The 55,910-nt window shown below is 67.3% G+C and carries 48 protein-coding genes and 3 tRNA genes (2 of these 51 running past the window's edge); 35 read left to right on the forward strand and 16 right to left on the reverse strand.

Translation table 11 applies throughout. The features are described 5' to 3' along the window. The 4 genes from ACSFBM_RS06585 to ACSFBM_RS06600 all read left to right on the forward strand — a co-directional run. A protein-coding gene (locus tag ACSFBM_RS06585; protein WP_435483643.1) for an alpha/beta hydrolase crosses the window boundary here: on the forward strand, positions 1 to 559 show its 3' portion. It extends 338 nt beyond the left edge of the window; only the last 559 of its 897 coding nucleotides appear in the window; the start codon falls outside the window, past its left edge; it ends in the stop codon at positions 557 to 559. Between the two features lie 148 nt (positions 560 to 707). After that, the gene (locus ACSFBM_RS06590; RefSeq protein ID WP_435483644.1) at positions 708 to 1,958 is read left to right on the forward strand and encodes an efflux RND transporter periplasmic adaptor subunit; all 1,251 of its coding nucleotides are present in this window, start codon (positions 708 to 710) and stop codon (positions 1,956 to 1,958) included. Between the two features lie 40 nt (positions 1,959 to 1,998). Beyond that, entirely contained in the window at positions 1,999 to 5,286 is a 3,288-nt protein-coding gene (locus ACSFBM_RS06595) for an efflux RND transporter permease subunit (RefSeq protein WP_435483645.1), read from the forward strand. A gap of 18 nt (positions 5,287 to 5,304) precedes the next feature. Next, the gene (locus ACSFBM_RS06600) at positions 5,305 to 6,774 is read left to right on the forward strand and encodes an efflux transporter outer membrane subunit (protein WP_435483646.1); all 1,470 of its coding nucleotides are present in this window, start codon (positions 5,305 to 5,307) and stop codon (positions 6,772 to 6,774) included. A gap of 64 nt (positions 6,775 to 6,838) precedes the next feature. Here the strand turns inward: ACSFBM_RS06600 and ACSFBM_RS06605 are convergent, their stop codons facing one another. Next, a complete protein-coding gene (locus tag ACSFBM_RS06605) occupies positions 6,839 to 7,066 on the reverse strand; it encodes a hypothetical protein (RefSeq protein ID WP_435483647.1) in 228 nt (75 codons plus the stop codon). A gap of 157 nt (positions 7,067 to 7,223) precedes the next feature. On the opposite strand from ACSFBM_RS06605, the gene ACSFBM_RS06610 reads away from it, so the two are divergent. Genes ACSFBM_RS06610 through ACSFBM_RS06625 form a run of 4 tightly spaced genes read left to right on the forward strand, consistent with a single transcriptional unit; the run spans position 7,224 to position 11,103 of the window. Then, on the forward strand, positions 7,224 to 8,684 hold the full coding sequence (locus tag ACSFBM_RS06610) for a cobyric acid synthase (RefSeq protein ID WP_435483648.1): 1,461 nt from the start codon (positions 7,224 to 7,226) through the stop codon (positions 8,682 to 8,684). Further along, on the forward strand, positions 8,681 to 9,721 hold the full coding sequence (gene cobT, locus ACSFBM_RS06615; protein ID WP_435483649.1) for a nicotinate-nucleotide--dimethylbenzimidazole phosphoribosyltransferase: 1,041 nt from the start codon (positions 8,681 to 8,683) through the stop codon (positions 9,719 to 9,721). Before ACSFBM_RS06610 ends, cobT begins: the two co-directional genes overlap by 4 nt. Positions 9,722 to 9,736: 15 nt before the next feature. Then, a complete protein-coding gene (locus tag ACSFBM_RS06620) occupies positions 9,737 to 10,531 on the forward strand; it encodes an adenosylcobinamide-GDP ribazoletransferase (protein ID WP_435483650.1) in 795 nt (264 codons plus the stop codon). After that, positions 10,528 to 11,103 carry a histidine phosphatase family protein gene (locus tag ACSFBM_RS06625; RefSeq protein ID WP_435483651.1) on the forward strand — a complete coding sequence of 192 codons (576 nt, stop codon included), beginning with the start codon at positions 10,528 to 10,530 and terminating at the stop codon, positions 11,101 to 11,103. Before ACSFBM_RS06620 ends, ACSFBM_RS06625 begins: the two co-directional genes overlap by 4 nt. A gap of 19 nt (positions 11,104 to 11,122) precedes the next feature. Here the strand turns inward: ACSFBM_RS06625 and ACSFBM_RS06630 are convergent, their stop codons facing one another. Then, positions 11,123 to 13,867, reverse strand: coding sequence for a helix-turn-helix transcriptional regulator (locus ACSFBM_RS06630; RefSeq protein ID WP_435483652.1), 2,745 nt, complete (start codon positions 13,865 to 13,867; stop codon positions 11,123 to 11,125). A 135-nt stretch (positions 13,868 to 14,002) separates the two neighbouring features. Here ACSFBM_RS06630 and ACSFBM_RS06635 point away from each other — a divergent pair, with 135 nt between their 5' ends. Next, the gene (locus ACSFBM_RS06635; protein ID WP_435483653.1) at positions 14,003 to 15,565 is read left to right on the forward strand and encodes a methyl-accepting chemotaxis protein; all 1,563 of its coding nucleotides are present in this window, start codon (positions 14,003 to 14,005) and stop codon (positions 15,563 to 15,565) included. 38 nt (positions 15,566 to 15,603) lie between these two features. Here ACSFBM_RS06635 and ACSFBM_RS06640 read toward each other — a convergent pair whose 3' ends face one another. Both ACSFBM_RS06640 and nth read right to left on the reverse strand, forming a co-directional pair. Continuing rightward, positions 15,604 to 16,524, reverse strand: coding sequence for an Ivy family c-type lysozyme inhibitor (locus ACSFBM_RS06640; protein ID WP_435483654.1), 921 nt, complete (start codon positions 16,522 to 16,524; stop codon positions 15,604 to 15,606). Then, the gene (gene nth, locus ACSFBM_RS06645; protein WP_435483655.1) at positions 16,521 to 17,168 is read right to left on the reverse strand and encodes an endonuclease III; all 648 of its coding nucleotides are present in this window, start codon (positions 17,166 to 17,168) and stop codon (positions 16,521 to 16,523) included. The genes ACSFBM_RS06640 and nth overlap by 4 nt, the downstream gene beginning before the upstream one ends. Before the next feature lie 108 nt (positions 17,169 to 17,276). Between nth and ACSFBM_RS06650 the strand changes: the two genes are divergently transcribed. Continuing rightward, positions 17,277 to 18,464, forward strand: coding sequence for an aminotransferase-like domain-containing protein (locus ACSFBM_RS06650; protein WP_435483656.1), 1,188 nt, complete (start codon positions 17,277 to 17,279; stop codon positions 18,462 to 18,464). An 11-nt stretch (positions 18,465 to 18,475) separates the two neighbouring features. Here ACSFBM_RS06650 and ACSFBM_RS06655 read toward each other — a convergent pair whose 3' ends face one another. After that, a complete protein-coding gene (locus ACSFBM_RS06655) occupies positions 18,476 to 18,703 on the reverse strand; it encodes a hypothetical protein (RefSeq protein ID WP_435435951.1) in 228 nt (75 codons plus the stop codon). A 72-nt stretch (positions 18,704 to 18,775) separates the two neighbouring features. On the opposite strand from ACSFBM_RS06655, the gene ACSFBM_RS06660 reads away from it, so the two are divergent. Then, positions 18,776 to 19,105, forward strand: a complete 330-nt coding sequence (locus ACSFBM_RS06660; RefSeq protein ID WP_435435952.1) for a DUF6172 family protein — start codon at positions 18,776 to 18,778, stop codon at positions 19,103 to 19,105. A gap of 7 nt (positions 19,106 to 19,112) precedes the next feature. On the opposite strand, the gene ACSFBM_RS06665 is transcribed toward ACSFBM_RS06660, so the two are convergent. The 3 genes from ACSFBM_RS06665 to mfd are packed head-to-tail and all read right to left on the reverse strand — an operon-like array spanning position 19,113 to position 24,384. Beyond that, the gene (locus ACSFBM_RS06665; protein WP_435483657.1) at positions 19,113 to 20,186 is read right to left on the reverse strand and encodes an Ldh family oxidoreductase; all 1,074 of its coding nucleotides are present in this window, start codon (positions 20,184 to 20,186) and stop codon (positions 19,113 to 19,115) included. Further along, a complete protein-coding gene (gene serB, locus ACSFBM_RS06670; protein WP_435483658.1) occupies positions 20,183 to 20,905 on the reverse strand; it encodes a phosphoserine phosphatase SerB in 723 nt (240 codons plus the stop codon). Before serB ends, ACSFBM_RS06665 begins: the two co-directional genes overlap by 4 nt. Beyond that, on the reverse strand, positions 20,902 to 24,384 hold the full coding sequence (mfd, locus tag ACSFBM_RS06675; protein ID WP_435483659.1) for a transcription-repair coupling factor: 3,483 nt from the start codon (positions 24,382 to 24,384) through the stop codon (positions 20,902 to 20,904). Before mfd ends, serB begins: the two co-directional genes overlap by 4 nt. Before the next feature lie 117 nt (positions 24,385 to 24,501). On the opposite strand from mfd, the gene ispD reads away from it, so the two are divergent. Continuing rightward, a complete protein-coding gene (gene ispD, locus ACSFBM_RS06680) occupies positions 24,502 to 25,224 on the forward strand; it encodes a 2-C-methyl-D-erythritol 4-phosphate cytidylyltransferase (RefSeq protein WP_435483660.1) in 723 nt (240 codons plus the stop codon). Further along, the gene (ispF, locus tag ACSFBM_RS06685; protein WP_435483661.1) at positions 25,221 to 25,709 is read left to right on the forward strand and encodes a 2-C-methyl-D-erythritol 2,4-cyclodiphosphate synthase; all 489 of its coding nucleotides are present in this window, start codon (positions 25,221 to 25,223) and stop codon (positions 25,707 to 25,709) included. The genes ispD and ispF overlap by 4 nt, the downstream gene beginning before the upstream one ends. A 31-nt stretch (positions 25,710 to 25,740) precedes the next feature. On the opposite strand, the gene ACSFBM_RS06690 is transcribed toward ispF, so the two are convergent. Both ACSFBM_RS06690 and ompR read right to left on the reverse strand, forming a co-directional pair. Next, entirely contained in the window at positions 25,741 to 27,162 is a 1,422-nt protein-coding gene (locus ACSFBM_RS06690; RefSeq protein WP_435483735.1) for a sensor histidine kinase, read from the reverse strand. Positions 27,163 to 27,236: 74 nt separating this feature from the next. Further along, the gene (gene ompR / locus ACSFBM_RS06695) at positions 27,237 to 27,968 is read right to left on the reverse strand and encodes an osmolarity response regulator transcription factor OmpR (protein WP_257859571.1); all 732 of its coding nucleotides are present in this window, start codon (positions 27,966 to 27,968) and stop codon (positions 27,237 to 27,239) included. Between the two features lie 173 nt (positions 27,969 to 28,141). On the opposite strand from ompR, the gene ACSFBM_RS06700 reads away from it, so the two are divergent. Together ACSFBM_RS06700 and ACSFBM_RS06705 are read left to right on the forward strand one after the other, a co-directional pair. Beyond that, positions 28,142 to 28,519, forward strand: a complete 378-nt coding sequence (locus ACSFBM_RS06700; RefSeq protein ID WP_435435958.1) for a hypothetical protein — start codon at positions 28,142 to 28,144, stop codon at positions 28,517 to 28,519. Positions 28,520 to 28,603: 84 nt separating this feature from the next. Continuing rightward, positions 28,604 to 29,311 carry an SIMPL domain-containing protein gene (locus tag ACSFBM_RS06705; RefSeq protein WP_435483662.1) on the forward strand — a complete coding sequence of 236 codons (708 nt, stop codon included), beginning with the start codon at positions 28,604 to 28,606 and terminating at the stop codon, positions 29,309 to 29,311. 49 nt (positions 29,312 to 29,360) lie between these two features. Here the strand turns inward: ACSFBM_RS06705 and ACSFBM_RS06710 are convergent, their stop codons facing one another. After that, entirely contained in the window at positions 29,361 to 30,131 is a 771-nt protein-coding gene (locus tag ACSFBM_RS06710) for a 3-hydroxybutyrate dehydrogenase (protein ID WP_435483663.1), read from the reverse strand. A gap of 26 nt (positions 30,132 to 30,157) precedes the next feature. Here ACSFBM_RS06710 and ACSFBM_RS06715 point away from each other — a divergent pair, with 26 nt between their 5' ends. The 6 genes from ACSFBM_RS06715 (at position 30,158) to rimO (ending at position 36,206) form a co-directional block, all read left to right on the forward strand. Continuing rightward, on the forward strand, positions 30,158 to 31,159 hold the full coding sequence (locus tag ACSFBM_RS06715; protein WP_435483664.1) for an alpha/beta fold hydrolase: 1,002 nt from the start codon (positions 30,158 to 30,160) through the stop codon (positions 31,157 to 31,159). Between the two features lie 56 nt (positions 31,160 to 31,215). Next, positions 31,216 to 33,405 (forward strand): RelA/SpoT family protein, encoded by a 2,190-nt coding sequence (locus ACSFBM_RS06720; protein WP_435436040.1) that lies wholly within the window; start codon positions 31,216 to 31,218, stop codon positions 33,403 to 33,405. Positions 33,406 to 33,453: 48 nt separating this feature from the next. Then, positions 33,454 to 33,530, forward strand: a tRNA-Val gene (locus ACSFBM_RS06725). 169 nt (positions 33,531 to 33,699) lie between these two features. Then, the gene (locus ACSFBM_RS06730) at positions 33,700 to 34,068 is read left to right on the forward strand and encodes a hypothetical protein (RefSeq protein WP_435483665.1); all 369 of its coding nucleotides are present in this window, start codon (positions 33,700 to 33,702) and stop codon (positions 34,066 to 34,068) included. A 71-nt stretch (positions 34,069 to 34,139) separates the two neighbouring features. Then, on the forward strand, positions 34,140 to 34,700 hold the full coding sequence (phaR, locus tag ACSFBM_RS06735) for a polyhydroxyalkanoate synthesis repressor PhaR (protein WP_435483666.1): 561 nt from the start codon (positions 34,140 to 34,142) through the stop codon (positions 34,698 to 34,700). Positions 34,701 to 34,799: 99 nt separating this feature from the next. After that, positions 34,800 to 36,206 carry a 30S ribosomal protein S12 methylthiotransferase RimO gene (gene rimO / locus ACSFBM_RS06740; protein WP_435483667.1) on the forward strand — a complete coding sequence of 469 codons (1,407 nt, stop codon included), beginning with the start codon at positions 34,800 to 34,802 and terminating at the stop codon, positions 36,204 to 36,206. Between the two features lie 81 nt (positions 36,207 to 36,287). On the opposite strand, the gene ACSFBM_RS06745 is transcribed toward rimO, so the two are convergent. Together ACSFBM_RS06745 and ACSFBM_RS06750 are read right to left on the reverse strand one after the other, a co-directional pair. Continuing rightward, positions 36,288 to 36,372, reverse strand: a tRNA-Leu gene (locus tag ACSFBM_RS06745). Positions 36,373 to 36,602: 230 nt separating this feature from the next. Continuing rightward, positions 36,603 to 36,687: transfer RNA gene (locus tag ACSFBM_RS06750), tRNA-Leu, on the reverse strand. A gap of 81 nt (positions 36,688 to 36,768) precedes the next feature. On the opposite strand from ACSFBM_RS06750, the gene rnr reads away from it, so the two are divergent. Continuing rightward, the gene (gene rnr, locus ACSFBM_RS06755; protein ID WP_435483668.1) at positions 36,769 to 39,060 is read left to right on the forward strand and encodes a ribonuclease R; all 2,292 of its coding nucleotides are present in this window, start codon (positions 36,769 to 36,771) and stop codon (positions 39,058 to 39,060) included. Positions 39,061 to 39,114: 54 nt separating this feature from the next. After that, positions 39,115 to 39,879, forward strand: coding sequence for an SDR family oxidoreductase (locus tag ACSFBM_RS06760; protein ID WP_435483669.1), 765 nt, complete (start codon positions 39,115 to 39,117; stop codon positions 39,877 to 39,879). Between the two features lie 6 nt (positions 39,880 to 39,885). On the opposite strand, the gene ACSFBM_RS06765 is transcribed toward ACSFBM_RS06760, so the two are convergent. Further along, positions 39,886 to 41,346 carry an NAD(P)H-hydrate dehydratase gene (locus tag ACSFBM_RS06765; protein ID WP_435483670.1) on the reverse strand — a complete coding sequence of 487 codons (1,461 nt, stop codon included), beginning with the start codon at positions 41,344 to 41,346 and terminating at the stop codon, positions 39,886 to 39,888. 37 nt (positions 41,347 to 41,383) lie between these two features. Between ACSFBM_RS06765 and ACSFBM_RS06770 the strand changes: the two genes are divergently transcribed. Beyond that, on the forward strand, positions 41,384 to 41,812 hold the full coding sequence (locus ACSFBM_RS06770; RefSeq protein WP_435483671.1) for a hypothetical protein: 429 nt from the start codon (positions 41,384 to 41,386) through the stop codon (positions 41,810 to 41,812). On the opposite strand, the gene ACSFBM_RS06775 is transcribed toward ACSFBM_RS06770, so the two are convergent. Beyond that, on the reverse strand, positions 41,802 to 43,055 hold the full coding sequence (locus ACSFBM_RS06775) for a D-amino acid dehydrogenase (RefSeq protein ID WP_435483672.1): 1,254 nt from the start codon (positions 43,053 to 43,055) through the stop codon (positions 41,802 to 41,804). The two genes, ACSFBM_RS06770 and ACSFBM_RS06775, sit on opposite strands and share 11 nt — an antisense overlap. A 52-nt stretch (positions 43,056 to 43,107) precedes the next feature. Then, positions 43,108 to 44,433 carry an amidase gene (locus tag ACSFBM_RS06780; RefSeq protein ID WP_435483673.1) on the reverse strand — a complete coding sequence of 442 codons (1,326 nt, stop codon included), beginning with the start codon at positions 44,431 to 44,433 and terminating at the stop codon, positions 43,108 to 43,110. Between the two features lie 210 nt (positions 44,434 to 44,643). Between ACSFBM_RS06780 and rpsB the strand changes: the two genes are divergently transcribed. From rpsB to lpxD, 11 genes are all read left to right on the forward strand, one after another. Continuing rightward, positions 44,644 to 45,396 (forward strand): 30S ribosomal protein S2, encoded by a 753-nt coding sequence (gene rpsB / locus ACSFBM_RS06785; protein ID WP_435435971.1) that lies wholly within the window; start codon positions 44,644 to 44,646, stop codon positions 45,394 to 45,396. A gap of 81 nt (positions 45,397 to 45,477) precedes the next feature. Continuing rightward, a complete protein-coding gene (gene tsf, locus ACSFBM_RS06790) occupies positions 45,478 to 46,401 on the forward strand; it encodes a translation elongation factor Ts (protein ID WP_435483674.1) in 924 nt (307 codons plus the stop codon). A 96-nt stretch (positions 46,402 to 46,497) separates the two neighbouring features. Beyond that, a complete protein-coding gene (gene pyrH / locus ACSFBM_RS06795; protein WP_435435973.1) occupies positions 46,498 to 47,220 on the forward strand; it encodes a UMP kinase in 723 nt (240 codons plus the stop codon). Between the two features lie 11 nt (positions 47,221 to 47,231). Then, on the forward strand, positions 47,232 to 47,792 hold the full coding sequence (gene frr, locus ACSFBM_RS06800) for a ribosome recycling factor (protein WP_435435974.1): 561 nt from the start codon (positions 47,232 to 47,234) through the stop codon (positions 47,790 to 47,792). An 8-nt stretch (positions 47,793 to 47,800) separates the two neighbouring features. After that, positions 47,801 to 48,529: a polyprenyl diphosphate synthase gene (gene uppS / locus ACSFBM_RS06805; protein ID WP_435483675.1), complete on the forward strand. Its 729-nt coding sequence runs from the start codon at positions 47,801 to 47,803 to the stop codon at positions 48,527 to 48,529. 12 nt (positions 48,530 to 48,541) lie between these two features. Next, on the forward strand, positions 48,542 to 49,387 hold the full coding sequence (locus ACSFBM_RS06810; protein ID WP_435435976.1) for a phosphatidate cytidylyltransferase: 846 nt from the start codon (positions 48,542 to 48,544) through the stop codon (positions 49,385 to 49,387). Continuing rightward, positions 49,384 to 50,571, forward strand: a complete 1,188-nt coding sequence (gene ispC / locus ACSFBM_RS06815; RefSeq protein ID WP_435483676.1) for a 1-deoxy-D-xylulose-5-phosphate reductoisomerase — start codon at positions 49,384 to 49,386, stop codon at positions 50,569 to 50,571. Before ACSFBM_RS06810 ends, ispC begins: the two co-directional genes overlap by 4 nt. Positions 50,572 to 50,595: 24 nt before the next feature. Next, the gene (rseP, locus tag ACSFBM_RS06820) at positions 50,596 to 51,969 is read left to right on the forward strand and encodes an RIP metalloprotease RseP (protein ID WP_435483677.1); all 1,374 of its coding nucleotides are present in this window, start codon (positions 50,596 to 50,598) and stop codon (positions 51,967 to 51,969) included. 38 nt (positions 51,970 to 52,007) lie between these two features. Further along, entirely contained in the window at positions 52,008 to 54,443 is a 2,436-nt protein-coding gene (gene bamA / locus ACSFBM_RS06825) for an outer membrane protein assembly factor BamA (protein ID WP_435483678.1), read from the forward strand. Next, positions 54,444 to 54,989 carry an OmpH/Skp family outer membrane protein gene (locus ACSFBM_RS06830; protein WP_435483679.1) on the forward strand — a complete coding sequence of 182 codons (546 nt, stop codon included), beginning with the start codon at positions 54,444 to 54,446 and terminating at the stop codon, positions 54,987 to 54,989. Between the two features lie 14 nt (positions 54,990 to 55,003). Then, positions 55,004 to 55,910 carry the 5' portion of a UDP-3-O-(3-hydroxymyristoyl)glucosamine N-acyltransferase gene (gene lpxD, locus ACSFBM_RS06835; RefSeq protein ID WP_435483680.1) on the forward strand. 71 nt of this gene lie beyond the right edge of the window, so only the first 907 of its 978 coding nucleotides appear in the window; the start codon lies at positions 55,004 to 55,006; its stop codon lies off the right edge, out of view.

The following is a 55,910-nucleotide window of genomic DNA, read 5'->3' on the forward strand; positions in this document are numbered from 1 at the left end:
CACCAAGCTCGGTGGCAAGGGCACGCAGGTGTACCTGGCCGGCGAGGAAGCCGGCGGCAACCTGGCCGCCGCGGTGGCGCTGATTGCCCGTGACCGGGCCCATCCGCCGATCGCCGGGCAGATTCTGCTGTCGCCCATGCTGGACCCGTGCGCCGGCACCGCCTCGCTGCGCAAGGCCACCAACGATGCGGCCGAGTGCCGCTGGGCCAGCGGCTGGGAAAAGTACCTGAGCTGCCCCTCGAACGCGACGCACCCCTATGCGGTGCCCAGCGGTTCGCTGCGGCTGGCCGCGCTGGCACCGGCCCTGGTGCTGGTGGGCGCGGACGACGCAATGCACGACGAGGCGATGGCCTTCGCCAACCGCCTGCGAGGCGCCGGCATCGAGGTGACGAGCAGCGTGCTGCCCAGCGCCTCGAACTGGCCCAAGGCGCTCTACGACACCGAGAACACGGGTTGCGTGGCCTGCGAGGCCACGGTGCAGCGGCACTTCCGTGAGTTCTTCAGCGCCACCACGCCACCGACCGTGCCTTCGGGCGCGGCGACCAACCACCCCAGTTAGCACCCAGCCCGCCCCGGCTGCCTGATCGACACGCTGCCAGCGCGGCAGCGTGCGAGGGCCCTTTTTTTCCTGAATTTCGCCTCCTGGTGCCGAAAAGCGCCGGGCTGGCCTGTCGCATCCCAAAAGTCATCGAGAAGGACGAACCATCATGTCGAACAACGAAAAAAAGCTGTCTTCCACCACCCCCAAGGGACTGTGGCCCGCCGTGACCGGCCTGACTGCGGTGCTGGCCGTGGCCGCCGCCGTGCTGGGCATGCACAGCTTCAAGGCCGAGGCGAACAACGCGCCGGCGGCACCGCCTGCCACGCCCGTGTCGGTGGCCACCGTGGCGTCGAGCGAGATCAACGCCTGGGACGAGTTCTCGGGCCGGCTCGAAGCCGTCGAGCGCGTCGATGTGCGCTCCCGCGTGGCGGGCGCCGTGCAGGCGGTGCATTTCCGTGAAGGCACGCTGGTGAAGCAGGGCGACCTGCTGGTCACCATCGACCCCGCGCCGTATGCGGCCGAGGTCGAGCGCGCCGAGGCGCAAGTCGCCTCTGCACAGGCCCGCCAGTCGTTCAGCCGCAGCGAGCAGGAACGTGCCAAGCGCCTGTGGGACGACAAGGCCATTGCCCAGCGCGAGTACGACGAGCGCGTGAACGCCGGCAGCGAGGCCAACGCCAACCTGCGCGCGGCGCAAGCCCAGCTGCAGACCGCGCGCCTGAGCCTGGGCTACACGCAGGTGCGTGCCCCCGTGTCGGGCCGCATCGGCAAGATCGAGGTGACGGTGGGCAACCTGGTGGCGGCCGGTCCGGGTGCCCCGGTGCTGACCACGCTGGTCTCGGTGAGCCCGATCTACGCGAGCTTCGACGCCGACGAGCAGGTCATCACCCGCGCCCTGAAAGACCTGCCGAGCGGCTCCAGCGCACGCGGCCTCATCGATTCGATTCCCGTGCAGATGGGCACCGCCGGCCTCGACGGCACGCCCTTCACCGGCAAGCTGCAGCTGATCGACAACCAGGTCGATGCCAAGAGCGGCACGGTGCGCGTGCGCGCCTCGTTCGACAACAAGGACGGCGCGCTCATTCCCGGCCAGTTCGCCCGCATCCGCATGGGCCAGGCCCGCAACGACACCGCGCTGCTGGTGAGCGAACGCGCCATCGGCACCGACCAGAACAAGAAGTTCGTGATGGTCGTGGGTGAAGACAACAAGGCCGCCTACCGCGAAGTGACGCTGGGCGCCTCCATCAACGGCCTGCGTGTCGTGAGCAAGGGCCTGAAGGCGGGCGACCGCGTGGTGGTCAACGGCCTGCAGCACATCCGCCCGGGTGCGCTGGTGGCGCCGCAGCAAGTGACCATGGACGCCAAGGCCGACCCCAAGCAACAACAACCGGAACGCGTCGCGGAAGCGGCCAAGTCCTGATTTCGGAGGAGGGCGCATCCGCGCCCGCCGGAGAACCAACATGAATCTCTCAAAATTCTTCATCGACCGGCCGATCTTTGCCGGCGTGCTGTCGCTATTGATGCTGATAGCCGGCCTGATCGCGCTGCGCGGGCTGCCGATCTCGGAGTACCCGGAAGTTGCACCGCCCTCGGTGGTGGTGCGCGCCACGTACCCGGGCGCCAACCCGAAGGTGATCGCTGAAACCGTTGCCACCCCGCTCGAAGAGCAGATCAACGGCGTCGAAGGCATGCTCTACATGGGCAGCCAGGCGACCACCGACGGCGTGCTCACGCTGACCGTCACCTTCCGCCTGGGCACCGACCCCGACAAGGCCCAGCAACTGGTGCAGAACCGCGTCTCGCAAGCCGAGCCGCGCCTGCCCGAGGAAGTGCGCCGCCTGGGCATCACGACCGTCAAGAGCGCGCCCGACCTGACGATGGTGGTCCACCTCGTCTCGCCGAACAACCGCTACGACATCAACTACCTGCGCAACTACGCGGTGCTGAACGTGAAGGACCCGCTCGCGCGCATCGAAGGCGTGGGCCAGGTGCAGATCTTCGGCGGCGGCGACTACTCGATGCGCGTCTGGCTCGACCCGCAGAAGGTCGCGCAGCGCGGCCTCTCGGCCAGCGACGTGGTGGCCGCCATCCGTGGCCAGAACGTGCAGGCCGCGGCCGGCGTGGTCGGCGCATCGCCGGGCCTGTCGGGCGTGGACATGCAGCTGTCGATCAATGCGCAAGGGCGCCTGCAGAGCGAGGAAGAGTTCGGCGACATCATCGTCAAGAGCGGCACCGACGGCGCCGTGACCCGGCTGCGCGACATCGGCCGCCTGGAGATGGGCGCGGCCGACTATTCGCTGCGTTCGCTGCTGAACAACGACCCGGCCGTCGGCATGGGCGTGTTCCAGGCACCGGGCTCCAACGCGCTCGACATTTCTTCCAACGTGCGCAAGACGATGGAAGAGCTCAACAAGAACATGCCCGAAGGCCTGGAATACCGCATTGCCTACGACCCGACGCAGTTCGTGCGGGCGTCGATCGAATCGGTGATCCACACGCTGCTCGAAGCCATCCTGCTGGTGGTGCTGGTGGTGATCCTGTTCCTGCAGACGTGGCGCGCTTCGATCATTCCGCTGCTGGCCGTGCCGGTGTCGGTGATCGGTACCTTCGCGGTGCTGCATGTGCTGGGCTTCTCGATCAACGCGCTGAGCCTGTTCGGGCTGGTGCTGGCCATCGGCATCGTGGTGGACGACGCCATCGTGGTGGTGGAGAACGTGGAGCGCAACATCGAGGCGGGGCTCTCGCCGCGCGAGGCCACGTACCGTGCCATGCGCGAAGTGTCGGGCCCCATCATCGCCATCGCGCTGGTGCTGGTGGCCGTGTTCGTGCCGCTGGCGTTCATCAGCGGTCTCACGGGCCAGTTCTACAAGCAGTTCGCGGTGACCATCGCCATCTCGACGGTGATCTCGGCCATCAACTCGCTCACGCTGTCGCCCGCGCTCGCCGCCTTGCTGCTGCGCGGCCACGACCAGCCCAAGGACGCGTTGACGCGCGGCATGGACCGTGCGTTCGGTTGGCTGTTCCGCGGCTTCAACCGCCTGTTCCATCGCGGTTCGGAGGCCTACAGCGGCGGCGTGAAGAGCGTCATCTCGCGCAAGTCGCTGATGCTGGTGATCTACGTGGCGCTGGTCGCGGTGACCTTCGGCCTGTTCAAGGCGGTGCCCGGCGGCTTCGTGCCGGCGCAGGACAAGCAATACCTGATCGGTTTTGCGCAACTGCCCGACGGCGCCACGCTGGACCGCACGGAAGACGTGATCACCCGCATGGGCGAGATCATGAAGAAGAACCCGAACATCGAGGACGCCATCTCGTTCCCGGGCCTGTCGATCAACGGCTTCACCAACAGCTCGAACTCGGGCATCGTGTTCGCCACGCTCAAGCCCTTCGACCAGCGCAAGCGCCCCGACCAGAGCGGCAACGCCGTGGCCGGCCAGCTCAACGGCGCCTTCGCGGGCATCCAGGACGCGTTCATCGTGATGTTCCCGCCGCCGCCGGTGGCGGGCCTGGGCACCACGGGCGGCTTCAAGCTGCAGCTGGAAGACCGCGCCTCGGTCGGCTACGACCAGATGGACCAGGCGGTGAAGGCCTTCATGGCGAAGGCACAGGCCGCGCCCGAGCTGGCCGGCATGTTCACGAGCTGGCAGGTCAACGTGCCGCAGCTGTATGCGGACATCGACCGCACCAAGGCCCGCCAGCTCGGCGTGCCGGTGACGGACATCTTCGACACCATGCAGATCTACCTCGGCAGCCTGTACGCGAACGACTTCAACAAGTTCGGCCGCACGTACAGCGTGCGGGTGCAGGCCGACGCGCCTTACCGCGCCCGTGCCGAAGACGTGGGCCTGCTGAAGGTGCGCTCGACCTCGGGCGAGATGGTGCCGCTGTCCGCGCTGATGAAGGTCAATTCGACCTTCGGGCCGGAACGCGCCATGCGCTACAACGGCTACCTGGCCGCCGACATCAACGGCGGCCCGGCACCGGGCTACTCGTCGGGCCAGGCGCAGGACGCAATCACCAGGATCGCGGCCGAGACGCTGCCCAAGGGCGTGAGCTTCGAGTGGACCGAGCTGACCTACCAGGAAATCCTGGCCGGCAACTCCGCCTTCCTGGTGTTCCCGCTGGCCATCCTGCTGGTGTTCCTGGTGCTGGCCGCGCAGTACGAAAGCCTGACCTTGCCGATCGCGATCATCCTGATCGTGCCCATGGGCATCATGGCCGCGATGGCGGGGGTGTGGATATCGGGGGGTGACAACAACGTCTTCACGCAGATCGGGTTGATCGTGCTGGTGGGGCTGAGTGCGAAGAACGCGATCCTGATCGTGGAGTTCGCACGGGAGCTGGAGTTCGCCGGGCGAACGCCGGTGCAAGCCGCCATCGAAGCCAGCCGCCTGCGCCTGCGCCCGATCCTGATGACCTCGCTGGCCTTCGTGATGGGTGTGCTGCCCCTGGTGCTGTCCACCGGCGCGGGCTCCGAAATGCGCAAGGCGATGGGCGTGGCGGTGTTCTCCGGAATGATCGGCGTGACGGCCTTCGGCCTGTTCCTGACGCCGGTGTTCTATGTGCTGCTGCGCCGCCTGGCGGGCAACAAGCCGCTCAAGCTGCATGGCCAGGTGCCGCACGGCGACGAGTTCGTGTCGGCGGAGCATCCGGCAACGCCTGCGCCGCAGGGCCCGCACGGCGGTTCGGGTGGTGGTGGGCTGCATCCGGTGCCCGCATCGCCGCGCCCTTCGCACGGTTCGCATGACTGATCGAGAAGAAAGCTGATCATGAAATTCTCAGTACAACCTTTGGTGAAGAAGCCTCTTCACGCGTTTCGCACGGCGCTGCTGCCGCTGATGGCCGCCCTGGTGCTGGCCGGCTGTGCCACCGTGCCCTCGGGCGTACCCGAAATCACGACCACGGCCCAGTTCAAGGAGCAGGGCGCCACGCCGCCCGCCGGCTTCACGCGGGCCCTGCCTGCCGAGGCGCAGGCGCGCGGCGCCTGGTGGCTGGCGTTCAACGACCCGGCGCTCAATGCGCTGGTCGAGAAGGCCGACGTGAACAACAACAACATCCAGGCCGCGGCCGCGCGGCTGGCCGAGGCCCGCGCGCTGGCGCGCAGCGCCAACGCCGACCGCCTGCCGCAGATCGGCCTGGGGGCCGGTGCCAACCGCGGCGCGGGGCTGGACAAAGCCACCGCCAGCACCCGCCCGGCGACGATGACCAACATCGGCGCCACCTTCTCCTATGAGGTCGACCTGTTCGGTCGCCTCTCGGGCGCCAGCAACGCGGCCAAGCTGGACGCGGCCGGCCGCGAGGCGCTGCTGCAGAGCACGCGCCTGGCGGTGCAGGCCGAGGTGGCGCAGACCTACCTGCAGCTGCGCGCGCTCGACGCCGAGCGTGCCCTGGTGCGCGAACAGGTCGAGGCCTACCGCGACACGCTGCGCCTGACGCAGCGCCGCGAGCAGGCCGGCGACATCGCCGAGCTCGACGTGGCGCGCGTGCAGACCGAGGTGTCGTCGACCGAATCGGATGCGCTGGCACTCGACCGCCAGCGCGCCCAGGTGGAGCACGCGCTGGCCGTGCTGGTGGGCGATTCGGCCTCCAGCTTCGGGCTGCGCAGCGACGAATGGGCGACAGCGCTGCCGTCCATCCCGCCGGGCGTTCCCGGCACGGTGCTCACGCGCCGGCCCGACGTGTCGGCCGCGCAGAGCGCCGTGCTGGCCGCGCAGGCCCGCGTGGGCGTGGCGCAAACGGCCTGGTTTCCGGACATCTCGCTGACCGGCGCCGCCGGCTATGCCTCGCCCGAAATCGGCGACCTGTTCAAGTGGTCGGCCCGCTCATGGGGCGTGGGTGCGCTGCTGTCGCTGCCGATCTTCGACGGCGGGCGCCGCGAGGCGGGCGTGCAGGGCGCCAATGCGCAGCTCGACGGCGCGCTGGCCAGCTACCGCACCCAGGTGCTGGTGGCGTTCCAGGAGGTCGAAGACCAGCTGTCGGCCATCCGCATCCTGCAGGAGCAGTCGGTGGTGCAGGCGCAGGCCGTGACCTCGGCGCAGCGCGCCACCAGCCTGTCGGACACGCGCTACCGCAACGGCTACATCAGCCAGCTCGACCTGCTGGACGCGCGCCGCAGCGAGCTGCGCAACCGCCGCCAGGCGCTGCAGGTGAAGTCGGCGCAGTACCAGGCCGCCGTGGGCCTGATCCGCGCCATCGGCGGGGGCTGGGATGCGCCCGCGCAGACGGTGGCGGCGCGCTGAGCGGTTCGTACTTGAGAGATTGAAAGCCTGAACGCCGCAAGGCGGTCTTTGCGCCGCCGCAGGCTCAGTCGTTGCCGGCTGGGTTTGCGGTGGCGCTTATTTTCTTGAGCTCCGACACGCCCATGGCCAGGGCGTTGGAATAGCTGGTCTGCGGTTTCGTGGCGGCGCGGTAGACGCGGTAGTCGAGCGTTTCGGACGACTCCCCGCCATGGTGGGCTTCGAGGAGGGTCCAGAAAAACTGGCCGGGTTCACGTTCTTCGACGGCAAGGGCCAAATCGTTCAAGGCTGGCATGGGTCCCTGGATGCAATGGGTTGTCTGTGTGGTGTTCTGTGTACGCACCTGGAGGACTTTTGGATTTGCCGACGGCGTTTACAACGCTTGCGGTGTGAAAAATGTCGCATTTCGTCTGTCTCCATTGCGCTGAATCCGGCTCAACGACAATCCGCCGATGAGTTCAAAGGCGAAAAGCGGGCCGGCGCAGTGCGTCATGGTCCTGGGCACCACCAGCGGGGCCGGCAAGAGCTGGCTGGCCACGGCGCTGTGCCGCTGGTATGCGCGCCGGGGCCTGAAAGTGGCGCCCTTCAAGGCGCAGAACATGAGCAACAACGCCCGCGTGGTGGGCGGCGGCGAAATCGGCAGCGCCCAGTACTTTCAGGCCCTGGCCGCCAACGCCGTGCCCGACGTGCGAATGAACCCGCTGCTGCTCAAGCCCGAGCGCGACACCCACAGCCAGGTGGTGCTGATGGGGCAGGTGAGCGAGGAACTCTCGGCCTTGCCCTGGCGCGGCCGCAGCCAGCGGGTGTGGCCGCAGATCGCGCAGGCGCTGGACGAGCTGCGTGCCGAGAACGACGTGGTGGTGATCGAAGGCGCCGGCTCGCCGGCCGAGATCAACCTGATGGCCAGCGACATCGTCAACATGCGCATCGCCCGCCACGCCCAGGCGCGCTGCCTGCTGGCCACCGACATCGACCGCGGCGGCGCCTTCGCGCACCTTTACGGCACATGGGCGCTGCTGCCGGAGGCCGACCGTGCGTTGCTGCGCGGCTTTGTGCTCAACAAATTTCGCGGCGACGCCTCGCTGCTGGCGCCGGCGCCGCAGCAATTGCAGGAACTGACCGGCGTGCCCACCATGGCCACGCTGCCCATGTGGTGGCAGCACGGCCTGCCCGAGGAAGACGGCGTGTTCGACGACCGAAGCCGGGCCAGCGGCGCCGTCACCCGCACGGTGGCGGTGGTGGCCTGCCCGCGCATCAGCAACCTCGACGAGTTCCAGGCATTGAAGAACGTGCCCGGCGTGCGGCTGGTCTGGGCACGCACGCCGGCCGACGTGGCTGGCGCCGACTGGATCGTGCTGCCCGGCTCCAAGCACACCAGCGGTGACCTGGCCTGGCTGCGCGCGCAGGGGCTGGACCGCGCCGTGGCCGCGCATGCCGAACGCGGCGGCGCGGTGCTGGGCATCTGCGGCGGGCTGCAGATGCTGGGCGAGGCGCTGGTCGATCCGCACGGCATCGACGGCAATGCGCCGGGGCTCGGCCTGCTGCCGCTGGTGACGGTGTTCGCGCGCGAGAAAACGGTGCGCCACCGCGCCGAACGCTTCGGCGCGCTGAACGGCGTGTGGGGCGCGTTGTCGGGCGTGAGCGTGACCGGCTACGAGATTCACCACGGCCAGACCGCCGAGCACCCGCAGATGGCGCAGGCCGGCCAGGCCGTGATGCCCGACGGGCTGGCCTGGCAGAACACGCGCGGCAATGTGCTGGGCATTTACCTTCACGGCCTGTTCGAGGACCCGGGCGCGCTGCAGGCGCTGTTCGGCGCGTCCGCGCCCACGCTGGACGCCACCTTCGACGGCCTGGCCGATTTCATCGACACCCACTTCGACGCCGGCGTGCTTGCCGGACTGATTGCATGACCGACTTCATCCCCACCATTCCCGACCTCACCGACGCGGCGCTGGCCGCCCGGCTGCAAAGCGCGCTCGACAACAAGACCAAGCCGCAGGGCGCGCTCGGCCGGCTCGAAACGCTGGCCCTGCGCATCGGCGCCATCCTCGGCAGCGAGCAACCGGTGCTCCATGCCCCGCAGATGCTGGTGTGCGCGGGCGACCACGGGCTGGCGGCGCGCGGTGTCTCGGCCTACCCGAGCGACGTGACCTGGCAGATGGTCGAGAACTTCCTGGCCGGCGGCGCGGCGGTGAGCGTGCTCGCGCGCCAGCACGGCCTGACGCTCACGGTGGTCGACTGCGGCGTACGGCGCGACTTCCAGCCCCGGCCCGGGCTGGTGTCGCGCCGCATCGCCGAAGGCACCGCCGATGCGTCGGCCGGCCCCGCCATGAGCGCGGCGCAATGCGCACAGGCCATCGCCAACGGGCGCGAGGTGGTGCGCGCGCTGCCGGGCAATGCGCTGCTGCTGGGCGAAATGGGCATCGGCAACAGCTCCTCGGCGGCACTGCTGCTGGCGCGGCTGGGCGGGCTGGACCTGGACGCCTGCATCGGCGCCGGCACCGGGCTGGATGCGGCCGGCCTGCAGCGCAAGCGCGAGGTGCTGCGCCAGGTGCTCGCGTTGCACGCATCGGCCGTGGCCCCGCTGGACGCACTGGCCGCCTTCGGCGGTTTCGAGATCGCGACGCTGGTGGGTGCGGTGCTGCAGGCCGCCGAGGAGCGCCGCGTGATCGTGCTCGACGGCTTCATCGCGAGCTCGGCCGTGCTGGTGGCGCAGGCGCTGCAGCCCCATGTGGTGCAGCGCTGCGTGGCGGCGCATTGCTCGGCCGAACCGGGCCACGCGCTGCTGCTGGCGCATCTGGAACTCGACCCGCTGCTGCACCTCGACCTGCGCCTGGGCGAAGGCTCGGGCGGGGCGCTGGTGTGGCCGCTGCTCGAATCGGCCTGCCGCATCCTGCGCGAGATGGCCAGCTTCGAGGCGGCGGGCGTGTCGCGCAAGGACGCCTGAGGCCGGATGCCATCGATGAACGGCGTTCGCCACTTTCTTCTGGCGCTGCAGTTCTTCACCCGCGTGCCCGTCACCGGGCCGCTTGCGGCGTGGGTCGGCTTCAGCCCGCAGATGCTGCGCGCCAGCGCTGCGCACCTGCCCGGCATCGGCTGGCTGGTGGGCGCGGTGGCGGCGCTGGTGTTCGTGGGGGTGGGCATGGGCTTGCCCGGCGTGGCGGGCGCATTGGCGGCCGCCGTGCTGAGCACCGTGGCCACGGTGATGCTGACCGGCGCCTTCCATGAAGACGGGCTGGCCGACGTGGCCGACGGCCTGGGCGGTTCCGCGAACCGCGACCGGGCGCTGGAGATCATGAAGGACTCGCGCATCGGCGCCTTCGGCGCGGTGGCGCTGGTGCTGGCGCTGGGCCTGAAGTTCGCGCTGCTCGCCGCGCTGGCCACCCGCGGGTGGCAGGCGGCGGCCGTGGCCATAGTCGGCGCGCATGTGCTGTCGCGGCTGATGCCGCTGTTCCTGATCCGCTGGCTGCCCTATGTGGGCGACAGCGGGGCGAGCAAGGCGAAGCCGCTGGCGGACGCGATCAGCCGGGGCGCGCTGTGCATTGCCTTCATGTGGGCGGTCCCGGCCGTGGCGTTGCTGCTGTGCGCGCACGGCGCGGCGCACGTGGGCGCGGCCCTGCTTGCGGCGGTGGTGGCGGCGGGCTGGATGGCGCGGCTGTTCATTCGGCGGCTGCAGGGCTTCACCGGCGACGGCCTCGGCGCGACCCAGCAGGTCTGCGAGCTGGCGATCTACCTCGCGCTGGCCTGGCACGCATGAGCCTCCCCCGAAGAACGCTCTGGCTCCAGCGCCATGCGCCGGTGGTGGCCGAACCCGGCCTCTGCTACGGCGCCACGAACCTCCAGGCGCACGCGCAGGCCACGCTGGAGGCCGCGCAGCGCATCGCGCCCTTGCTGCCCGCCGGGCTCCGCCTGCGCAGTTCGCCGCTGCGGCGCTGCGCCGAACTGGCCGATGCCATCGCGGCGCTGCGTCCCGACCTGTCTGTGCAGCACGACGCCCGCCTGGCAGAGATGAACTTCGGCGCCTGGGAGGGCCGGCCATGGTCGGCCATTCCGCGGGAAGACCTCGAGGCATGGACGGCCGATTTCGCCGACGCACCCGCCGGCGCCCACGGCGAGAGCGTGCGCGCCTTCATGCAGCGCGTGGCCGCCGCGCACGACGAATGGCTGGCCGGCGAAGGCGATGCGCTGTGGGTCACGCATGCAGGCGTGCTGCGCGCCGTGACACTGCTGCAGCGCGGCGTTCGCTGCGCCCAAGCGGCTGCCGACTGGCCTGCGGGCGAGCTCGCCTTCGGCGGCTGGCTCACTTTCGACGATTCGCCCGGCCACTGACGCACTGACGTCGCGGCGGCTACTTGCCGTTGTGCCCGCGTTCCAGCCGCATGCGTTCGGCCACGGCGTCGCGCCCGTGCGCGTCGAGCTTCAGGTAGATGTTCTTCAGGTGCCACTTCACCGTGTCCAGCGACAGGCCGAGCGTGAGCGCGATCTTCTTGTTCGGCATCGGTTGCACCAGCAACTCGGCAATTTCGGCCTCGCGCAGCGTGAGCAGCCGGGTCAGGCCTCGGTCGTCCTGAAAGCGCACGGCCGGCGGTGCGGTGTGTTCGTCGCGCTGCGACCGCGCCAGCGCCTCGATGCGCTCGATGAAGAACACCAGCACGGGGTCGAGGCTGGGCACCGTGCGCGTGGCCTGGATCAAGTGCAATGCGTTGTCGTGGGCGCCCAGCAGGGTCTGCATCAGGCCCAGCCGGTGACCCATGCGAAGGGCCGCCCGGACGCGCGCGCACGAAGCCTCGGCGCGCCCGAGCCGGCGCTCGACCTCGGCCGCCTGCAGCTGCAGGGCGGTGACCAGGCCGACCTGGCCGCGCTGCCTGTAGCGCTGCGCCAGGGCCTCGATCTTCGACAGCGCCAACTGCAGGGCGGCCGGCTGGCCCTCGTGCATGGCCATGCGGATGCGCGCCTGCTCCAGCACATCGGCCACCTGCCGCAAGGCGCTCGATTCGGCGCCCGGACGCCGGGCATGCAGCGCCTCGATGTCCTGCAGGGACACCCGGGCCGCATCGGCGTCGTGGCGCGCCAGCTGGATCCGAAGCTGCTCGAGCAGCACGCAGGCCAGCGCGTGGTCCAGCCCCAGGCGCCGCAGGAGGCTCGCAGACTGCCCGAGGTGGGCCAGGGCTTCGCCCCAACGGCCGGCGGCCTGCTGCGCGCGGTTCGACACGATGATCATCCGCAGCGTGGTGTCGGGGATCAGCCCGTGCTGCGTGCCCGGCTGTTCCTCGAGGAAACGCGCGGCCACCACGGGGCCTTGCTGTTCGTACAGCACCTCGGCCAGCAACTGGGCCGTCAGCCGCGCCGCCTCTGCGCAGCGCGTGCCGCGTTCCTGCATCTCGCGCAGCACGTTGCGGTAGATGCGTTCCGCGCGGTGCATCTGGCCTTCGATGGCGTAGGACAGGCCGATCAGGCACTGGCCCACCAGCGAGCCGAACAGCGTTTCGACGACGGGCTCGCCGTCGACCGTGGCCATCGGTTCGTCGTGCTGGATCTGCCGCGCCCGCTCGAACTCGCCGTTGCGCAGATGCAGCCAGGTCAGCACGTTGCGCCGGCCGGCCCGGGAGAATTCGTCGGCGGCCGCCGGCGGTGCCAGCAGCTCGGGGAGCTGCTGCGCAAGCGCGTCGCTGTCGTCGTGCCGAATCGCGAGCAGGCAGTCGAGCAGGGTCAGCCGGTAGCGCATGGCGGGCGCGAGCTCTTCCGGCGCCGCGCGCAGCCGGGCGATGCTGCGCGCGCAGTCGTCCAGCCGGTAGTCGGCCAGCGCGACCCAGGCCGTCCACAGCCGCAGGTTGGCGTTGCCTTCCAGCGTCGCGGGGTCGAGTTGGCGCACCAGGGCGATGGCTTCGACCACCTGGCCCTGGACGAACAGCGCTGCCGCGCCGCGCTCGGCCAGCCTGAGGGCCGTCTGCGTGTCGTTCGCGGCCAGCGCGTGCCGCACGGCCTGGTGATGCATGCCCCTGACCGCGAGCGGCGGCCAGGCCTTCGCATGCAGCCTCAGGCGCTCGGCCTCGGGCCACGACGCCAGGCGCGCCAGCAGCACGCGGCGCAGCAGCGGGTGCAGTTGCCACCAGCGCTCGCCGGCCGGGCTTTGCGGCACGACCGACAAGAGGCCGTCGCGCGCCAGAGGGGCAAGCAACTCCGCGCACAGCGACGCACCGTATCCGGCGCCGGCCAACTCGGCGCACAGCGATGCGCTGAAGCGGGTGGGGGCGGCGCACAGCGTGAGCAGGCGCAGCTGCGTCGCGGAGAGCCGGGGAAAGACATGAGCGGCGAAATACGCGGCAAACGGCGCGAGCTCGGCCATGCCCTCGGGCGGCGGCAACAGCGGCTGCGTGCCGCGCCGGCGGCGCAACACGGCGCTCGCCAGCCGCAGCAGGCCCGGCCACCCCTGGCTCAGGCGATGGATGGCCGAGGCGGTGCGCTCGTCGATGTCGGGCAGGCGCATCCGCAGGTAGTCGATCGATTCCGGCAGGCTGAAGCGCAGGTCGTCGCTGCGCAGTTCCAGCGCGCTGTTCGACCCCGGGGCCGGCGCCAGCGTTGTCGGCAGGCTGTCCCGGCTGGCAAAGACACAGCGCAGGTTCGGCGGTGCGTACGCGACGAGCAGTTGCAGGGCGTTCAGCACGTTCTCGCTGTGTGCGCTGTGCACGTCGTCCACGATCAGCACGAGCTTGCGGCCATGGGCTGCAATGCCGCGCACCAGCGCGATGACCAGCCGCTCGATCGCGTCGGCGTCGGGGCGGGCGTGTGCCACGGCGTGCCGGGGAATGGCGGGGTCGACCGCGGCCAGGGCTGCCATGAGCGCCGTCATGAAATGCAGGTCGCCCTCCGCGAGGCTGGCCAGCTTCACCCAGGCGATGTCGGTGCCTGCGGCCACGAGTTCGCGCTGCCAGGTGAGCAACAGCGAACTCTTGCCGAAGCCGGCGGGCGCCTGCAGCACGATGCAGCGGCGGTAGTCCGGCGCGGACAGCCGGGCGAGCAGGCCGTGACGCGCCAGCAGGCGGCGGCTTCGGGTGCGCAGGGAGGGTATTCCGGGGGGGCGGGCAGCTTGCATCAGCCCCGGATTCTCATTCATCCCGCAGGCCATATGTATCCCATGTTCGAGGGTTTGCCCACCCCGCCCATTAAGGGTGGGGTGCAACGTGGAAGGGCCGTCGATGACGTGATGAACCACCATGGAGTCCTGCACATGTTCGATCTCTCGAATCTCAAAATCGGCGCCCGCCTGGGACTGGGCTTTTCTCTGTTGCTGTTGTTGCAACTCGTCATCGCGGGCATCGGCCTGCACGAGATGGCGAACCTGTCGGAGCGCATCGCGTTCGCGACCGAGGTGGGGGCGCGCAAGCTCGACCAGCTGAACAACGTGCAGTCGGCCATCGGCAAGCGGGCCATTGCGGCGCGCAACCTGGCCCTGGTGACGGATCCGGCCGCGCAGAAGGGCGACGTCGACCTGGTGGCGCGCTCCCAGCGCGAGATCGACAACGGACTGCAGAACCTGGCCACGGTCATGGCCGACGCGGGCTCGGCCAGTGCCGAGGAGCGCCAGATGCTGGAGAGGCTGCGTGCGCTGGAGGCGCAGTACCTGCCCATCGCCACCAGGGTGCTGACGCTGGCGACCTCGAACCAGACCGAGGCAGCGGTCAAGGTGCTGACGCAGGAATGCATGCCGCTGCTCAACCAGGTGCTGGCGCATGTCACCACCTTCCAGCAACTGCTGAAGAAAAGCGCCGACGACAGTGCGGGGTCCGCCCAGGCGGCCTACCAGCGGGCCAAGTGGATCATCCTGTCGATCAGCGGCGCGTCGCTGGTGGGCGGGCTGCTGCTGGCGTTCCGCATGACGCGCTCCATCACCGTGCCGCTCGGCCAGGCGGTGACGGTCGCGCAGCAGGTGGCCTCCGGCGACCTGACGGCGCGCATCGAGGTGGCCGACAGGTCGGAGTCCGGCCTGCTGATGAACGCGCTGCGCTCCATGAACGACGAACTGGCCAAGGTGGTCGGGCAGGTGCGCGCGGGCACCGATTCCATCGCCACGGCGTCGGGCCAGATTGCCACGGGCAACCGCGACCTGTCGTCGCGCACCGAGGAGCAGGCCAGCTCGCTGGAGCAGACGGCGGCGTCCATGCAGGAGCTCACGTCCACCGTGAAGCAGAACGCGGACAACGCGCGCCTGGCCAACCAGCTGGCCGACTCGGCCTCCCAGGTGGCGTCGCGCGGCGGCGCGGTGGTCGACCAGGTGGTGGAGAAGATGGCGTCGATCAATGCGTCGTCCCGCAAGGTGGTGGAGATCATCGGCGTGATCGACGGCATTTCGTTCCAGACCAACATCCTGGCGCTGAATGCGGCCGTGGAGGCGGCCCGCGCCGGCGAGCAGGGGCGCGGCTTTGCCGTGGTGGCCTCGGAGGTGCGCAACCTGGCCCAGCGCTCGGCGGCGGCGGCCAAGGAAATCAAGACGCTGATCGGCGACTCGGTGAGCGAGGTTCACGCGGGCAGCGCGCTGGTCAACGAGGCCGGCAAGACCATGGAAGAAATCATGGGCAGCGTGCGGCGGGTGACGGACATCATGGCCGAGATCACCTCGGCCAGCCAGGAGCAGTCGACGGGCATCGAGCAGGTCAACGACGCCATCAAGCAGATGGACCGCACCACGCAGCAGAACGCGGCGCTGGTGGAGGAGGCCTCGGCCGCCGCGCAGTCGATGAACGATCAGGCCGCGGGGCTGGTCGATGCGGTCAGCATGTTCAAGCTGCGCTGAGCCTTCATCCGGTTGAGTTCAGTTCAGTTCAGTTCAGTTCAGTTCAGTTCAGTTAAGTTCTTCTGGCGCCACTGCTCGCGCCAGAGCTTTTCCAGTTGCGGTGCCAGCGCGGCCGGCGGCGTGCCGACCAGGCGGTTGCGCCCGTCGCGCTGCACCAGCCCGTAGATGCGGCCCGAGCCCTGGTCGTACAGGGCGACGGCGTTGTTGTCGTAGCAGTCGTGCGGCTTGCAGAAGGCGTGCAGCAGGTAGCGCGTGCCCTCGACCGTGACCCATTGCGCCTCGGGTGCCGGGCCTTCGCGGCGCACCAGCCAGCGGTCGTTCTCGCGCGCGCCGAGCGCGGCGCGCCAGGCCTTCTGCATGGCGGGGCCCTGCGCCAGGGCGGCGGGGCTGCCGGTGGGCGGCGGCGGCGCCTTGGCGGCCGGGGCCTCGGCGGGCGGGGGCGCCGCGCGGGCGGCGCCGTCGCAGCGCCAGTAGCGCAGCTTCATCATCTCGGGACCGAGCTGGCCGGCAACGGGCTTGTCGGCGTCCAGCGTGATCGACTGGCCGCGCGCGTCGCGGTAGACCAGGAAGGTCATGACGCCCGCCTTGGGGGCCTCGCTGATCAGCGCCACGTCGAAGCCGGCCGGCGGCGGGCTGTTGCCGAAGAAGCTGTAGGCCGTTTGCGGCGCACGGCCGACCACGCGGCGCTTGCCGCTTTCGGCGATCAGCATGTCCTGGCGCACCTGCAACGTGGGCGCGGAAGCGTCGGCGCAGGCGGTGGACCAGCGCCCGCCGTAGAGCGCCATGGCGTCGGGCTGCAGGCCGGCAGTTGGCTGCGCCCAGGCCGCGGCCGGGAGCAGGGCTGCCAGCGTTGCGGCGGCAAGCAGCGTCGAGGAGTGCTTTGTCTGTGTCGTCATTCTTTGCGGGGTGGTCTTGCCGGTCTTGCCGGTCATGCCGGTCATGCCGGTCATGCCGGTCATGTCGTCTTGGGCGCGGGCGTCTTTGGCTTGTAGGCGCAGAAAGTGTGCACCGCACACTCCCAGCAACGCGGCTTGCGCGCCACGCACACGTAGCGCCCGTGCAATATCAGCCAGTGGTGCGCGTGCAGGCGGTATTCCGGGGGCACACGCTTCTCGAGCTTGAGTTCCACCTCCAGCGTCGTCTTGCCCGGCGCCAGGCCGGTGCGGTTGCCCATGCGGAAGATGTGCGTGTCGACCGCGATGGTCGCCTCGCCGAAGGCCACGTTCAGTACCACGTTGGCGGTCTTGCGGCCCACGCCGGGCAGGGCTTCCAGCTCGGCGCGCGTGCGCGGCACCTCGCCGCCGTGCAGCTCCACCAGCATGCGGCAGGTCTCGATCAGGTGCTTGGCCTTGCTGCGGTACAGGCCGATGGTCTTGATGTAGTCCTCGAGCCCTTCCACGCCCAGGTCGTAGATGGCCTGCGGCGTGTTCGCCACCGGAAACAGCCTGGCGGTGGCCTTGTTCACGCCCACGTCGGTGGCCTGCGCGGAGAGCAGCACGGCGGCCAGCAGTTCGAAGGGCGTGGAGTATTCGAGTTCGGTCCGGGGCTCGGGGTTGGCCGCCTGCAGGGTGGCGAAGAAGAGGGGGATGTTGTCTTTTTTCATGGGGCGGGGGTCGGCTGTAGCGCAATATATCGTTGAAAGGACATGGCCCTACGCAGCTTTATTGCCCGCGGGTTTCGCGACAATGTCGCCCAGAAAGTGAGCCTGACCATGCAATTCGCCTCCCGCCTCGACAACGTCGAAACCTCCGCCATCCGCGAACTCTTCAAGCTGCTGGGCACGCCCGGCATCATCAGTTTCGCGGGCGGCTTTCCGGACAGCGCCATGTTCGACGTCGAGGGCCTCAGGGAGGCGAGCCAGAAGGCGCTCACCGAGGAACCCGGTGGCGCGCTGCAATACGGTGCCACCGAAGGCTACGAGCCGCTGCGCACGCAGCTCAGCGCTTTCATGAAGACCAAGGGCGTGGACGTGGACCCCAGCGGCCTGATCGTCACCACCGGCAGCCAGCAGGCGCTCGACCTGCTGGGCAAGACCATGATCTCGCCCGGCGACAAGGTGATCGTCGAAGGCCCAACCTTCCTGGCCACCATCCAGTGCTTCCGCCTGTACGGCGCGCAGCTCATCAGCGCGCCCATCGACGAGAACGGCGTGAAGACCGACGAGCTGGAAAAGCTCATCGCCGAGCACAAGCCCAAGTTCGTCTACCTGATCCCCACCTTCGGCAACCCCAGCGGCGCCATGCTGAGCCTGGAGCGCCGCAAGAAGGTGCTGGAACTGGCCGTGAAGTACCAGACGCTCGTGGTGGAAGACGACCCCTACGGCGACCTGTACTTCGGTGAGGCGCCGCCGCCGTCGATCCTGGCGCTCGCCAAGGACGTGCCCGGCAGCCGAGAGCTCATTGCCCACTGCGGCAGCCTGAGCAAGGTGCTGAGCCCGGGCCTGCGCATCGGCTGGATGATCGCGCCGGCCGAGTTGCTGGCCAAGGCCACCATGTGCAAGCAGTTCAGCGACGCGCACACCAGCACTTTCGCGCAGGCCACAGCCGCGCAGTACCTCAAGAGCGGGCGCATGCCCGGCACGCTGGCGCATGTGCGCGAGGTGTACGGCCAGCGCGCCCAGGCCATGGGCGCTGCGCTGAAGCGCGAACTGGGCGATGCGGTGAGCTTCACGCAGCCCCACGGCGGCTTGTTCTTCTGGGCGCGCCTGACCGGCGCCAACGGCAAGCTGGCCGATGCCAACGTGCTGGCCAAGCGGGCGATCGAGAAGCTGGTGGCCTTCGTGCCCGGCGCGCCGTTCTTCGCCGAGAACCCCGACGTGGCCACCCTGCGCCTGAGCTTTGCCACGGCCGACGTGGCCAGGATCGAGGAAGGCGTCAAGCGCCTCGGCCAGGCGCTGTAACGCTCAGGCCATCAAGGGGAGCGGTGCAGCCGGGGCGCTGCCAGCAGGTTCAGGTTGTCCGCCACGGCCGCGTCCACGTTCGGATAGCGGCCTTTCATCTTGGACAGCGTCATGATGGTCTGCAGCGCCTTCAGGTCCTTGACCGTGGGCGCCACCTTGATCTGTGCAATGGCCGCGCTGGGGTTGCCACCGTTGATCAATGCCATCACCTTGCTTGCCCAGTCGTTCGCGCGCGCCATATTTTTCACCTGCTTTCAATAGAGCCGCCGACTGTACACAGGACAGCCGGGGGCCATTGGTTACCATCACCCATGAGAAAAACCTTTCAGCTTCAGGTCGAGGGCAAGCACCCCGACCGTCACCTCGAAGCCATCAAGCACGAGATTCGCAAGTACATCAAGCGTGAACGCCGGCGCGTTCTGCCCGAAGGCTCGGACTTCTGGGACTTCGATTGCAAGTTCGGCACGGCCGAAGAATCGGCCGAAGTCGTCCACCTTTCCGCCATTACCGGGCTGATCGACGGTGTGGTCAAGGAGGCCGGCACGCAGTTCTACGTCGAGGTGGTGGCCAAGCCGGGCAAGCGCAAGCCGCGCGCGCCGGGCGAAGGCGCCCCGGATTCGACCGAAGAATCCGAAGACTGAGACTGGCTCAGACCAGGGCCTGCGCCAACCGCAGGCCGTGCCGCTGCTCCGCATCCTGCAGCGAGCGCGCAATCGACGGGTGCAGCCGCACCCCGTTCGCAGCTTGCGCTTCCCGACGCTTCAATCCGCCTTCGCCCGGCAGCCGCACAGGCTTGGCCGGGTCGATGGGCGTGTTGTTGCGGCATTGCGCGGCCACGTGGTCCATCTGGCGCAGAAACGCCTCCTTGCCGCCGAAGGCGTTCAGGTCGTGCAGCGTGATGTGCACGGTCGCACCCCAGCCTTCGGGCGGATCGGCCCGGCCGTGGCCCGCGAGGCCGGCCGTGAGCGTCTCGACCAGCAGCGCCATGCCGTAGCCCTTGTGGCCGTGGCTCAGGCCACCCACGGGCAGCAGTGTGCCGGGCGGCTGATCGAACAGCACCTGCGGGTTGTTCGACGGCTTGCCGGCGGCGTCGATCAGCCAGTCCTCGGCGAAGGTCTCGCCGGCCGCGCGCTTGCGGTTGCTCATGCCGTTGGTGGTGATGGAGGCCGAGATGTCGACCATCACGCCGCCCTGCGACAACGGGAAGCCCATGGCCAGCGGGTTGGGCGTGAACACGGCCTGCGTGCCGCCGAAGGGGGCGACGCTGGCCGCGTTGGGGTCGGAGCAGGCCAGCAGCATGAGCATGTCTTCCTGCAGCGCGCGCAGCATGTAGACCGCGAGGCAGGCGATGTGGTGGCTGCGGCGGATGACGAGCGAGGCCGTGCCCAGCTCGCGCGCACGCGGCACCAGCAGGTCCATGGCCTGGTCCATCAGCCAGGGGCCGGGCAGGCGCTTGCCGTCCCACAGCACGGCGGCGGGGCGGTCCGACAGCAGCTCGGGAGCGCCGTCGCGGGTCATGCCGCCCGATTCCAGTTCTTTCACATAGCCGGCCAGCAGCGCGAGGCCGTGCGTGTCGTGGCCCAGCAGGTCGCCTTCGACCAGGGTGCGGGCCACGCTGTCGGACTTGGATGCTTCGAGTCCGGCTTTTTGGAGGAGGGCGCTGGCGTAGTCCTTGAGTGCGTCGGCGCGGTAGAGCGGGGCGTCGGCTGCGGCGTCGGTCATTCCAGGATCTCCAGCACGCGGTCCAGCCCGCCTTCGTTGATCGCCACCATGGCCTGCTCGCGCACCTTCGGCTTGGCGTGATACGCCACCGAGAGGCCGGCCTCGCCCATCATCGGCAGGTCGTTGGCACCGTCGCCCACCGCAATGGTTTCCTGCGCGGAGATGCCCATGAGCGACGCCACTTCCAGCAGCGTGCGGCGCTTTTCGGCGCCGTCGCAGATGTCGCCCCAGCTTTGCGTGACCACTTTGCCCGTGAGCTTGCCGTCGGCCTCGTCGAGCAGGTTGGAACGCGCGAAGTCAATGCCCAGGCGGTCCTTCACGCGGTTCGCGAAGAAGGTGAAGCCGCCCGACACCAGCAGCACTTTCAGCCCCACCTTCTTGCAGGCCGCGACCAGTTCGGCCGCGCCGGGGTTCAGCTTCAGGCGCTCGTCGTACACCTGCTGCAGCGCGGCCACGGGCACGCCCTGCAGCAGTGCCACGCGGCGGCGCAGGCTCTCCTTGAAGTCCTTGATCTCGCCGCGCATCGTGGCTTCGGTGATGGCGGCCACCTCGGCCTTCTTGCCGACGGCGTCGGCAATTTCGTCGATGCATTCGATGTTGATCAGCGTCGAGTCCATGTCGAACGCAATCAGCTTGAAGTCGGCGAGCTTCAGTGGCGGCTTCACGCGCTGGAGGACGAGGCCGGGAGAGATTTCTTGAATGGCGCTGAGGGGGCTCATGCGGGGGCGGGTTCCTTGACGATGGGTTGTCCGAGGCTGCGCAGCACGTCGCGCACCATCTGCGCACGCTCCTTCGGCTCCTTGAGTTCGCGCTCGATGCGCAGCTTCTCGTTGCCGGCGAGCTTGATGTGCTTGTTCTTCTGGATCAGCTGGATGATCGCCATCGAATCGACCGGCGGATCCTTCTTGAACGTGATGTTGATGATGCCCGGCGCGGCATCGACCTTGATCACGCCGTAGGGGCGCGCCAGCACGCGCAGGCGGTGCGTGTCGATCAGCGTCTGCGCCTGCGGCGGCAGCTTGCCGAAGCGGTCGACGATCTCTTCGAGCAGCGTGTCGATCTGGTCGGGCGTCTTCGCGGTGGCCAGCTTCTTGTAGAACGACAGCCGCAGGTGCACGTCGCCGCAGTAGTCGTCGGGCAGCAGGGCGGGGGCGTGCAGGTTGATCTCGGTGGTGACCGACAGCGGCGACAGCAGGTCGGGCTCCTGCCCGGCCTTGAGCGCGCGCACGGCCTCGCTGAGCATCTCGTTGTAGAGTTGGAAGCCGATTTCCATCATGTTGCCGCTCTGGTTCTCGCCCAGCACCTCGCCGGTGCCGCGAATTTCCAGGTCGTGCATGGCGAGGTAGAAGCCGGAACCCAGCTCTTCCATCTGCTGGATGGCGTCCAGGCGTTGCGCGGCCTGCTTGGTCAGGCCTTCGGTGTCCGGCACCATCAGGTAGGCATAGGCCTGGTGGTGCGAACGCCCGACGCGCCCGCGCAGCTGGTGCAGCTGCGCCAGGCCGAACTTGTCGGCGCGGCTCATCACGATGGTGTTGGCGGTCGGCACGTCAATGCCGGTCTCGATGATGGTCGAGCACAGCAAGAGGTTGTAGCGCTGCGCCACGAAGTCGCGCATCACGCGCTCCAGCTCGCGCTCGGGCATCTGGCCGTGGGCCACGGCGATGCGGGCCTCGGGCAGTATTTCTTCGAGCTTCTGGCGCCGGTTCTCGATGGTCTCGACCTCGTTGTGCAGGAAGTACACCTGCCCGCCGCGCTTCAGCTCGCGCAGCACGGCCTCGCGGATCACGCCGGTCCCCTCGTTGCGCACGAAGGTCTTGATGGCCAGGCGCCGCTGCGGCGCGGTGGCGATCACGCTCAGGTCGCGCAGGCCTTCGAGCGCCATGCCCAGCGTGCGCGGAATCGGCGTGGCGGTGAGCGTGAGCACGTCGACCTCGGCGCGCATGGCCTTCATCGCCTCCTTGTGGCGCACGCCGAAGCGGTGCTCCTCGTCGATGATCAGCAGGCCCAGGTTCTTGAACTTGATCGACGGCGACAGCAGCTTGTGCGTGCCCACCACGATGTCGACCGTGCCCTCGGCCAGCCCCTTGGCGGCGGCGTTGATTTCCTTGGTCGAGCGGAAGCGGCTCATCTCGGCCACGCGCACCGGCCACTTGGCGAAGCGGTCGACCAGCGTCTGGTAGTGCTGCTCGGCCAGCAGCGTGGTCGGCGCCAGGAAGGCCACCTGCTTGCCGCCGGTGATGGCGATGAAGGCGGCACGCAGCGCGACCTCGGTCTTGCCGAAACCCACGTCGCCGCAGACCAGGCGGTCCATCGGCTGGGGCGAGATCATGTCCTGCACCACGGCGTGGATCGCGGCCTTCTGGTCGGCCGTTTCCTGGAAGCCGAAGTCGTTGGCGAACACTTCGTAGTCGGCGGCCGAGTAGCGGAAGGCATGGCCTTCGCGCGCGGCGCGGCGGGCGTAGATGTTGAGCAGCTCGGCGGCGGAGTCGCGCACCTGTTCGGCGGCCTTGCGCTTGGCCTTTTCCCACTGGCCGGAGCCCAGCCGGTGCAGCGGGGCCTCGTCGGCGCTGACGCCGGTGTAGCGGCTGATCTGGTGCAACTGGCTCACGGGCACGTAGAGCGTGGCCTTGTCGGCGTACTCCAGGTGCAGCATTTCCTGCAGCAGCGGCTTGCCGTCGGCGTCCACACCCTGGCCCAGGTCCATGTGGATCAGGCCCCGGTAGCGGCCGATGCCGTGGGCGGTGTGGACCACCGGGTCGCCGACGTTGAGCTCCGACAGGTCCTTGATCAGCGCCTCGACGTCGCTGACTTGTTCTTGCCGCTTGTTGCGCCGGCGCGTGGTGGGCGCGGTGGCGAACAGCTCGGTCTCGGTGACGAGGTCGATGGCCTGTTCGCGCCAGGCGAAGCCCGAGGCCAGCGCGGCGGTGACGATGCCGACTTTCTCGTCGGTGGACGCTTCGAACTCGGCCAGCGAATCGAAGGCCGGCGGGCTCACGCCGCTGGCGCGCAGGAAGTCGAGCAGGCTTTCGCGGCGGCCGTCGCTCTCGGCGATCAGCAGCACGCGGTGCGGGGTGGCCTTGATGTGGGCCTTCAGCCCGACCAGCGGATCTTCCGCGCCGCGCACCACGGCGAAAGGCGGCAGCTTGTCGAACTCCGCGTACGGTGTTTCGGTGGGGGCGTCGCCACGGATGGCGAGTTGCGCATAGGGCTTGGCCCGTTGATAGAACTGCTCGGCGTTCAGGAACAGCGCCTCGGGCGGCAGCGCCGGGCGTTCGGGGTCGCCTTGCACCAGTCGGTAGCGCTCGTTCGTGTCCTGCCAGAAATGCTGGAACGCGGGTTCGAGGTCGCCGTGCAGCACCACGGTGGCGTCGGGGCCCAGGTAGTCGAACACGGTGGCCGTCTCGTCGAAGAACAGCGGCAGGTAGTACTCGATGCCGGCGGTGGCCACGCCGTTGCCCATGTCCTTGTAGATGCGGCTCTTGGTCGGGTCGCCTTCGAGCAGCTCGCGCCAGCGGCTGCGAAAGCGCCCGCGCGCGTCGTCGTCCATCGGGAACTCTCGCCCTGGCAGCAGGCGCACCTCGGGCACGGGGTACAGGCTTCGCTGGGTGTCGGGGTCGAAGGTGCGGATCGAATCGATCTCGTCGTCGAACAGGTCGACGCGGTAGGGCACCAGCGAGCCCATGGGAAACAGGTCGATCAGCCCGCCGCGCACGGCGTACTCGCCCGGGCTCACCACCTGGGTCACATGGCTGTAGCCGGCCAGCGTGAGCTGGGCCTTGAGCTTGGACTCTTCCAGCTTCTGCTTGGCCTTGAAGTGGAAGGTGTAGCCGGCCAGGAAAGACGGGGGCGCCAGGCGGTAGAGCGCGGTGGTGGCGGGCACCAGCACCACGTCGGCCTCTTTCTGGCTGATGCGCCACAGGGTGGCCAGTCGTTCGCTGATCAGGTCCTGGTGCGGCGAAAAGCTGTCGTAGGGCAGCGTTTCCCAGTCGGGGAACAGCGCGCAGCGCAGGTCGGGCGCGAAGAAGGCGATTTCGTCGATGAGCCGCTGCGCGTCGTTGGCGTCGGCGGTGAACATCGCCGTGGCGCGCCCCGCGGCTTTCTCGCGCATGGCCAGCTGCGCCAGCAGCAGTGCGTCGGCCGACAACGGGGGGCGCGGCAGCGTGAAACGCTTGCCCGCCGTGAGGTGGGGGAGGTCCATGGAACGCTTAAAAAATGCACAACACCCCGCGCCGGCTGGCGAGGGGTGTGTGAGGCCGTCAATTCTAGAATGGCTGCCCTTTGTTCGCTTGTCGGCCGTTGCCGACGCTGGGCCCTCATGTCCTCTTCCCGACTTTTCGTGCTGATCCCGTGCGCCGGCTCCGGCCACCGCGCGGGCCATGCGCAGACCATCGTTCCCAAGCAGTACCGGCGGCTGGCCGGTGCGCCGATGGTGGCCCACACACTGGAGGCCTTTCGCGCGTTGGCGGGCCGGTTCGCCGGGCTGGCGCTGGTGGTGTCGCCGGACGACCGCGAGGTGGATGCGGCGCTGCCGCGCTTTCCTGCGGAAAACGAGTACCTGCTGCGCGTGGGCGGCGTGACCCGCGCGGCCACGGTGCGCAACGGCCTGGCGGCGTTGCGCCAGAAGGGCGCCGGGGCGCACGACTGGGTGCTGGTGCACGACGCGGCGCGCTGCCTCGTCACTTCGAGCCAGATCGAGGCCCTGGTCGCGGCCTGCGAGCACGACGCGGTGGGCGGCCTGCTGGCGCACCGGCTGGCCGACACGCTGAAGGCATCGACGACCGAGGGCCGCGTGTCGCAGACGCTGTCGCGCGCCGACAAGTGGCTGGCCCAGACCCCGCAGATGTTCCGCATCGGCATGCTGCTCGATGCGCTGGAGCGCACCGGCGACGCCGTGACCGACGAGGCCGGCGCCATCGAGGCCATCGGGCTGTCGCCGCTGCTGGTGCCGGGCAGCGCGCAGAACTTCAAGGTCACGTTCCCCGAAGACTTTGCACTGGCCGAGGCGTTGTTGCTGGCCCGCAAGAAGGACATGGCATGACGGCGCCTTTCAACATCCGCGTGGGCGAAGGCTGGGACGTTCACCAGCTGGTGGCCGGGCGAAAGCTCATCCTGGGCGGCATCGAGGTGCCGCACACCACCGGCCTGCTGGGGCATTCGGACGCCGATGTGTTGCTGCACGCCATCACCGACGCGCTGTTGGGCGGGGCGGGGCTGGGCGACATCGGCCGGCATTTTCCCGACACCGACCCGCAGTTTCGCGGTGCCGATTCGTCGGTGCTGCTGGCCGAGGCGGCGCGCCGGGTGCGCGCGGCGGGCTGGGAAATCGGCAATGTCGACAGCACCGTGATCGCGCAGGCGCCCAAGCTGGCGCCACACATCCCGCTCATGTGCCGGCGCATCGCCGACACCCTGGGCGTGGCGTTGGAGCAGGTGAATGTGAAGGCCAAGACGGCCGAGAAGCTCGGCCCGGTGGGCGAGGGCCGCGCGATGGAAGCGCGCGCGGCCGTGTTGCTGCACCGCTGAGGCGGGCTCAGCGGCTCAGCGGCTCAGCGGATCAACCCAGGGTCGCCTTCTTGCCGCCCTGCGGCTCGCCCGGCTTGGGCGCGGGCATGGCGCGCGGCATCCGGATGTGCGCCGCCAGGCCGCGGCCCGGGGTGCTGGTGAGCGCGAAGGTGCCGCCCATGCGCTCGATGTTCTTCGCCACGATCGACAGGCCCAGCCCCGCACCGGCCGCCGAGGTGCGCGCCGCGTCGCCGCGGAAGAAGGGCTTGGTCAGCTGCGAGAGCAGGCCGGGCTCCACGCCCGCCCCGTGGTCGCGCACCTTGATCAGCACGGCGTCGTTGTTGGCCTGCGCCTGGATCGTGACGTCGGCCACGCCGGTAGAGGGCGTCTTGCCGTAGCGCCTCGCGTTCTCCACCAGGTTCGAAATGACGCGCGTGAGTTCGACCTCGTCGCCCATCACCCGCAGGTCGGGCGGGACTTCGACCTTGATGTTCATCTCCTCGTAGTCCTGCACGGCGTAGGTGCAGGCGTCGACCACGTCGCGCAGCAGCACCGGCCGCGGATCGACATGGTCGGGCCGCGCGTAGTCGAGAAACTTGTCGATGATGGCGTCGAGCTGGGCGATGTCGGCCGCCATGTGGTCGCGCGCGTCTTCGTCGGCCACGCTCATCTCGGTTTCCAGCCGCAGCCGGGCGAGCGGCGTGCGCAGGTCGTGCGAGATGCCGGCCAGCATGATGGCGCGGTCCTGCTCGATCTTGGCGAGCTGGTCGGCCATGCGGTTGAAGCCGATGTTGACCGCGCGAATTTCGTTGGTGCGCGCGCGCTCGTCGAGCCGGTGCGCCTCGTACTCGCCTTCGCGGACCTGCATGGTGGCGCGCGACAGCTGCTTGAGCGGCAGGTTGATGAGCCGCGTGATCAGCGCCGCGCCGGCCAGCGACAGCGCCATGGCCGTGCTGAGCCACACCAGCCAGGTGCGCCCGCCCACGCGGCTGAAGCGCGTGGGGTCGAGCAGCAGCCAGTAGGTGTCGCTCTCGATGGTGAAGCCGATCCACAGGCCCGCCTCGTCGTTCACGCGGCTGGCCACGGTGGTGCCTTCGCCGAGCTGATCGATCAGCTCCTCGGTCACGCGAAGGTCGAGCGCGCCGCTGGTGTAGGGCTGGAAGCGGTCGTTGGGCTCGCGCGGCAGGATGCGCACGCCCTCCTGGTCGGCCAGTGTCTTGATCAGCGATACCCGCGTGATGGCGTCCGAATACACCAGCGCCGCGCGCGTGAGGTTCACGAGCGAGGCGATCTGATGGGCGGTCTGAATGGCGCGCGGCTCATATTCGAGCGAGCGGAAGGTCTGCAGCCAGGCGACCGTGCAGCCGATCAGCAGCAGCGCCAGCAGGAAGAAGGTGCGCCAGAAAAGGCTGAAGCCCAGCTTGAGGCCGGGGCGACGGTCGCGCGCCGCGCTGGCCTCCAGCGGGCTCGGCATCGTGACCTGTGCGCCGTCCTCCTGCGAGTGGCCCGGTCTGGCGGATTGGCCGATGGCCACCTCTCAGCGGCGCGTCAGGCCGCGCCGTCCGGCACGAACACGTAGCCCACGCCCCAGACGGTCTGGATGTAGCGTGGCGCCGCGGCGTCGGACTCGACCAGCTTGCGCAGGCGCGAGATCTGCACGTCCAGGCTGCGGTCAAAGGGCTCGAACTCGCGCCCGCGCGCCAGCTGGGCCAGCTTTTCGCGCGACAGCGGTTGACGCGGATGGCGCACCAGCGCCTTCAGCATCGCAAACTCGCCGGTGGTCAGCGAGAGTTCTTCGCCATCCTTCTTCAGGGTGCGCGAGCCGAGATCGAAGGCGAACGGACCGAAGGTGACGGTCTCGTTCTCCGTGGAAGGCGCGCCCGGGGCTTCGAGCGGCGGACGGCGGCGCAGCACCGCGTGCACACGGGCCAGCAGTTCGCGCGGGTTGAAGGGCTTGCCCAGGTAGTCGTCGGCGCCGACCTCGAGGCCGACGATGCGGTCGACGTCCTCGCCCTTGGCGGTGAGCATGATGATCGGGGTGCGGTCGTTGGCGGCACGCAGGCGGCGGCACACCGAGAGGCCGTCTTCGCCGGGCATCATCAGGTCGAGCACGATCAGGTCGACCGTGTCGCGCAACAGGATGCGGTTGAGCGCCTTGCCGTCCTCGGCCACGATCACTTCGAATCCTTCCTGCGTCAGGTAGCGGCGCAGGAGGTCGCGGATGCGGGCGTCGTCGTCGACGATCACGATCTTGTCAGTGCGAGCGGGAACTTGAGTCATTTCTACAACGATGAATTTGTAACAGCGCCGATTCTGAAGGCGTTGTGCCTTCGAAGCGGCGGATTTACTTATGGTTTGACACTAAGTTACAAAACTTGCGGACGCTCGCTGTCTAGTCATCCGGCGTGCGCACGGAGGTGGCAAAGTTCCTCTTGCCATATGACTTCTGATCAATGAGACCCACTCTTTTCGTTCTGCCGCTTGCCCTTGTTTTCGTCTGCGGCCCCTCGCAGGCGGTGTCCGGCGATTTCCTCAGGGTAGGGGAGGTGCGCCGCAGCGAAGTGCGGGATGCCGTGGCGGCTCACCGGGCCGCGCAGCGCGAGGAGGTGCAGCGTGAAGAGGCTGCCGCCGGCCGGCGGCTCACCGCAGCCGAACTGTTCGAGTTGCGCCAGCAGGTGCGCGGCCAATGGACCCCGCCCGCTGCGGGGGCTCTGGCCGTTTCGGCAGAATCGCAGCCGGCCGAGCGCATCGTGCCGGCTGTGCCCATCGTGCAGCCTTCACCGTCGACGACCTCGAGTTCACTGACCGCGCCGCGCAGCCAGCGGCGCTGAGGCGCTTGCTAAGCACCATCGAGGCACGCCGAGCCTGCTGCCGCAGGCCTGTCCTTCATACCAATTCCTGGGGAGATATTCGTCTTGAAAAAAATCAAATTGCTTGCGGCCTGCGCCGCCCTGGCCGTGGCCAGCACCGCGCTGGCTCAGAACGTCGTCGCGCCGGCGCCGCAGAACGTGCTGCAGCTGACGGCCTCCGGCACCGTCGAGGTCCAGCAGGACTTGCTGAGCATGACGCTGTCGACCACCCGCGAAGCGACCGACGCGGCCACCGTGCAGTCGCAGTTGAAGGCCGCGCTCGATGCCGCGCTGACCGAAGCGAAGAAGAGCGCCCAACCCGGTCAGCTCGACGTTCGCACCGGCAATTTCAGCCTGTCGCCGCGCTACACCAAGGACGGCAAGATCAACGGCTGGCAGGGTTCGAGCGAACTGGTGCTCGAAGGGCGCGACTTTCCGCGCATTACCCAGGCAGCGGGCCGCATCACCACGCTCACCGTGGCCAATGTGGGCTTCGGCCTGAGCCGCGAGCAGCGCGCCAGGACCGAGACCGAGGCGCAAACCACCGCCATCGAAAACTTCAAGCAGAAGGCCGGCGAACTGGCCAAGGGCTTCGGTTTCGGCGGCTACACGCTGCGCGAGGTGTCGGTGAACGCCAGCGACAGCGGCCCGATCCGCCCGCGCATGATGGCGATGCAGGCCAAGTCGTTCTCCTCGTCCGACGCGGCGGTGCCGGTCGAGGCCGGCAAGACCAGCGTGGTGGTGAGCGTGTCGGGCGCGGTGCAGCTCAAGTAAACGCAAGGAGATGCAGCTGCGCCGCCGCCGCTTACCGTTGGGCTAACCCCTACTGGGCAGTCCAGCCGCCGTCCATGGCCCATGCCACGCCGCGGACCTGGTCGGCCGCCGGCGAGCACAGGAAGACGGCCAGGCCGCCCAGTTGCTCGACCGTGGTGAACTGCAGCGAAGGCTGCTTTTCGCCCAGCAGTTCGATCTGGGCCTGCGCGGCGGTGATGCCTTCGCGCGCCGCGCGGTCGTCGATCTGCTTTTGCACGAGCGCCGTCAGCACCCAGCCCGGGCAGATGGCGTTGGCGGTGACGCCCGTGGTCGCGGTTTCGAGCGCGACCGACTTGGTCAGGCCGACGATGCCGTGCTTGGCCGCCACGTAGGCCGACTTCTGCGCCGAGGCCACCAGGCCGTGGGCCGACGCGATGTTGAGCACGCGGCCCCAGTTGGCTTCGCGCATGGCGGGAATCGCCAGGCGCGTGGTGTGGAAGGCGCTGGTGAGGTTGATGGCGATGATGGCGTCCCAGCGTTCGGTGGGGAAGTCTTCGACCTTGGCGACGTGCTGGATGCCGGCGTTGTTCACCAGGATGTCGACGCGGCCGAACTTCGACGCGGCGAACTTCATCATGTCCTCGATCTGCCCGGGCTTGCTCATGTCGGCGTCGTGGTACTCGGTGCGCACGCCGAGCGCCTCGACCTGCGACTTGGGGGCTTCGGCGTCGCCGAAGCCGTTGAGCACGATGTTCGCGCCCTGTTGGGCGAGCGCCTTGGCAATGGCGAGGCCAATGCCGCTGGTGGACCCCGTGACAAGCGCGGTTTTGCCTTTGAGCATGTAGATCAATCTCCGGATGAATTAGGATGCGACGAGACCATTATCCGCACCAGAACGACCTCGTTTTCATGACCGAACCGACGCTTCATCACGTGGCGTGCGACGACGCCCAGGGCGGCCATCGCATGGCCTATTGGCAATGGGGCGACGCACGCAGCGCGCATGTCGTGGTCTGCGTGCACGGCCTGACCCGGCAAGGGCGCGATTTCGATGCGCTGGCGCAGGCCATCGTGGCGCGCGCCGGCGGCAAGGTGCGCGTGGTCTGCCCCGACGTGGTGGGGCGCGGGCGCAGCGACTGGCTGCGCGATCCGAACTTCTATCAGGTGCCTGTGTATGCGGCCGACATGGTGGCGCTGGTTGCGCAACTGCACCGTGAACAGGCGATCGACACGCTCGACTACGTCGGCACCAGCATGGGCGGGCTGATCGGCTTCGTGCTGGCAGGCCACAAGGAGCTGCCGCTCGCGCGGCCCATTCGCCGATTCGTCGCCAACGACGTCGGCCCGACCATCGAGCCGGCCGCGGTGCAACGCATCGGCGCCTATGTGGGCAAGAGCGGCTCGTATGCGAGCGTGCAGGCCGCGGCCGATGCCATGTGGGCACTGTCGACCACCTTCGGTCCTCACACGCCGGCCCAGTGGCTGGCGCTGTCGCAGCACATGGTGGTGCCTGCGTCGCAGCGCAATGCCGAGGGTTCGGCCAAGGTCGATGCGGCTGCCGTTACCGACGACGCCGCGGGCGCGTGGCTGCTGCACTACGACCCCGCCATCGGCGTGGCGCTTCGCGCCATCACGCCCGAGGCGGCGGCCCAGGGCGGCGCGATCATGTGGAGCCTGTATGACGCCATCGAGGCTCGCACGCTCGTCACGCGCGGTGCAGTGTCCGATCTGCTGTCGCGCGAAACGGCCCTGGCCATGACACAGCGCGGTCCGCATGCGGCGCTGGTCGAGTTCGAAGGGGTGGGCCACGCGCCCACCTTCGTCGACCCCGCGCAGATTGCCGCAGTCACTGGCTTCCTGTTCGATTGAGCGACGTGAAGCGCGATTCCTCGAGCCTTCAGACGGCGCCGTTGTCCGACGCGGCAATGGTCGACTATCCGTTGTCCGCGGCCACGGCCGACCGCACGCCGGTGATGGAGAACATGCTGGCCCGTGCGCGTGCGTTCGCCGAGCCGCTGATTGCCGACGAAAAGCTCGACACGGGCGAGAACACGCTCGCACATGCCGATGCCGTGGCCGCCATCGTCGCCAAGATGGGGGGCTCCGAGGCCATGCAGGCCGCGAGCTACCTGGTGTACGCCTGCCAGCACCTGAACCGCCCGCAGGAAGTGATCGCCAAGGTGTTCGGCGACAACTTCGCGGCGCTGGCGGTCGAGACCACCAAGCTGGTGCGTGTGCAGGAGCAGGCACGCTCGGCCGCGCAGGCGCACCAGATCGAAGGCGCGAACGCGCAGACAGAAAACGTGCGCAAGATGCTGCTGGCGTTCTCGCGCGACCTGCGCGTGGTGATGCTGCGGCTGGCGTCGCGCCTGCAGACCTTGCGGCACGCCGCCGCGAGCAAGCAGCCCGCGCCCGAGAGCGTGGCGCGCGAGTCGCTGCAGGTTTTTGCGCCGCTGGCCAACCGGCTTGGCATCTGGCAGGTGAAGTGGGAAATCGAAGATCTTTCGTTCCGCTTCCTCGAGCCCGAAACCTACAAGCTGATTGCGCGGCTGCTCGACGAGAAGCGCATCGAGCGCGAAGGGCACATCGAGCAACTGCGTTCGCAACTGGAGCGCGAACTGCAGGAGGAGGGCGTGAAGGCCACCGTGCAGGGGCGCCCGAAGAACATCTACAGCATCGTGAAGAAGATGCGCGGCAAGTCGCTCGATTTCGCGCAGGTCTTCGACATCCTTGCGCTGCGCGTGGTGGTGCACGACGTCAAGGATTGCTATGCAGCCCTGGCGTGGGTGCATTCGCATTTCCAGCCGATCGACGAAGAATTCGACGACTACATCGCGCGGCCCAAGCCCAATGGCTACCAGTCGCTGCACACGGTGGTGCGCGAGCTCGTCGAGGGCAAGGCGGGCAAGCCGATCGAGATCCAGATCCGCACCGAAGAAATGCACGACCACGCCGAGCATGGCGTGGCTGCGCACTGGGCCTACAAGGAGGCAGGCCACAAAGGCTATGCCGGCGTGTGGGCCAGCGGCGAGTACGACGCGAAGATCGCGGTGCTGCGGCAACTGCTGGCGTGGGAGCGCGATCTGTCGGGCGGGCTGCAGGGACAGGGGCTGTTCGACGACCGCATCTATGTGCTGACGCCGGATGCCGCCATCGTCGAGCTGCCCCAGGGCGCCACACCGGTCGACTTTGCCTACACCGTGCACACGACGCTGGGCCACCGCTGCCGCGGTGCGCGGGTCGACGGCGCGATGGTGCCGCTGAACACGCCGTTGTCGAACGGGCAGACGGTCGAGATCATTGCCGCCAAGGAAGGCGGGCCTTCGCGCGACTGGCTCAATGCGGAGCTGGGGTATCTGGCCAGCCACCGCGCCCGTGCCAAGGTGCGCGCATGGTTCAACGCGCAAATCACGCACGAGACGGTGGCGCGCGGACGCGAGGCGGTAGAAAAGCTGCTGCAGCGTGAAGGCAAGACGGCCATGCGCCTGGAAGACCTGGCTTCGCAGCTGGGCTTCAAGTCGGCGGACCACCTGTTCGAAGTGGTGGGCAAGGACGAGTTCTCGCTGCGCAACATCGAGACGCTGCTGCGCCCGCCAGAGCCTGCGCCGGGTCCGGACGATGGCGTGCTCATCAAGAAGGCGCGCGGCAGCGAGAAGTCGGGCAAGGGCGGTGTGTTGGTGGTGGGCGTGTCGTCATTGATGACGCAACTCGCCAAATGCTGCAAACCCGCGCCGCCCGATGCCATTCGCGGCTTCGTCACGCGAGGGCATGGCGTCAGCGTCCACCGCAGCGACTGCAGCAACTTCCGCACGATGGCAGTGAAAGACGGCGAGCGCGTGATCGACGTGGAATGGGGCATGCCCAAGAAGGGCACGGAAGTACCGGTCTATGCAGTCGACGTGGCTGTGGAAGCGGCCGACCGCCAGGGGCTGCTGCGCGATATCTCCGACGTGTTCGCACGAGAGAAGATGAACGTGATCGGCGTGCAGACGCAGTCGATCAAGGGAACGGCATGGATGACCTTCACGGTTGAAATCGCCGATGCCGCGAGGCTTGCGCAGGTTCTTGGCGTGGTCACTGCAGTGATTGGTGTGCGATCTGCGCGTCGCCGCTGAAAAGCGTGATTTCTCCTGCTACAATAAACGCTTCTCGGACACATCCTTAGGCGCGTAGCTCAGCTGGTTAGAGCACCACCTTGACATGGTGGGGGTCGTTGGTTCGAGTCCAATCGCGCCTACCAATTTCTGTTCGATACCGGCCAACCACCGGATCCATCGAACAGAGCAGACACCGGGTTCCCCGGTGTCTTTATCGTCCTCAGTGGTGATGCAGAAAAGACCTTGGTACATCTTGTTGTGCTACCTTGATCACACTGCAACCCATTTCCAAATTTCTTGATAAGCGATCAGATGAATACGCGATCAACGCTGGTTGATCGGGCTCATGCCGACAAGCGCCTTGCTGCATTGTTGAGGCAGGCTCCCCTTGAGTTTGCGCGTGCCGTCTACGGCATCAACGACCATGCGGCCGGCCGCACCGAAACCATGGCTGCGCGTGAAGTGGCGCGCGCCCAACGTCTGGGTGTGCCGCTGACGGAGGAGCGCGCCGAACAGCGTGCTCGCGCCTACTTGCCGACGGTGGGTCAAGAGCACTGCCCACGTTGCTGGGTGGTCTATGGGCAGAAAACCCCGCTTCATTTTCGCGAAGCCACGCAAGATCGGGCCGAGACCGCGTCCTGCCACTCGTGCGGTGCGGAGTACGCGGCATCGCAGGACTGAAAGAGCAGCGCGCGGTCAGGGTAAACCTTGTCGCGGCGCAGCAAAACCGCTCCCTAGAATCATCCGATGACATGGGCGTCCATGTGAAGGAGTCCGCAGTGCAGAGCAAGAAGTCCGGGGTCAAACCGGTACAGCGTGTGATCAAGAAGTACCCGAACCGAAGGCTCTACGACACCGAGACATCCACGTACATCACGCTCGCCGAGGTGAAGCAGCTGGTCATCCAGAGCGCCCAGTTCGTGGTGCGTGATGCCAAGACCGGCGACGACCTCACGCGCAGCATTCTCTTGCAGATCATCCTGGAAGAAGAAGCGGGCGGCGCGCCGATGTTCACCGAACAGGTGCTCTCGCACATCATCCGCTTCTACGGGCAGGCGATGCAGGGCTATATGGGGCCTTACCTCGAGAAGAACATCCAGGCCATGACCGAGGTGCAGGCCCAGCTGGCTGGCAAGGCAGAGGGTCTGACGCCCGAGATGTGGTCGCGCTTCATGAGCATGCAGTCGCCCATGCTTCAGGGGCTCATGGGTAACTATGTCGAGCAGTCGAAGACGGTTTTTGTGCAAATGCAGGAGCAGATGCAGAAAAACGCAGAGCAGGTATTGGGGGCCTTTGGCATTAAGCGTCCCTGAGCGCCGTTCGGCTGGCCGAAAGCGCTTACCCCGCGGCCGGGGGTGGAGGTTGTCCAATGGTGTCCCCGTTGTTGCCGATAGCTGGGACAATAGAGGCATATGAGCGAAGTTGCCTCCCCCGAACGTACGACCAAGTCGACCACCCCCAAGGTCGGCTTTGTGAGCCTTGGCTGCCCCAAGGCCCTGACCGATTCCGAATTGATCCTGACCCGGCTGAGTGCCGAGGGCTATCAAACCTCCAAGACTTTCGAAGGTGCCGATCTGGTGATCGTCAACACCTGCGGCTTCATCGACGATGCCGTGCGGGAAAGCCTGGACACCATCGGTGAAGCGCTGGCCGAGAACGGCCGCGTGATTGTCACCGGCTGCCTCGGCGCCAAGACCGGCGACCAGGGCGGCAATCTCGTGCGCCAGATGCACCCGAGCGTGCTGGCCGTCACCGGTCCGCACGCCACGCAAGAGGTGATGGATGCGGTGCACGCGAACCTGCCCAAGCCGCACGATCCGTTCATCGACCTGGTGCCGAACGCCTTTGGCGTGGCGGGCCTGAAGCTGACGCCGCGCCACTACGCCTATCTGAAGATCAGCGAAGGCTGCAATCACCGTTGCACCTTCTGCATCATTCCCTCGATGCGCGGCGACCTTGTGTCGCGCCCGGTTGGCGACGTGTTGAGCGAAGCCAAGGCCCTGTTCGAAGGCGGCGTGAAAGAGCTGCTGGTGATCAGCCAGGACACCTCGGCCTACGGCGTCGACGTGAAGTACCGCACCGGGTTCTGGGACGGCAAGCCGGTCAAGACCCGCATGCTCGAACTGGTGCGTACCTTGGGCGAAATCGCTGAGCCTTATGGCGCGTGGGTTCGCCTGCACTACGTGTATCCGTACCCCAGCGTCGACGAGATCATTCCGTTGATGGCCAGCGGCGCCGTTCTGCCGTACCTCGATGTGCCGCTGCAGCACAGCCACCCCGATGTGCTCAAGCGCATGAAGCGCCCCGCCAGCGGCGAAAAGAACCTGGAGCGGCTGGCGCGTTGGCGCGAGGTGTGCCCGGAACTCGTGATCCGCAGCACCTTCATCGCCGGCTTTCCGGGCGAGACGGAGCAGGAGTTCGAGCATCTGCTCGACTTCATTCGTGAAGCTGAAATCGACCGTGCCGGTTGCTTTGCCTACAGCCCGGTCGAAGGCGCAACTGCCAACGACATTCCGGGCATGCTGCCCGAGGCCGAACGCGAAGCGCGTCGTGCGCGTTTCATGGAAGTGGCCGAAGCCGTGTCGATCGCGAAGCTGCAAAAAAGGATTGGCGCGACGATGCAGGTGCTGGTTGATTCGGCGCCAGGCATGGGCCGCAAGGGCGGTGTGGGGCGCACCTACGCCGATGCACCGGAAATCGACGGCACGGTCCGCCTGATGCCGCCCGAGAAGATCAGCAAGACGCTGAAGGTCGGTGAGTTCACTCGCGCGCGCATCGTGGGTGCCGAGGGGCACGACCTGATCGCATTGCCCATTTGATGCGGATTCGAATGGACAAGAAAAAAGCCACCGGAGACCGGTGGCTTGTTTCGAATGACCTGGCGGGGGTCAGCTTGAATTTGGTGCCCAGAAGAGGACTCGAACCTCCACGATGTTACTCGCTAGTACCTGAAACTAGTGCGTCTACCAATTCCGCCATCTGGGCTTCATGCCTGCCGAAGCAGTCATGTTTTTTTGCTTCTCAGCAAAGACTGCGATCATACCAAACTTTTTGCGGCCTATTGGCTGTTGAGTTCGCTCGTTTGTGCATCATTGCGCCTCGCGTGTCGAAGCTCGGCCGCGTCGCCCGTTTGATGCTGATTCAAACGGCCATGAAAAAAGCCACCGGAGACCGGTGGCTTGAATCGAATGACCTGGTAAAGGTCTGTTTAAACTTGGTGCCCAGAAGAGGACTCGAACCTCCACGATGTTACTCGCTAGTACCTGAAACTAGTGCGTCTACCAATTCCGCCATCTGGGCCCACAGAACTGCCGAAGCAGTTATGTTTTGAATTTCAGGAAAGAAGGAGATCATATCAAAAATAATGTCACTTCCAGCGGCGTGCTGGATGAATTCGAAGGAACCGTTCAAGGTCATCGCGACGGCCACGGTTTCGTGCAGCGCGACGACGGTGAGGCAGACATCTATCTGCCCCCGAACGAGATGCGTGCCGTGCTTCACAAGGACCGCGTCAAGGCGCGTGTCGTGCGACAGGACCGCCGTGGTCGCCCCGAGGGACGCGTGGTCGAAATCGTCGATCGTCCGGAGCAACCGATCATCGGCCGCCTGCTGCATGAAGGCGGTATCTGGCTCGTTGCCCCCGAGGACAAGCGCTACGGACAAGACGTTCTGATTCCCAAGGGCGCGACCGGCCCCGCGAAGGTGGGACAGGTTGTCGTGGTGCAGCTCACCGAGCCGCCGGCGTTGTTCGGCCAGCCCGTGGGCCGCGTGAAAGAGGTGCTGGGCGAGATCGACGACCCCGGCATGGAAATCGAAATCGCCGTGCGCAAGTACGGCGTGCCGCATGAGTTTTCCGCGGAGTGCCTGGCCGAGGCCAAGGCTTTGCCCGAGAAGGTCCGTCCCGCCGACAAGAAGGGGCGCATCGATCTCACCGACATCCCGCTCGTCACCATCGACGGCGAAGACGCGCGCGACTTCGACGACGCCGTGTACTGCGAGCCCGCGAAGGTCGGCCGTGGCAAGGGCTGGCGCCTGCTGGTGGCCATTGCCGACGTCAGCGCCTATGTGCAGACCGGTTCGGGCATCGATATCGATGCGTACGACCGCGCCACCAGCGTCTACTTTCCGCGCCGCGTCATTCCGATGCTGCCGGAGAAGCTGTCCAACGGGCTGTGCTCGCTGAACCCCGAGGTCGAACGCCTGTGCATGGTGTGCGACATGCTGGTGGCAGCCGATGGCGAGATCTACGCCTACCAGTTCTACCCGGCCGTGATGTTCAGCCACGCGCGCTTCACGTACACCGAAGTGGCGGCCATCCTCGGCAACACGCGCGGACCTGAAGCGGCCAAGCGCAAGGACCGCGTGAAGGACCTGCTCAATCTGGCCGACGTCTACAAGGCGCTACTCAAGCAGCGCGGCAAGCGCGGCGCGGTCGACTTCGAGACCACCGAGACGCAGATCATCTGCGACGACGCGGGCCGCATCGAGAAGATCGTGCCGCGAACGCGCAACGAAGCGCACCGAGTCATCGAGGAAGCGATGCTCGCGGCCAACGTCTGCAGCGCCGACTTCATCGCCGAAGGCAAGCACCCGGGCCTGTTCCGCGTGCACGAAGGACCGACCGCCGAGAAGAAGGAAATCCTGCGCGGCTACCTGAAGGCCATGGGTGTCGGCCTGAGCATCACCGACGACCCCAAGCCGGGCGAGTTCCAGGCGATCGCCGCGGCCACCAAGGACCGCCCCGACGCGCAGCAGATCCACACCATGCTGCTGCGCTCCATGCAGCAGGCGATCTACACGCCGTTCAACAGTGGCCACTTCGGCCTGGCGTACGAGGCCTACACGCACTTCACGAGCCCGATCCGGCGCTATCCGGACTTGCTGGTGCACCGGGTGATCAAGGCGCTCCTTACCAAGACGCGCTATCAGCTGCCGATGCTGCCCACGCCGGGCGAGGCGCATGCCAAGCTGGCCAAGCGCCTGGCGTCGCGCGTGAAGGCGCCCACGACCAAGCCGCAAAAGGCCACCATCGCGCCCACCAAGGAAGTGCTGGCCTGGGAAGCCGCGGGCCTGCATTGCAGCGCCAACGAACGCCGGGCCGACGAAGCCAGCCGCGACGTCGAGGCCTGGCTCAAGTGCAAGTACATGCGCGAGCACCTGGGCGAGGAATACGGCGGCGTGGTCTCGGCGGCCACCACCTTCGGCATCTTCGTCACGCTCGACGCGATGTACGTCGAAGGGCTGGTGCACATCACCGAACTCGGCGGCGAGTACTTCAAGTTCGACGAAATGCGCCAGGAGCTGCGCGGCGAGCGCACCGGCATCCGCTATGCCATCGGCACGCGCGTGCGGGTGCAGGTGAGCCGCGTCGACCTGGATGGCCGCAAGATCGACTTCCGCCTCGTGCGCGAAGGCGAAGACCTCACGTCGCGCGCCATGAAGGACAAGGGGGCCGCATCGTCGGGCGCGCCCGTCAAGGCGTCGGCCAAGCGCGGTTCGCGCCAAAAGGGCGAGGCCGGCGGCGCCGAGCCGCGCGGTGAGCGTGCGGACCGCGTCGAGCGCGTGGACCATGGCGGTTCGGCCGCGGTCGGCCCGCAGTCGGCGATGCAGGCCTTCAAGTCGGCGGTCAAGAAGGCCGCCAACAAGATGAAGGGGCGCAAGCCGCGCCGCTGATGCCGTACCGCATGAACCATCGACCCACCGAAGACAAAGAAAGAGACACAGAGCATGAGCGCTGAAGACAACAAGGGCCGCATCGCCATCGTCACGGGAGCGGGCTCCGGCATTGGCCGCGCCGCCGCGCTGGCGTTGCTGGGCGACGGCTGGAGCGTGGTGCTGGCCGGGCGCCGGCTGGAGCCGCTGGAGCAGGTGGCGGAAGAATCGGGCGCCGGCGCGCGCGCCTTCGCGGTGCCCACCGACGTGGCCAAGGCCGAGTCGGTTCAGGCGCTTTTCGCCGCCACGGTCGAACGCTTCGGCCGCGTCGACCTGCTGTTCAACAACGCCGGCGTGGGCAACCCGCCGGGTCCGTTCGAGGACTGGACGCCCGAACAATGGCAAGGCGTGGTCGACATCAACCTCACGGGCATGTTCTTCTGCATCCAGCAGGCGTTCCGCACGATGAAGGCGCAGACACCGCAGGGCGGGCGTATCATCAACAACGGCTCCATCTCTGCCACCGCGCCACGGCCCAACTCCGCGGCCTACACGTCGACCAAGCATGCGGTCGAAGGCCTGACCAAGACCGCGTCGCTCGACGGGCGCAAGTACGACATCGCGGTGGGGCAGGTGGACGTGGGCAATGCCATGACCGAACTGGCCTCGCGCATGGCCAAGGGCGTGCCGCAGGCCAACGGCGAGCTCGCGATCGAGCCGCTGATCGACGTCAAGATCGTGGGCCAGTCGGTGCTCTACATGGCCAACCTGCCGCTGGAAGCCAACGTGCTGTTCCACACCATCATGGCGACGAAGATGCCCTTCGTCGGTCGCGGCTAGACGCTGTCAGACAGGCGCGCGGCGGGCCAGCGTGCCGGCCGTGAGCGGGGCCGCATCGGCCGGCCATGTGTCGGCGATGTGGCCGTGCTGCCAGACGGCCTCGCAGGCCGCGTCGAACGCCGGCCTGCGCGTGGCCAGCGCCGCGCCGATCATGCCGGCCAGCACGTCCCCGGTGCCCGCTGTCGCAAGGCGGGCGTTGCCGGTCATGTTGATGACTGGCGGCGAAGCGCCCGCGGCGGCAATCACGGTTCCCGACCCCTTGAGCACCACCACGACGCCGAAGCGCGCCACGAGCTGATGTGCTGCGGCCAGCCTGTCCGCCTGGACTTCCGCCGCGCTGCAGCCCAACAGCCGCGCGGCTTCCAGCGGATGCGGCGTGATCACGGTGGGCGATCCGCTTTTTCCTCTGGACATCAACTGGGCCTTCAGCGCGTCATCGGAAGCGATGGCATTGAGCGCATCGGCATCGAGCACCAGTGCCGCCGCCGTCGACAGCACGCGCGTCAGCAGTTCGCGCACGGCCTCTCCACCACCGCAACCGCACACGGCCGTCATGGCCGACAGGTCCAGCGCATGCGCGTCGCGCAGCATCAGTTCGGGTTGCGCGGTGTCGACCGGCGCGGCGCTCGCGTCGAGGAGCCCGACGAACACGCGCCCCGCGCCGGCGTGCAGTGCCGCCGAGCCGGCCAGCAGTGCCGCGCCGGCCATGCCGGACGCACCGCCCACCACCGCGACGTCGCCGTAGCTGCCCTTGTGCGAGGCATGGGTGCGCTGCTGCGCTTGCGGCGTGCCGGTGATGCGGGCCGAGGGCGTGTCCTTGAATGCGCTGCAACCCAGGTCGTCGAACCACACGGTGCCTGCCGCGTCGCGGCCTTGTGCGGTGAACAGGCCGGGCTTCAGTGTGAGGAATGTGAGGCAGGTGCGGGATGACATGGGCGCGTGGCCGGCGCCGGGAGGCAGCGTGCCGGTGTCCGCGTTCAGGCCCGAGGGCACGTCCACGCTGAGCACCGGCTGCGGGCCGGCATGCATCGTCGCCAGCCATTCGGCCATTGTGCCTTCGGGCGGCCGCGTCGATCCGATGCCGAGCAGCGCGTCGATGGCGAGGTCATAGGTCGACGGCGGCGTCGACGCAAAAGTGACGCCCGCGTCGCGGGCGCGCTGCAGCGACGTCTTGGCGTCCGGCGGCAAGCGGTGCTCATCGCCGACAAAGGTGACCACAGGAAAGAAGCCCCGATGCCGCAACTGCGCCGCGGCCTCGAAGCCGTCGCCCCCGTTGTTGCCCGGGCCGCAAGCCACCCAGATGGTGCGAGCATGCGGCGCCAGCGCCATCGCCAGCCGCGCCACCGCAAGGCCTGCGCGCTGCATCAGCGCGTGGCCAGGCAGGGCGGCAGCTGCTGCCTGCTCGATGCGGCGTGTGGCGGCGATGTCGAACAGATCGGCGGCTGTGGCGGACGTGATGCGGTGCATCGGGCCATTGTGACGCCGTGCCTCCTATCATCGAGCGATGACGCTCAAGACCCTTGGCTGGCTGCTGGTCCTTCTGCTGGCGTGTTTCGCCGGCTTCGCCGGGATGGCCGTGGCGCTGATCGGCGGCGCGGGTTGGGCGCTGGGTTTGCTGGCCGTCGTGTGGGGCCTGTTCCTGCTGGCCGTGACTTGGCGCCGCGTGCCGTTGCGCGATATCGCGTGGGCCGCGGGCGTCGGCTATGGCTTCGGGGTGATTCGCTGGCTCGACGCGCCTGCCGAGGCCGGCTCGGGCGCAATGCGCTGGCTCGTGCTCGGCGCCGACCTGCTGTGCCTCGTGTTCTTCGTGCTGATCGCGCCGGCCTTACTGGCGTGGATCGCCGGCAAGTGGATGCCACCGCCCGAGCCCGAGCTGCCGGTGGAAACGCCGGCCAGCCCGGAGCGCCTGCGCCGGTGGGGTCCTAGAGACTGAGCCGCTCGACGCCCAGGCCTTCGAGATCGACACCCGGGTCCTGTCCGCCGATCAGGTCGCCCAGCACGCGCGCGCTGCCGCACGACAGCGCCCAGCCGCTCGAGCCGTGCCCCAGGTTGAGCCACACGCCGGGAATGCCGCTGGCGCCCAGCACCGGCGGCCCGTCCGGCAGCATCGGCCGCGCGCCTTTCCATTGCTGAACGCCCGATTGCAGCGTGGCCGCGCCCGGGAACCAGTCGTGCAGCACCTTGTAGAGCGTCTGGATGGCTGCCGGACTCATGGTGTCCAGCGAGCCACCGATCTCGGCGCTGCCGGCCACGCGCACGCGCTGCCCCAGGCGCGAGATGGCGACCTTGTAGCGTTCGTCCATCACCGCGCTGCGCGGGGCGTTGAGCGGCTCGCGGATCGGCGCGCTGACCGAGTGGCCATAGACGGGTGTCATCGGGATGCGCAGGCCGAGCGGGCGCAGCAGCGAGGCCGAAGCCAGGCCGGCGCACACCACGACCGCGTCGTAGCGAACCGGGTCGGAGCCGCTGGCCAGCGAGAGCGAGGTGGGCGCCGCGCGGCTCAGGGGGGCGATGTCGCAGTTGAAATGAAACTGCGCGCCGAACGCCTCGGCTTCCCACTTGAGCAGCAGCGCGAACTGGCGGCAATTGGCCACCTCGTCTTCGGGCAGGTAGATCGCGCCTGCGAGCGGTGTGTCGGGGTTGAGCGCCGGCTCGAGCAGGCGTGCCTCGTCGGCGTCGACCTCGCGGAACACGCTGCCGGCCGAGCGCAGCACGTCGAGTCCGGGCTGAACCATCTTTTTATCGCGCTTGGAGCGCAGCAGCACCAGGTAGCCGTCGCTGCGCTCGTAGCTGAGCTCGCGCGCCTCGGTCACCTCATGCAGCCGGGTGCGGCTGTAGAAGGCCAGTCGCTGCATGCGGGCACGGTTGGCCAGGTAGGTCTCGAGCTTGCAGGCCTTCTGCCAGCGCGACATCCAGCCGATGTCTCGCGAACTGAGCGGCCAGCGCAGCTTGATGGCGCCGTGCGAGGACAGCAGCGAGCGCAGCACCTTGCCGCGCATGCCGGGCGCCGCCCAGGGCGTGACGTACCCCGGTGCGACCACGCCCGCGTTGGCGAAGCTGGCTTCTTCTGCGGCGGCGCCGCGGCGCTCGAACACGGTCACTTCATGGCCGTCGGAAACCAGTTCCCAGGCGGTGGTGACGCCGATGATGCCGGCGCCCACGATCGCGATTTTCATTGAATGTTCTAGATAAAAGAGGCGGCTACGTCCGTCGAACGGGCGTGTGTAGCTATTGTTTCTGTAGCGCTTGCTCGGCTTGAAGCGCCACCGCGAGCACGGCGTCGTCGTGCAGCGCGGCATGCCACAGCATCAGGCCGACAGGCAGTTCCCCGGCAGTGTGGCAGGGCAGCGAGATGGCGCAGCCGTCGAGCATGTTGACGATCGACGGATTGCGCAGCAGCAGCGCGTTGACGCGGAAGAACTCGTCGTCGCGCTCGGCGCCCGGCGCCACGCTGGCGATGGTCGGTGCGGTGATCGGCACGGTTGGCGACAGCACGGCGTCGAAGGGCGCCAACGCGGACTCCACGCGGGCGATCCAGTCGCGGCGGGCATTGACGAGGTCGATGTATTCGTGGGCCTTCATGGTGGCGCCGCGCAGGATGCGCTGGGCCACGCGGGGGTCGTAGCCGGCGCCGCTGCGCTCCTGCAGCAGGCGGTGCCATGCATGGGCCTCGGCGGCCGAGAAGCCGCCGGTGGCGTTGATGGTGGCCAGTTCGGCGAGCTCGGGCAGCTCGATTTCCCGGATGCGGGCACCGGCGGCGCGCAGCGTTTGAAGCGAGCGCTCGAAGGCCGTGGCCACGGCGGGTTCGATGCCGTCGAAAAATACATTCTTCACCACGGCCAGGCTGTAGGCGGCCAGCGGGGCATTGCCGGCGGTCACGCGGCGCGCCGAGAGGATTTCGTGCGCGGTGATGGCGTCGCGCACAGAGCGCGTCATGGCGCAGACCGTGTCCAGCGTGGTCGACAGCGGCAGCGCACCCTGGGCGGGGGTGAGGCGAGCGGTGTTCTTGAAGCCGACGATGCCGTTCAGCGCTGCCGGAATGCGGATCGAGCCGCCGGTGTCCGAGCCCAGGCCGATGAAGGCCGCGCCGCTGGCCACCGAGACCGCGGCGCCGGACGAGGAGCCGCCGGGAATGCGCGGCGTGACGGCATCGCTCGCATTGGCCGGCGTGCCGTGGTGCGGGTTGACGCCGACGCCCGAGAAAGCGAACTCGGTCATGTTGGTGCGCCCGGTCAACACCCCGCCCGCTGCGCGCAGCCGGGCGACGGCCAAGGCGTCGGCCCGGGCTGCCGGGGCATGGGCCAGGACCACGGAGCCGGCGGGCGTCGGCTGGCCTTCGATGTCGAACAGGTCCTTGGCGGTGAAGGCCAGGCCCGACAGCCGGCTATCCGCGTTCGATGCGGCGGCGGCATGGCGGGCCTCGTCGAACAGGGTTCGGGTGAATACGTGGGAGCAGGCGGGGGACCGGGCGATGTCGATGGCGCGCTCCATTTCGGTGCGTGCATCGGAGCCACCTGCCAGAAGGAGGAGACGGGTGGCGTGGAGGTCGTTCATGGGTGGGGCTGCGGGTGCCGCGGGCGGCTCGGATTCGGGGAGGAGGGGGCTACGGCCGTGCTATACTCTTTGGGTTTCGCTGGTCAGCAACGGCTCCTGTTGCACCCAGTCAAACACATCCGCAAACCGGCCCATTCAAGGTGTTGTGACTCTGTTCAAAAGAGCACAAAACGGGCTGGATTTTAGACCCAACCTTTGGAGTAATTTCTAATGTCTACCACCATGCGCGAAATGCTGGAAGCCGGTGTCCACTTCGGTCACCAAACCCGCTTCTGGAACCCCAAGATGGCTCCGTTCATCTTCGGTCACCGCAACAAGATCCACATCATCAACCTGGAAAAGTCGCTCCCGATGTTCCAGGACGCGATGAAGTACGCCAAGCAACTCACGGCCAACCGCGGCACGATCCTGATGGTCGGAACGAAGCGCCAGGCCCGTGAAATCGTCGCTTCGGAAGCTCGCCGCGCTGGCGTGCCTTTCGTCGACACCCGCTGGCTCGGCGGCATGCTGACCAACTTCAAGACCGTCAAGACCTCGATCAAGCGTCTGAAGGACATGAAGGCTCAGCAGGAAGCCGGCCTCGACTCGCTGAGCAAGAAGGAGCAATTGACCTTCTCGCGCGAAATCGAGAAGCTCGAAAAGGACATCGGCGGCATCCAGGACATGACCGCGCTGCCCGATGCCATCTTCGTGATCGACGTGGGCTTCCACAAGATCGCCGTGGCCGAAGCCAAGAAGCTCGGCATTCCCCTGATCGGTGTGGTGGACTCCAACCACTCGCCCGAAGGCATCGACTACGTGATCCCTGGTAACGACGACTCGTCGAAGGCCGTCGCGCTGTACGCCCGTGGCATCGCCGACGCGATCATCGAAGGCCGCAACAACGCCGCCGGCGACGTGGTCAAGGCTGTTGCCGAAGGCAGCGACGAATTCGTCGAAGTCGAAGAAGGCGCTTCGGCCTGATTGGCACGCTCGCGAGCCTGAAGAAGGGGCTTTGGTGCCCCTTTTTTTTAACCTGATTTTTGGATTTACGGAGATACACAAATGGCTGCAATCACCGCAAGCATGGTCGGCGAACTGCGCGCTAAGACCGACGCGCCCATGATGGAATGCAAGAAGGCCCTGACCGAGGCCGAAGGCAACATGGAAAAGGCCGAAGAGTTGCTGCGCATCAAGCTCGGCAACAAGGCTGGCAAGGCGTCGGGTCGCATCACCGCCGAAGGCGTGGTGACGGCTTTCGTCGACGGCGCTGCCGGCGGCATGATCGAAATCAACTGCGAAACCGACTTCGTCACCAAGAACGACAGCTTCCTGGCCATGGCCAACGCTGCCGCGATGCTGGTCGCCAAGAGCAACCCTGCGGACATCGCCGCCCTGGGCGCGTTGGCCTACGAGCAGGACGGTTTCGGCCCCACGCTCGAAGACGTGCGCAAGGGCCTGATCGGCAAGATCGGCGAAAACATGAGCTTCCGCCGCTTCAAGCACTTCAACGGCAACGGCAAGCTGGCTTCGTACCTGCACGGCACGCGCATCGGCGTGATGGTCGAGTTCGAAGGCGACGACACGTCGGCCAAGGACGTGGCCATGCACATCGCGGCCATGAAGCCGGTGGCGATCCAGGCGTCGGACGTGCCTGCCGAGCTGATCGAAAAAGAGCGCGCAGTGGCTGCCGGCAAGGCGGAAGAAGACCGCAAGACGGCCGAAGCCGAAGGCAAGAAGGCCCAGCCGGCCGACATCGTTGCCAAGCGCATCGAAGGCGGCGTGCAGAAGTTCCTCAAGGAAGTTTCGCTGCACAACCAGCCGTTCGTGAAGAACGACAAGCAGACCGTCGAGCAGATGCTCAAGGCTGCCGACACCTCGATCAAGGGTTTCACCCTGTACGTGGTCGGTGAAGGCATCGAGAAGAAGGTCGACGACTTTGCCGCCGAAGTGGCCGCACAAGTCGCCGCTGCCAAGGCTGCCGCCTGATCTCGCAGCCACTGAAGCGGCGGTGCGCGAACGCGTGCCGCCGCTTTTTCACCGCCACGTTTTACACTCGCCCCCGCCAACTCAAGGAAATTGCCCATGTCTGATCCCCGCCCAGCCCACAAGCGAATCTTGTTGAAGCTGTCGGGAGAGGCTCTGATGGGCGATGACGCCTTCGGCATCAACCGCGCCACCATCGTGCGGATGGTCCAGGAGGTGGCCGAGGTCGTGAACATGGGCGTCCAGGTGGCGGTCGTGATCGGCGGCGGCAATATTTTCCGCGGCGTCGCTGGCGGTTCGGTCGGCATGGACCGAGCCACCGCCGACTACATGGGCATGTTGGCCACCGTCATGAATTCGCTGGCTCTGGCCGACGCCATGGACAAGCAGGGCCTGGTGGCCCGTGTGATGTCCGCCATCGCCATCGAGCAGGTGGTCGAGCCCTATGTGCGCCCCAAGGCCCTGCAGTACCTCGAAGAGGGCAAGGTCGTGGTGTTTGCGGCCGGCACGGGCAATCCGTTCTTCACGACCGACACCGCCGCAGCGCTGCGCGGTGCCGAAATCGGCGCCGAGCTGGTGCTCAAGGCGACCAAGGTCGACGGCGTGTACACCGCCGACCCCAAGACCAACCCGAATGCAACGCGCTACACCTCGCTCACTTTCGACGAGGCGATTGCGCAGAATCTCGGCATCATGGACGCCACGGCCTTCGCGCTGTGCCGCGACCAGAAGCTGCCGATCAAGGTGTTCTCGATCCTCAAGAACGGTGCGTTCAAGCGCGTCGTGATGGGCGAGGACGAGGGCACGCTGGTGCATGCCTAGGAGTATTTGAGATGACCATTGCAGACATCCGCAGCGCGACCGACCTGAAGATGAATCAGTCGCTCGCCGCCTTCCAGAACAACCTCACCAAGATCCGTACCGGCCGTGCCAACTCGGCGCTGCTCGACTCGATCCACGTGGACTACTACGGCTCGCAGGTTCCGCTGAGCCAGGTGGCCAACGTGTCGGTACTTGACTCGCGCACCATCAGCGTCCAGCCCTGGGAAAAGGGCATGGGCGCCAAGATCGAAAAGGCCATCCGCGAAAGCGACCTGGGCCTGAACCCGGCGTCGATGGGCGACCTGATCCGCGTGCCGCTGCCGGCCATGAGCGAAGAGCGCCGCAAGGAAATGACCAAGCTGGTTCGCAACGAGGGCGAAAGCGCCAAGATCGCCACGCGCAACCTGCGCCGCGACGCGAACGAATCGGTCAAGAAGCTGGTGAAGGACAAGCTGGCGTCGGAAGACGACCAGAAGCGCGCCGAAGCCGACATCCAGAAGGTCACCGACCGCCATATCGCGGAGATCGACCGCCTGGTGACGGCCAAGGAAGCGGAGATCATGGCCGTTTGAGGCCTGCCATGGCTCCTACATCGCCGCGCGTTCCACACCACGTTGCCATCGTCATGGACGGCAACGGCCGTTGGGCGACGCGGCGGTTCTTGCCACGCGTCGCGGGGCACAAGCAGGGCGTGGAGTCGCTGCGCCGCTGCGTCAAGGCATGCGCAGACCGCGGCGTGGGCGTGCTCACGGTGTTCGCGTTCTCCTCGGAGAACTGGAACCGTCCTGTCGAGGAAGTCTCCGGACTCATGGAACTGATGGTCGGCGCACTCGCCCGCGAAGTGCCCCGGCTCAGCGCCGACGGCGTGCGGCTGCACTTCGTCGGTGAGCGAGCGGGCCTGTCGCCGAAGATGGTGAAGGGGCTGATCGACGCCGAAGCGGCCACCGCGCACAACACCCGCATGCAACTCAACGTGTGCTTCAACTACGGGGGGCGCTGGGACATCGCGAAGGCCGCGGCCAGGTTGGCGGCGCAGGGCGAGGCCATCACCGAGGTCAGCCTCGACCGCGCCATGGCGCTGGCCCATGTGCCCGACCCCGACCTGTTCATCCGCACCGGTGGCGAGCAGCGTTTGTCCAATTTCCTGCTTTGGCAGAGTGCCTACGCAGAGCTTTTCTTCAGCGACAAGCTGTGGCCCGAATTCGACGAGGCCGCGCTGGACGAGGCCATCGCTGCGTTCCAGGGGCGCGAGCGTCGCTTCGGTCAGACCTCGGCGCAGGTCTCGGCACCCCATGGCCTGACGGCCTGACAATCCCCCCGCATGCTCAAACAACGCATCCTCACAGCGATCGTGCTGCTCGCGATCCTGCTGCCAGCGCTGTTCTACCGAAACCACATCCCCTTCGCCTGCGTCATGCTGGTGCTGATCGGCGCGGGCGCCTGGGAATGGGGGCGTTTGAACGGATACGGCCAGCGGCTTTCGGTGTTCCTCGGCATCGAGACGGTGGTGCTGTGCGCGTTGTCGTGGTGGCTGGGCCTGTTGGAGCAGCCGCTCGTTTTGATGTGGACCCTGGCCAGCGCGGCCTGGGTGCTCGGCGGCGCCGCGCTGCTGCGGGTGGCGGTGCCGGGCTGGCCGCGCATTCCGCGCGGTCTGCGGCTGGTGGGCGGCTTGCTGGCACTTTGGGTGGCCTGGTTGGCCGCGGTGCAGGCGCGCATGATCGGCATCAACTTCCTTTTGTCGATCCTGGTGCTGGTGTGGGTGGCGGACGTGTTCGCCTATTTCGCCGGCCGCGCCTTCGGTCTCAAGTTCACCCGCAACAAGCTCGCGCCCGCGATCAGTCCCGGCAAGAGCTGGGAAGGCGTATGGGGCGGGATGATCGGCGTGGTGGTGCTGGCCTTTGCCTGGGTCTGGGCCGACAAGGCAACCGGCGCGACGGTCGCCAGCCTCTACACCCGACTCAATGAGCGCGGCTGGTGGCTCCTGCTGCTTGGCGCGCTGTTCCTCGCGGCGATGAGCGTCGTGGGCGACCTCGTCGAATCCCTCATCAAGCGCAGTGCCGGCGCCAAGGACAGCAGCCGGCTGCTGCCCGGCCACGGCGGCATCCTCGACCGCGTGGATGCGCTCTTGCCGGCGCTTCCCATTGCCATGATGCTGGCCTTCCTGTGAAAACTCCCCTGCAACGCGTCACGGTGCTCGGCTCGACCGGTTCGGTCGGCGTGAGTACGCTCGACGTCATCGCCCGGCACCCCGGGCGCTTCGAGGTGTTCGCGCTCTCCGCGGCCACCAAGGTCGATGAATTGCTGGCGCAATGCGCTCAGTTCTCGCCGCGTTTCGCCGTCATGGCCAGCGCTCCGCATGCCGCGTTGCTGGCCGAAAAAATCAAGCAAAACAGCCTGGACACGGTCGTATTGGCTGGACCTGATGCTCTTGAAACGATAGCGTCGCACGAGGATGTCGATACCGTCATGGCCGCCATCGTCGGCGCCGCGGGCCTCGGTCCCTGCCTGGCTGCCGCGCGGGTCGGTAAGCGGCTGTTGCTGGCCAACAAGGAGGCGCTGGTCGTCGGCGGCGAGCTGTTCATGCGCACGGTGCGCGAGGGCGGTGCAACGCTGTTGCCGATCGACAGCGAGCACTCGGCCATTTTCCAGTCGCTGCCCGAAGATCCGTCCACGTGGGCGCGTCGCATCGACAAGATCATCCTGACCGCTTCGGGCGGCCCGTTCCGCACCTGGGCGCCCGACAGGCTGCGTGCCGTCACGCCCGAGCAGGCGTGTGCCCATCCGAACTGGGTGATGGGCCGCAAGATATCGGTCGACTCGGCCACCATGATGAACAAGGCGCTCGAGGTGATCGAGGCGCGCCACCTGTTCGGCGTGTTGCCGGAGCAGATCGAGGTGGTCATTCATCCGCAGAGCGTGGTGCACTCGATGGTCCAGTTCACTGACGCCTCGGTCATCGCCCAGCTCGGCACGCCCGACATGCGGGTGCCGATCGCGGTCGGGTTGGCTTGGCCGGAGCGCATCGAAAGTGGTGCGGCGCGGCTCGACTTCCGCCAGATGTCGGCGCTGAGCTTCGACGCGCCCGATGCCGCGCTGTTCCCTGGCCTGGGCCTGGCCTGGCATGCAATGCGCGCCGCGTCCGGCACCACTGCCGTGCTCAATGCGGCCAACGAGGTCGCGGTGGAAGCTTTCCTGGACCGCCGCCTGAGTTTCGACCGCATTCATGCGGTCAACGTGGAAACTTTGGAAGCGGTCTCGCCCTCCAAGCCGGCATCGCTCGCCGACCTGTTGGCGCTCGATGCCAGTGCGCGCGCGGCGGCCAATGCCGCGGCGCTGCGTTTCGCGGCCTGACGCTCCCAGAAATCAAGGACTCCGATGCTGCTCACTGTCATGGCCTTTGTGGTCGCACTTGGCGTCCTGATCGCGGTGCACGAATATGGCCACTACCGCGTGGCCGTGGCTTGCGGCGTCAAGGTGGAGCGTTTCTCGGTCGGTTTCGGCAAGGCGCTGTTGCGCTGGAGGCCGAAGCGCCAGCATCCGGGGCAATCGACCGAATTCGTCATCGGTGCCTTCCCGCTCGGCGGGTACGTGAAGATGCTCGACGAGCGTGAAGGACCCGTGGCGCCCGAAGAGCGTCATCGCGCCTTCAACACCCAGCCCCTGCGTTCGCGCGCGGCCATCGTCGCTGCGGGCCCGATCGCCAACCTGCTGCTGGCTGTTGCGCTCTACACCGCGGTCAACTGGATCGGCGTGCAGGAGCCGGTGGCCAAGCTCGCGCGGCCGGTGGCGGCGTCGCTGGCCGAGGCCGCGGGCCTTCGCGGCGGCGAGCACATCACGCAAGCGGGCTTCGACGGCGACCTGTCGCCCGTGCAGTCCTTCGAGGACCTGCGCTGGCGCATGACGCGCGGCGCGCTCGACGGCCACGACCTGACGCTCGAAATCGCAGGCGCGCCCGGCCAGCCCGCCCGCCAGTTGGTGCTCCCGCTGAGCCGCATGGAGACCAAGGACGCCGATCCGCAGATGTTCCGCAAGATCGGCGTGCTGGCGCCGCTGACCCGGCCCGAAATTGGAGAAGTGATGGCCGGCAGCGCCGCCGAACGCTCCGGCCTGCGCAGCGGCGACGTGGTTCGCACCATCGGCGCCACCGCCATCGTCGACGGACAGCAACTGCGCGAGGTGATCCGGGCGTCGGTCGACGGCGACCAGCCGCGCACCCAGGCCTGGCAGCTCGAACGCGCAGGCCAGCCGCTCACCATCGACGTGAAGCCCGAAGTGCGGGAGGAGGGCGGCGTGAAGGTCGGGCGCATCGGCGCCTACGTGGGCACGGCGCCTGAGATGGTGATGGTGCGCCAGGGCGTGGTCGACGGCATCTGGCGCGGCGTGGTGCGCACCTGGGAGGTGTCCGCAATGACCGTTCGCATGATGGGCAAGATGGTCATCGGCGAGGCATCGCTCAAGAACCTGAGCGGTCCGCTCACGATCGCAGACTACGCGGGCAAGTCCGCGAGCCTCGGTTTCACACAGTACCTGGTCTTCCTGGCGCTCATCAGCGTCAGTCTCGGCGTGCTCAATCTCATGCCGCTCCCGGTCCTCGATGGGGGGCACCTGATGTATTATCTTTGGGAGGGCCTGACCGGCAAGAGCGTCTCTGACGCCTGGATGGAACGGCTTCAGCGCGGGGGTGTCGCCCTGCTGCTGGTCATGATGTCGGTCGCACTCTTCAACGACGTCACGCGGCTCTTTGGTTAACTTTCTGCCGGCCTTTTCCGAGCCGGCTCAATTCACAGATGAACAAAAACTTCAGTCGCTTTCGCCTGCGTAGCGTTGCCGCGGTGGTTGCCAGCGCGCTCGCGGCCACGGCAGCCTGGGCCGTCGAGCCTTTCACGGTGCGCGATATCCGTGTCGAAGGACTGCAACGCGTCGAAGCCGGCACGATCTTCGCCTCGCTGCCATTGCGCGTGGGTGACACCTACAGCGACGATCGCGGCTCCGCCGCGATCCGTGCACTGTTCGACCTGGGATTGTTCAAGGATGTTCGCATCGATGTGAATGGCAATGTGTTGGTGGTGATCGTCGAAGAGCGGCCCACCATCGCGGACGTCGACTTCGTCGGCACCAAGGAATTCGACAAGGCCGCGCTGCAGAAGGCGTTGCGCGAAGTTGGACTGACCGACGGCCGCCCCTACGACAAGGCGCTGGCGGATCGCGCCGAGCAAGAGCTCAAGCGCCAGTATGTGAGTCGCAGCCTCTACAACGCGCAGGTCGTGACCACCGTCACGCCCATCGAGCGCAACCGCGTCAACCTGACCTTCACCGTCACCGAAGGCGAATCGGCGCGCATCCGCGAAGTGCACGTGGTCGGCAACAAGGCATTCAGCGAGTCGACGTTGCTGAGCCTGTTCGACCAGGATAGCGGCGGCTTCATGAGCTGGTACACGAAGTCGAACCAGTACTCGCGCGCCAAGCTCAACGCCGACCTCGAAACCCTGCGCTCGTACTACATCACGCGCGGCTATCTCGAGTTCCGCATCGATTCGACCCAGGTCGCCATTTCGCCGGACCGCAAGGACCTGACAGTCACCGTCAACATCACCGAAGGCGAGAAGTTCGTGGTGTCGAGCGTCAAGCTCGACGGCAACTACCTCGGCCGCGACGACGAGTTCAAGTCGCTCATCATGATCAAGCCGGGCGAGCCCTACAACGGCGAGCAGGTCACCGAGACCACCAAGGCTTTCAACGACTATTTCGGCACCTTCGGCTATGCGTTTGCGCGCGTGCAGGCGCGCCCGGAGATCGACCGCGTCAACAACCGCGTGGCGCTCACGCTGCAGGCAGAACCCGCGCGCCGCGTCTATGTGCGCAAGGTTTCCGTCGGCGGCAACAACAAGACCCGCGACGAAGTCATCCGCCGCGAGTTCCGCCAGTTCGAAGCCTCGTGGTACGACGGCGACAAGATCAAGCTCTCGCGAGACCGCGTCGACCGTCTGGGCTTCTTCACCGAAGTGACCGTCGATACGCAGGAAGTGGCCGGTTCGCCCGACCAGGTGGACCTGACCGTCAACGTGACCGAAAAACCGACCGGCAGCCTGCAACTCGGCGCCGGCTACTCGAGCGCCGAGAAGGTCTCGCTGACTTTCGGCATCTCGCAGGAAAACGTGTTCGGCTCGGGCAACTTCCTGGGCGTGCAGGTCAACACCAGCAAGTACAACCGCACGCTGTCGGTGACTACGACCGATCCGTACTTCACGCAGGACGGCATCTCGCGCTCGATCAGCCTGTATCACACCACCACGCGTCCGTATTCGTCGTCGATCGACGGGGACTACAAGCTGGTGAACCAGGGTGCGTCCATTCGTTTCGGCGTGCCGTTCAGCGAAATCGACACGGTGTTCTTCGGCATCGGTCTGGAGCGCTATGCCTTCGACGCGAACAGCTCGACGGCGTTCTCCGGCTTGACCACCCCGCCGTCCTACCTGAACTACTTCCAGTGCAAGAAGGATCCCACCGGGATCCTCGTGATCGGCTGCGACCAGAAGAGCGTCTGGGGCGTTCCGCTGAGCGTTGGCTGGGGCCGTGACAACCGCGATAGCGCGCTGATCCCAACCACCGGCCGCCTGCAACGCGCCAACCTCGAAGTGGGCGCGGCCGGCGATATGAAGTACGTCAAGACGAACTACCAGTACCAGCAGTTCTTTGCGATCAACAAGCAGTACACCTTCTCGATCAACGGCGAAGTCGGCTATGCCAAGGCGCTGGGCGGCAAGGTCTACCCGATCTTCAAGAACTTCTACGCGGGCGGCCTGGGCTCGATCCGTGGTTTCGAGCAGAACTCTCTCGGCCCGCGCGACGTGCCCCTGTTCGGCCAGACCGAAGGCGCGGCCCTCGGCGGCACCAAGAAGGCGATCTTCAATGCAGAGCTGAGCACGCCGTTCCCGGGTGCCGGCAATGACCGCACGCTGCGTCTGTACGGCTTCTTCGACATCGGCAATGTGTTCGGTTCGCGCTCCGCGGGCCTGACGGACGAGCAGTGGAAGGCCGAGAAGAAGCTGCGTGCCTCGGTGGGTCTGGGTGTCAGCTGGATCTCGCCGCTGGGCCCGCTGCGCCTGGCTTATGCATTCCCCGTCATGTCCCAGAAGGAAGTGACGGATCCCAAGACCGGATTCGTCACGATCCCGAAGGATAGAATTCAGCGCCTCCAATTCCAGATCGGAACGTCTTTCTAAATGAAGCATTTGATTCGTGCCGCGGCCGGCGCGTTGTTGATTCCCGCTCTTGTGTTCGCCGCTGCGCCGGCGCAGGCACAGGAAACATTTCGCATCGGTTTCGTGAACCCTGACCGTGTGCTGCGTGAGGCGCAACCGGCCAAGGCCGCTCAGGCGAAGCTAGAGGCTGAGTTCCTGAAACGCGAGAAAGACCTGACCGTCCAGGGCGATGCACTGAAGGCGGCTTCCGAGAAGTTCGAGCGCGAAGCGCCAACTCTGTCGGAAAGCCAGCGAGTCTCCCGCCAGCGTGGGTTGGTCGACCAGGACCGCGACTTCCAGCGCAAGCGCCGCGAGTTCCAGGAAGACCTGAACGCACGCAAGAACGAAGAGCTGCAGCAGGTCTACGAGCGCGCCAACCGCGTGGTGAAGCAGGTGGCCGAAGCCGAAAAGTACGACGCCATCCTGCAGGAAGCGATCTACATCAATCCGAAGCACGACATCACCGACAAGGTGATCAAGGCGCTGAACGCGTCGGTCAGCTCTTCTGCGCCTCCGGCCGGCAAGTAACGCCGGGAGCCGGCGTGTCATTGCAGCTTGGAGCCATCGTTGACGCCCTGGGGGGCGAGCTTCATGGCGATGCAACGCTGTCCATCGAGCGGCTCGCGCCGCTGCAGAATGCACAGCCCGATGCGCTCAGCTTCCTGAGCCATCCCAAATACCAGCAGGAATTGGCGGCCTCGAAGGCGGCCTGTGTGATCGTGTCGCCTGCCATGCGCGAGGCTGCCGAGGCGCGCGGGGCGTTCATCGTGACGCCCGATCCCTATTTCTACTTTGCCCGGTTGACGCAGCTCTGGAAGGCGCATCACGCGCGCCCGGAAGCCGATTTGGTGCACCCGAGCGCGGTGATCCACGCTGAAGCCCATGTCGATGCCACTGCACGCATCGGTGCGCTGTGCGTGGTGGAACGGGGTGCACGCATCGGCGCGGGCACCGTGCTGAAGTCGCGCGTGACTGTGAGCGAAGACTGCACCATCGGCGAGCGCTGCCTGCTGCATCCCGGCGTGGTCATCGGCGCGGACGGCTTCGGCCTGGCGCTGCACGCGGGGCAGTGGGTCAAGATCGAGCAACTGGGGGCGGTGCGCATCGGCAACGATGTCGAGATCGGCGCCAACACCTGCATCGACCGCGGCGCGCTCGACGACACGGTGATCGAGGACGGCGTGAAGCTGGACAACCTGATCCAGATCGGCCACAACGTGCGCGTTGGCAAGAACACCGCGATGGCGGGGTGCGTGGGCGTGGCCGGGAGCGCCGTGATCGGTGCCAACTGCACCTTCGGTGGCGGCGCCATCGTGCTGGGACACCTGACGGTGGCCGACGGCGTGCACGTGTCCGCCGCCACGACGGTTACCCGTTCGATCCACAAGGCCGGCCAGTACACCGGCATGTTTCCCATCGATGACAATGGGAGCTGGGAAAAAAATGCGG

Origin of the sequence: Variovorax pasteuri (assembly GCF_051216435.1) — a bacterium.
Lineage (GTDB): Bacteria > Pseudomonadota > Gammaproteobacteria > Burkholderiales > Burkholderiaceae_C > Variovorax.

Excerpts from the sequence above, each read along its gene's own strand:
- rseP (WP_435483677.1), top strand. The coding sequence starts at position 50,596 with ATGCTGCTCACTGTCATGGCCTTTGTGGTCGCACTTGGCGTCCTGATC.
- cobT (WP_435483649.1), top strand. The coding sequence starts at position 8,681 with ATGACCGACTTCATCCCCACCATTCCCGACCTCACCGACGCGGCGCTG.
- ACSFBM_RS06810 (WP_435435976.1), top strand. The coding sequence starts at position 48,542 with ATGCTCAAACAACGCATCCTCACAGCGATCGTGCTGCTCGCGATCCTG.
- ompR (WP_257859571.1), bottom strand. The coding sequence starts at position 27,968 with ATGACTCAAGTTCCCGCTCGCACTGACAAGATCGTGATCGTCGACGAC.
- rimO (WP_435483667.1), top strand. The coding sequence starts at position 34,800 with ATGAGCGAAGTTGCCTCCCCCGAACGTACGACCAAGTCGACCACCCCC.
- ACSFBM_RS06730 (WP_435483665.1), top strand. The coding sequence starts at position 33,700 with ATGAATACGCGATCAACGCTGGTTGATCGGGCTCATGCCGACAAGCGC.
- ispD (WP_435483660.1), top strand. The coding sequence starts at position 24,502 with ATGTCCTCTTCCCGACTTTTCGTGCTGATCCCGTGCGCCGGCTCCGGC.
- ACSFBM_RS06830 (WP_435483679.1), top strand. The coding sequence starts at position 54,444 with ATGAAGCATTTGATTCGTGCCGCGGCCGGCGCGTTGTTGATTCCCGCT.
- ACSFBM_RS06590 (WP_435483644.1), top strand. The coding sequence starts at position 708 with ATGTCGAACAACGAAAAAAAGCTGTCTTCCACCACCCCCAAGGGACTG.
- ACSFBM_RS06640 (WP_435483654.1), bottom strand. The coding sequence starts at position 16,524 with ATGACCGGCATGACCGGCATGACCGGCATGACCGGCAAGACCGGCAAG.
- mfd (WP_435483659.1), bottom strand. The coding sequence starts at position 24,384 with ATGGACCTCCCCCACCTCACGGCGGGCAAGCGTTTCACGCTGCCGCGC.
- ACSFBM_RS06635 (WP_435483653.1), top strand. The coding sequence starts at position 14,003 with ATGTTCGATCTCTCGAATCTCAAAATCGGCGCCCGCCTGGGACTGGGC.
- ispF (WP_435483661.1), top strand. The coding sequence starts at position 25,221 with ATGACGGCGCCTTTCAACATCCGCGTGGGCGAAGGCTGGGACGTTCAC.
- ACSFBM_RS06630 (WP_435483652.1), bottom strand. The coding sequence starts at position 13,867 with ATGCAAGCTGCCCGCCCCCCCGGAATACCCTCCCTGCGCACCCGAAGC.
- nth (WP_435483655.1), bottom strand. The coding sequence starts at position 17,168 with ATGAAAAAAGACAACATCCCCCTCTTCTTCGCCACCCTGCAGGCGGCC.
- serB (WP_435483658.1), bottom strand. The coding sequence starts at position 20,905 with ATGAGCCCCCTCAGCGCCATTCAAGAAATCTCTCCCGGCCTCGTCCTC.
- ACSFBM_RS06760 (WP_435483669.1), top strand. The coding sequence starts at position 39,115 with ATGAGCGCTGAAGACAACAAGGGCCGCATCGCCATCGTCACGGGAGCG.
- ACSFBM_RS06715 (WP_435483664.1), top strand. The coding sequence starts at position 30,158 with ATGCGACGAGACCATTATCCGCACCAGAACGACCTCGTTTTCATGACC.
- pyrH (WP_435435973.1), top strand. The coding sequence starts at position 46,498 with ATGTCTGATCCCCGCCCAGCCCACAAGCGAATCTTGTTGAAGCTGTCG.
- ACSFBM_RS06720 (WP_435436040.1), top strand. The coding sequence starts at position 31,216 with ATGGTCGACTATCCGTTGTCCGCGGCCACGGCCGACCGCACGCCGGTG.
- ACSFBM_RS06775 (WP_435483672.1), bottom strand. The coding sequence starts at position 43,055 with ATGAAAATCGCGATCGTGGGCGCCGGCATCATCGGCGTCACCACCGCC.
- ACSFBM_RS06650 (WP_435483656.1), top strand. The coding sequence starts at position 17,277 with ATGCAATTCGCCTCCCGCCTCGACAACGTCGAAACCTCCGCCATCCGC.
- ACSFBM_RS06700 (WP_435435958.1), top strand. The coding sequence starts at position 28,142 with ATGAGACCCACTCTTTTCGTTCTGCCGCTTGCCCTTGTTTTCGTCTGC.
- frr (WP_435435974.1), top strand. The coding sequence starts at position 47,232 with ATGACCATTGCAGACATCCGCAGCGCGACCGACCTGAAGATGAATCAG.
- ACSFBM_RS06610 (WP_435483648.1), top strand. The coding sequence starts at position 7,224 with ATGAGTTCAAAGGCGAAAAGCGGGCCGGCGCAGTGCGTCATGGTCCTG.
- bamA (WP_435483678.1), top strand. The coding sequence starts at position 52,008 with ATGAACAAAAACTTCAGTCGCTTTCGCCTGCGTAGCGTTGCCGCGGTG.
- ACSFBM_RS06620 (WP_435483650.1), top strand. The coding sequence starts at position 9,737 with ATGAACGGCGTTCGCCACTTTCTTCTGGCGCTGCAGTTCTTCACCCGC.
- ACSFBM_RS06605 (WP_435483647.1), bottom strand. The coding sequence starts at position 7,066 with ATGCCAGCCTTGAACGATTTGGCCCTTGCCGTCGAAGAACGTGAACCC.
- uppS (WP_435483675.1), top strand. The coding sequence starts at position 47,801 with ATGGCTCCTACATCGCCGCGCGTTCCACACCACGTTGCCATCGTCATG.
- ACSFBM_RS06600 (WP_435483646.1), top strand. The coding sequence starts at position 5,305 with ATGAAATTCTCAGTACAACCTTTGGTGAAGAAGCCTCTTCACGCGTTT.
- ACSFBM_RS06655 (WP_435435951.1), bottom strand. The coding sequence starts at position 18,703 with ATGGCGCGCGCGAACGACTGGGCAAGCAAGGTGATGGCATTGATCAAC.
- ACSFBM_RS06780 (WP_435483673.1), bottom strand. The coding sequence starts at position 44,433 with ATGAACGACCTCCACGCCACCCGTCTCCTCCTTCTGGCAGGTGGCTCC.
- phaR (WP_435483666.1), top strand. The coding sequence starts at position 34,140 with ATGGGCGTCCATGTGAAGGAGTCCGCAGTGCAGAGCAAGAAGTCCGGG.
- ACSFBM_RS06770 (WP_435483671.1), top strand. The coding sequence starts at position 41,384 with ATGACGCTCAAGACCCTTGGCTGGCTGCTGGTCCTTCTGCTGGCGTGT.
- ACSFBM_RS06690 (WP_435483735.1), bottom strand. The coding sequence starts at position 27,162 with ATGCCGAGCCCGCTGGAGGCCAGCGCGGCGCGCGACCGTCGCCCCGGC.
- ACSFBM_RS06625 (WP_435483651.1), top strand. The coding sequence starts at position 10,528 with ATGAGCCTCCCCCGAAGAACGCTCTGGCTCCAGCGCCATGCGCCGGTG.
- rpsB (WP_435435971.1), top strand. The coding sequence starts at position 44,644 with ATGTCTACCACCATGCGCGAAATGCTGGAAGCCGGTGTCCACTTCGGT.
- ACSFBM_RS06660 (WP_435435952.1), top strand. The coding sequence starts at position 18,776 with ATGAGAAAAACCTTTCAGCTTCAGGTCGAGGGCAAGCACCCCGACCGT.
- ACSFBM_RS06765 (WP_435483670.1), bottom strand. The coding sequence starts at position 41,346 with ATGCACCGCATCACGTCCGCCACAGCCGCCGATCTGTTCGACATCGCC.
- ACSFBM_RS06710 (WP_435483663.1), bottom strand. The coding sequence starts at position 30,131 with ATGCTCAAAGGCAAAACCGCGCTTGTCACGGGGTCCACCAGCGGCATT.
- tsf (WP_435483674.1), top strand. The coding sequence starts at position 45,478 with ATGGCTGCAATCACCGCAAGCATGGTCGGCGAACTGCGCGCTAAGACC.
- ACSFBM_RS06595 (WP_435483645.1), top strand. The coding sequence starts at position 1,999 with ATGAATCTCTCAAAATTCTTCATCGACCGGCCGATCTTTGCCGGCGTG.
- ACSFBM_RS06665 (WP_435483657.1), bottom strand. The coding sequence starts at position 20,186 with ATGACCGACGCCGCAGCCGACGCCCCGCTCTACCGCGCCGACGCACTC.